The following is a 56,227-nucleotide window of genomic DNA, read 5'->3' as shown; positions in this document are numbered from 1 at the left end:
TTGTCGACGGGTCGAGCCGTAGACCGGATGCCGCGGGCCCATCGGGTCCGCGGCATCCGTCGTTTCCGGACATGACGAGGGGCGGGCGCCGCTTCTCCCCCTGAGAGCGACGCCCGCCCGGTCCGTCGGCCGCGGAGCACGGTCCAGGCACGGTCCCGTACTCCGCGGACGAGGTGTGGAGGGAGGGCCGCTGGGGTCGGCCCGCCCTCACGACTCAGGCGCTGCGACGACGCGCGGCGAGGAGCATGCCTCCCGCGGCGAAGAGCGCGAACGCTGCGCCCGCGAAGGGCAGCAGCGACCCGCCGCCCGTCTCGGCGAGCATGTGGCCGTCGGCCGCAGCCGCCGCGCCCATGACGGGCGTGCTGGCCGTGCCGGGTGTTCCCGGGTTACCGGACGTTCCGGGCGTTCCGGGCGTTCCGGGCGTTCCCGGCGTTCCGGGCGTTCCCGGCGTTCCGGGTGTTCCCGGCGTACCGGGTGTTCCCGGGGTGCCGGGGGTTCCGGGCGTTCCGGGTGTGCCGGGGGTGCCAGGCGTTCCCGGGTCGGTCGGCGTCGACGGAGTGTCCGACGTGCTGTCACCGACGACCGAGATCGCGTTGCCGCCGAGCGTGATCGGCAGCGCGATCGGCGCGACGAGCTGTGTCCCGCTGAGCACCGAGTCGAGCCCTGACGTCATCGGCATCGGGGCCGTTCCCGTGGAGGTGCCCACGTCGGAGGCCGCCGAACCGGTCGACCAGCTGTCGCCGAGGACGGAGATGGCGTTGCCGGTGACGTCGATCGGCGCGGTGACCGGTGCGACGATCTGGGTGCCGGATGCGATGCCGTCGTTTCCGTCGGTGGTTGCGGCGGGTGCGGTGTCGGTCATGCCCGGTGTGGCGGGTGCCGTGGTGGTGTCGGACCAGCTGTCGCCGAGGACGGAGATGGCGTTGCCGGTGACGTCGATCGGCGCGGTGACCGGTGCGACGATCTGGGTGCCGGAGGCGATGCCGTCGTTTCCGTCGGTGGTTGCGGCGGGTGCGGTGTCGGTCGTGGCCGGTGCGGCGGGTGCCGTGGTGGTGTCGGACCAGCTGTCGCCGAGGACGGAGATGGCGTTGCCGGTGACGTCGATCGGCGCGGTGACCGGTGCGATGACCTGGGTGCCGGAGGCGATGCCGTCGCTTCCGTCGGTGGTTGCCGCGGGTGTGGTGTCGGTCATGCCCGGTGCGGCGGGTGCCGTGGTGGTGTCGGACCAGCTGTCGCCGAGGACGGAGATGGCGTTGCCGGTGACGTCGATCGGCAGATCGAGCGAGACGATGCCCTGCGTTCCGGACAGTATCCCGTCGTCACCGCTCGTCGTCTCCGATGCAGCGGGTGCTGCCGGAGCTGATTCCGCCACCTCGGGTTCGACTGTGGGCTCCGACCCCGTCGACCCGCTGTCGCCGATCACCGAGATCGCGTTGCCCGAGATCGTGATCGGAACGTCGAGTGACACGAGCGCCTGCGTGCCTGATGCCGCGGCATCCGAACCGCTCGTCGAGGCCGCGACGGGCTCGGCAGCGGCCGGAACGGGGGCCGTCGCACCCGAACTCGTCGAGTCGCCGAGAAGCGAGAGCGACGTGCCGTCGATCATGATGGGGAGTGAGATGTCGACGAGGGCTTGCGTGCCCGAGAGCAGTCCGTCCTCTCCCGTCGTCTCGGCCGCGTGAGCGGCCGTTGCGCCGAGCAGCGTGATGCCGCCGGCGAGGAGCGTGCCCCACAGGGCGCGCTTGATGAGGGTGTTCATGATGTCTTCTTTCGATTGAGTCGAATGGTGCGCGCAAGAGGCGCGCGAGGATGCACGCCGCCGAGGGCGGCAGAGCTCGACTCAATCGGGGGAAGCGTCGGTGGGGTCTGCGGGCGCCGGCGGCGCGTCGTCGTCCCCCGGCCCGGCTCGGCGCACCCAGGCACGGTGTGCGGCGAGAGGCAGGAGGGCGGCAAGCGCCCAGGCGCCGGAACCCGCACCGGCGGGTCCCGAAGTAGTGGCGAGAGAAGGGCAGGGGTCACCCGCGAACACGGGCACGGCGAGGCCGCCGTCCGTCGCCGACGACACGGCCGACGATGTCGACGGTGGTGGCGAGAAGGGCTGCGCGGATGCCGCGTGCCGAACGAGCGCGTCGACCGTGCCGGCTGCGGGCACGATCGAGGTGAAGTGGTGGGCCGGAGCGGACAGTGCCCCGGAAGCGTCCACGGCATCCGAGACGGATGCGGGGGGCTCGACCTCGTCGAGCGAGGGCGAGGTCGGGGCGGGCACGAGAATCGCGCCGACGTCCGAGACGGCATCGACCGTGGTCGTGAGGGTGTCGTCGACGCCGGCGCCGATGCTCGTGACGACGTCGTCGACGCCGAGGCCCGACACGACGGCGCCGACGACGGGAACTTCGGTCAGCACTTCGACGACCGGTGCCGTCACGGCGCTCACGACGCCGCCGGAGACGACCTGCTGCACGGGCGTCGTGACCGTGCTGACCGTCGTATCGATCGCCTCGCCCACCGCCTGAACAGGCTTCTGCACGGGTTCGGGTGCAACGTCCACGATTGCCTCGACAGCGTTGGATGCCGTCGAGGTCACGCTCGATACAGTCGCTCCGAGCAGATCGGTCGTGCCGCCGATGAGTCCGGTCACGGCACCCGTCAGACCGCGTTCGTCATCGGTGGCCGCGTGCGCATCGGATGCGCCGAGCCCGAGGAACACAGAGACCACGGTGCCCGCGAACGCCACGCTGATGCCCATCAGCGCTGCGCGAGCGAGCCTGCGCGGCTCACTCCAGGTAACGGTCTCCACGTTCATCTCCCGAGATAAGAACGTTGCGCGTCCGGTTGAACGCGTCTGAGGGTGCCTGGATGTCCGACGGTACTCCAGAGTGCGGCAGCTGTCCATGGCGTGCACGATTCGTGCGCGTGGTGTCTGCGAGTGGCGCGTGCTGTGCGCGCCGAAAAATCCCGTCTGACCCGGCGCGTCTTCGAGTTGCGATCCGGGGTGATCTGTGTACAACCTCGCAACCTTCAACGCCTACTTAAACCACATCCTTATCCACAGGGTGTGGATTTGGTAAGCCCAGGTCAATAGGCATTTATTGGACGCCAATGCGAGAGGGTGATGATCTTATCCACAGGACTTGTGCACAGGTGCGTCGGCGTTTCACGCTGACTCTCCACACAGTTATCCACAGGCTGGTTTGCGAGTGTCGGAGGCCCTCCCTAGCGTGGTGAGCGGCCATCTGGGGACGACGCGCGATCTCGCGCAGAAGGGGGAGCGCATGTCGATCGCGGACATCTCCGAGGAACGTCTCGGGGGCCCCCGTGAGCATGAGCGCACCCCGCCGCACGACCTGCTCGCAGAGCAGAGCGCGCTGGGCGGCATGCTGCTGTCGAAGGATGCCGTCGCCGATGTCATCGAGACGTTGCGCGGCGCCGATTTCTACATCCCCAAGCATGAGCTGATCTTCGAAGCGATCCTCACGCTCTACTCGCACGGCGAGCCGACCGACGTCGTCGCGGTGACCGACGAGTTGATCAAGACCGGTGAGCTCCAGCGCGCCGGTGGCGCCGACTACCTGCACACCCTCACGTCGATCGTGCCGACGGCCGCGAACGCCGGGTACTACGCCTCGATCGTGTCCGAGCGGGCGCTCCTGCGCCGCCTCGTGCAGGCCGGCACCCGCATCGTGCAGATGGGCTACTCGGGTCAGGGCGAAGCCGTCGACGTCGTCAACAGCGCGCAGGCCGAGATCTACTCGGTGACCGGTGCCGAGGTGGCCGAAGACTACGTCCCGCTCACGATCGCCGTCGATGCGGCCGTCGATGAGATCGAGGCCGCCCGCGGGCGCGACGGTCAGATGACCGGCATCCCGACGGGGTTCGCAGGTCTCGACCAGTTGACGAACGGGCTGCACCCCGGACAGATGATCATCATCGCGGCGCGCCCTGCTATGGGAAAATCGACGCTCGCTCTGGATTTTGCGCGTTCTGCGGCGATCAAGCACGACATGCCGACCATCCTGTTCTCGCTCGAGATGGGTCGCAGTGAAATCGCCATGCGTCTCATGAGCGCCGAGGGCGCGATCCCTTTGCAGGCCATGCGCAAGGGCACGCTCGATTCGCGCGACTGGACGACGATCGCCGCAACACGGGGTCGCATCAACGATGCGCCGCTCTACATCGATGACTCCCCGAACATGACTCTCGTCGAGATTCGCGCGAAGTGCCGCCGTCTCAAGCAGCGCGTCGGGCTCAAGATGGTCGTCATCGACTACCTGCAGCTCATGACGTCGGGCAAGCGCGTTGAGTCGCGCCAGCAAGAGGTCTCGGAGTTCTCACGCGCGCTCAAGCTCCTCGCGAAAGAGCTCGGTGTGCCGGTCGTGGCCCTCTCGCAGCTGAACCGTGGTGCCGAGCAGCGCTCCGATAAGAAGCCCGCCTTGTCCGACCTGCGTGAGTCAGGCTCGATCGAGCAGGACGCCGATATGGTCGTCCTCCTGCACCGCGAGGCCGCCTACGAGAAGGACAGCCCACGTGCCGGCGAGGCCGACCTCATCGTCGCCAAGCACCGTAACGGCCCCACCGACACGATCACGGTCGCCTTCCAAGGCCACTTCTCGCGCTTTGCCGACATGGCACCGGGCGACTTCGGGTAGCAGCAGCGAGCAGCTGATTTAGGCATCGGTTGAAGATGTCCAATCGCGGATGCGCTTCGCTGTTGCATTTGACGGGCCTTCACCGGGCATCTTTGCGGGCGGGTCCAACGAGAACCGCCTTCGCACGGCACCGGTAGCTACGGCCGGATCAGCCTCGGAATCGACAAGCGTCGCGGTGGTCAGACCGGCCTGTGGGCGGCTGACCACCGAGAGGCGCGTGGAGTGTCCCGGCGCGCTGTTGTTCACGCTCGCGTCATACAGCACAACCTGTCGCCTGACCTCACATTCGAACCTCGGGGCGACGCTCTGGGGCCGTACTACCTCGCTGAGACAACGCGTGGGGGTCGCGGGCGGCGGTCATCCCGGGGAAGGATCCCCGGCGCTCGCCTGTTGTGCCTGGTATCGGCCGGTTCCGCTCTCCGAGATCCGGTCTGCGACGTTGCCGGCCTCTTGGAGGACCCGCAAGCGACCTGTCCTCATTGCGCGGCTCGCTAGTGTCAAGGTGTGGCGGGCAGACGTAGTCGAGCGGTGCTCCTCTGGGGAGGTGCGGCGCTGATCGCGCTCGTAGGCGCAACCATGATCGTGATCGGAATGTTCACACCAACGGGGGTCGCCTCATTCGGTTGGTTCGCCTACCAGCCTTTGACCGACGCGACCTTCTCCCCGGGCGGATCAGCAGTGATCCTCTCGCGCATCGCTGTCGCAGGATGGGTCATCTTCGCTCTGGCGCTGGTTGCGCTCGCCTTCCTCGCAGGTCGGGTGGTCGGCCGGAGACCTCGCGAGTAGCTCAGGGACGACCTCGATCCAGACGAGCGCTGGTTGGCGTCCGCTGAGGGACCGGCGTACGGTCGGTGCGAGGCAGCGCCGTCGAGCGGGCCGGAGCGACGCGGCAGTCGCGCGCTCGGCAGAGCTATGCAGTAACGATGCGAACCCGTGCTTGTTGATTCCGCCTCGACGCGCGGTCACTGATCTCGCGCGGAAGCCATGTCGCGTTCAACCTGCGAACTACTGACCGCCGAGCACGCGCAGATGCCTGGACACCCGTGTCGCAAAAGTGGGGCAGCCAGCATCCCTCAGTGCGTCCGCCAGGGGCTTCGTTGAACGCCCCCTTTCTCGTTGCCTCTTCCAGTAATTGACCTGCTCCATCGTCACGCGGCGGACGCACGCGTCGGCGCCGTCGTCCACCAGGCAGAAGAACTGATCCGGCCTATAGATCTCGTATTGAAGGAGATCGGGATCGCCAAAGTCTCGTCCATTCATGGTCAGCAGCTTGTGGGCGCCGCTGGCGACCGCCGCCGCGTTGACGTGAATGTCGCCTGGGTCCTCACCGTCGAAGTCAATGTCGGCGTCGAAATCGTCGACGACTTCATCAAGGTTCGCGAGTAGGTGGTCAAACCGTCGCTTCGATGATGCCCCGCGCGCGGTCGGATTTCGTCTGCGCCACACCCGAACCGCTTCCACCAAGACGTCGAACGACGAATGCAGCTGAAACATACTGTCGGTCTCGTTACGCAACATGAAGAGCCAGTCATACTGCGTGCGGGACGCGAGCACGTTGGAGTCGACGAACACGCGTTGGAGCACGCATTCAGACTACTGAGGAGCGACCTTAGTCCTCGCCAAACTCGTCGTCCAACGCGCGGAGTGCTGCAAAAGCGGCTCGACGCGAACGCGCGCGTGTCTTGCGGAACGCCAAGACATCAGTCGTGCTGAGCCGCGTGTGGCTGCCAACCTTCTTGGCCGTCAACTCTCCGTCGCGAACCAGCTTCATTAGCGTCGGGCGCGAGACTCCGATAAGTTCCGCCGCAACAGTCGTCGTCAACTCATCGGGAAGAGTGGTCACAGACACCGGGCCGCGGGCAAGGCCCTCAAGCACGTGCCCAACAAAGGCTCCGAGGTCTTCGGACAGCTCAACCTCCGAGCCATCGTCGGTCACCAGCTTGACGCCTCTAAAGCTTCGGTCGTGCGCCTGCCGCACAAGCTCGGATGCTTGCGCGCGCAGCGTCTCGTCGACGAGGACTGTTCCATTCGTCAAGAGCACGGTCATGATGGACTCCCATGCGTACGACGCCTAGTGGTGGGATACGTCGTTGGATCCACCATAGAAGTTTGCACTTGCAAATGCAATTTCTACAGCTATATCTAGAACCCAACCTGCACGGGACTAGGCTTCCGGCTGGAGGCGCTACGCGTGACGAAGTCACCGGAAGCCTAGTCCCGGCAGGCCGCGTAACCCCGCGCCTCGCCGCACGTGGTGCGCACTCACGGCCGTGCCCTGCCAGTGCGCCCTTGTTAGCCGTGCACTGGCGGACCGGCGCGCGTGCAGTGGTAGACCCGATTCGTAATTTCGTATTACGATTCCGCTATGGGTGGCGAAGAGATGATCAACGGGGCTCCAGTGACGGAGGAGCAGATCGCGGCGTGGGCGGCCGAGGCTGAGGCCGGCTACGACGTCGAGGTTCTCAAACGGCGAGGACGCGGACGACCCGGCCGAGGAGCGGCGCCCGCCCAGGTCGTCGCGCTCCGACTCACCGCCGACGAGCTCGCCGCTCTTGATGCCCGCGCTGAACGCGAGCACAAGTCCCGCTCGGAGCTCATCCGCGAAGCAATCGCCGCGTACGCCGCGTGAAGGTCCACGACTCCGCTCTCAAGCACGGCATCGCAACGGAGGACATCATCCAGGCGGCGTCGTGGCCGCTGTGGATCGACGATCTCGACGAAGGCTCACCTGTCCGTCAACTACGGCTCGGCTTCGACGCGCAAGGACGGTTTCTTGAGCTCGTCGTGCTCGTCTTCGACAGCGGCAACGAACTCGTGATTCACGCGATGAAGGCCCGGCCCCAGATGCTGGATCTGCTCCCGTAGAGACGATCGGCATTCCCACGGATTCGCGTGCGGTGGAGGACCGCATCCGAACTCATCTCGACATCGGTGCCGCGGTCAGATGCAACATTTAGGTCAACTGGCCGTCGCTGCGGATCGAAGTCATCATCGAAACACTTGCTGTCTGATCAGGGCCAAGCCGCCGTGACGCGCGACGCCGACCTGTTGCAGATTCCCGGCCCGCCCTGAATTCACCACGCACACAACGGGCATACTGGTCGCCGTGCCTCGCCTCCTCATCGTGCATCACTCGCCGACCGCGCGGGTGCGGGCGATCGCCGATGCCGTGCTCGCGGGAGCTCAGCACGAGGACCTCATGAGTGTGGCGGTGGTCGAGCGTCCTGCACTCGAGGCGACGGTCGACGACGTGCTGGCCGCCGACGGCTACGTGTTCGGCACGACCGCGAACTTCGGCTACCTGTCGGGTGCGCTGAAGCACTTCTTCGACACGACGTACTACGAGACGCGCGAGGTGATCGCGAGCCGACCCTTCGGCTACTGGATCCACGGCGGCCACGATACGACCGGCGCCGAGCAAGCGATGCGCACGATCACGACGGGTTACGGTCTGCGGCTCGCCGCCGCCCCACTCGTGTTCACGGGGGACGCAGACACCTCGTATCTCGAGGCCGCCGCCGACCTTGGCGCCACCCTCGCCGCCGGGCTCCTGGAGGCCTGACGAGGCATCGGTGCGCACCGGCTTCGGTCTTCACCGGTCCCGAGCCGATTCTCGGCTCTACGTCGCACGCTTGGCGACCCGCTCGCGAGCTCGGGCTCCTGAGCGACGAAGCTCTCCTTGAAGCAAGACACGATCCGGTTGCCGCGCCGTGATGACTCGCCCCCGCGAGCAACGTCGATCAAGATGGCCCGCGTTTGTGGGACTGTGGGCTAGCCCCGGCGCTTCTTCTGATCCCTGCTCCGTCCCGCTGAACTCTTGTTACGACGCTCGCGCCGCCCGTTGATAAAGAGGATCGCCATGGCAACAGCTGTGCCCAGACATCCCACGAATCCCCACCAGCCAGCTGCTCCGCCGCTCACGATGGCGTAGAGCCAGACGCCCGCGCCAACGATCGAGATGCCACCCAAGATTACGAAGATGACTTCTCCGGCGGAGAGACCTTGGCGCGAACTCATAGATCGATGTTGACACAACGCCCATGTTGGCGCCCCGGAACGACAAGTGAATTGCGCTCGGCAGACGACCGGGCGGCGGGCAGTCGGGAGTCAGTCGCGTAGCGGCGAGCCAACCACTTCGAAGTGGAATCCCCCGAAGACCCCGGACAGGAGTGGGCGTGCTTCCGCAATGGCTTCTGCGACCTCGGGAAGTGCAAGGGACGCCTGATGGGCAGCGGCATCCTTCCAGAGCTCAACGACAAACACCGTGTCGGGCTCGGCATCGTTGGTACCCACCTCGTACGCGATACAGCCGACTTCCGAAAGGACGCTGCTCCTCCGTATCAAGTGAGCGACGAGTTCGTCGCGCTTGCCAGGGGCCGCGTCGAGTGTTCCGACGTTCGCAAAGACCATGCGACGAACCTACAGTCGGCGCCCGACAAACCACCTGAATGCGTGCACCGCTGGAGTTGATCACAGCGGACGGCGTGGTGATCGGGGAGCTACGCCTATCGCGCATTTCGGCCGCGCTAAAGGCCGGTACGCCGCGCGGGCCGGCACGCGGAGCGCATCGATGACCTTGCCGCCGCGCTCAGACTGCGGCGGCGAGGAAGGTCGTCAGCAGCCGCTTTGCTGCGTCGAGGTCGAAGGCGGGATCTTGCAGCCAGGCCGCGACCGCCGCATCGATCATGCCGCCGAGCGCGGTCGCGACGACGCGGGGGCCCTCCTGTGGCGCGGGGGAGGTGTCGGCGGCGCGCGCCGCCTCGATCAGGGCGATTACGGGAAGCGCGCGGTCTGGCGAGGTGGGGCGGTCGTCAAGCTCGTTCGGATGCGCGTCGTCGAGGGCCTCCGCGATGACCCGAGCGTGGTCGCGGTGGTCGCGCATGTAGTCGAGGTGCGCGTGGGCGAACCGCACGAGCGCGTCGCTTGGATCGGTCGCCGCTTCCACCCGCGCCTGCACAGCCTCGGTGAAGGCGGTGATCACGAACGAGTACGCCTGCTCGACGAGCCCGGCCTTGGTGCCCACGTGGTAGATGACCGCGGCCTTGGTCACGCCGATCTCGTCGGCGACGCTCTGCAGCGTGCAGGCGGCCCAGCCGCCGCGTGCGATCACGGCGATCGTGGCGTCGAGGATTTCGCGGCGGCGCGCCAGCTCGGCCGCGGTGGGCGGCCGGCCGGCGGCTTCGCGCACGCTGCGGGATCGTGTGGGCATTCCTCAATCCTGGTCCAGGAACGCCTCCACGTCGCGCGCGATGCGGTCGGGCTCTTCGCCCGTGATCGCGTGCGACGCCCCGTCGTAGGTGAGGACGGTGCCGTCGGCGAGCACGCGCTCGGCCGTCTCGCCCGCCGCGGCGGCGTCGTGCATCCGCGACTCCCCGGCCATGATCACGAGCACGCGCGCGTCCACGGCGGCGAGCTGCTTGTCGGAGAAACGGGCCGGAGCCGGCGCACCGAGTGCGTAGTGCTGCATCCCCGCTTCGATCATGTCGGCGACCGGCTCGTCCTCGACGGGGGCGTCGTTCGCGGTCCAGCTCGCGAAGTCGTCGCGCCAGCTGCGAGGCGTCCAGGGCACGGATGCCGGAAGCGATCGCACGACGGCGGCAAGCGAGAGGTCGCCGAACGTCTGCACGGGGTCGATCACGATGACGCGGTCGGCGGCGTCGGGCTCGTGGACGGCGAGGTTCATGGCGATCCACCCGCCGAGCGAGTGACCCATGACGACAGGCTCCCCGGGGAGCGAATCGACGACCTCGGCCAGCCAGCGCGCGTCGTCTTCGTGCGTCTCGATCGGGCGTGAGGGGATGCTGCGTCCCGGCTGGCCGAGCAGGTCGATCACGTAGACGGGGCGCTCGGCGCTCAGCGCCGGAACGTTGTCGACCCACATGGGCGCCCCGGACTGAGTACCGGGGAGGAGAAGGAGCGGATCGGCGTCCTGCGCGGACGGGTCGGTCGCGTCGTAGCGCAACACGTGCACGTCGCCGGCGGAAGTGGGAACCGAGACCGCCTCCGACACGGCGGGGCCCTCGGCCAGGGCGGCGTCGTAGGCCGCGAGGTAGGCGTCGTGTCCGTCGGCGCTGCGGAAGTGGCCGACCGGTGCGCCACCGTCGAACAGGACGCCGCCCATGATCATCCCCGCGACGACGAGAGCGAGAGCGAGCAGCACGCGGGGCCACCGCCGGCGGCGTGGGCGGGCCGGGCGCGACAGGTGGTCGGGCGTGGTGTCGGGCGCGCCCGTGATGACTTGGTCGCCGGTCGCCGGTCGGGGTTCGGTAGTGACGCTTGCTGACCTCATGGTTAGTAGCCTAACCCTGTGGTTAGTCATGTCAACTGGTCATGCATCTCGAACGCGCGAGCGGAAGACTTGCTGTCGCTTGTCCTACCCGGCATCAATGTGATTGGCCTCGAAGGACTCGCGCGCGGCCTACGACGACATCATCTCGAGGGAGGCACTTCTCGGCGCGCTGGGGGACCCTGCCTGGGCGGTTCAGCAGGGTGGGCCGTGGCAGACAGTCCAATAGGCTTCGAGCATGAACCTCCGCCTTGCCTCAGCAGGGGCCGCACTGGCCGCGCTTCTGCTCCTCGCCGGATGCTCCTCAAGCGCCGGCACCACGACCTCGACCGAGCGGGAAGCGCCGCAGTCGGCCGTCGAAGAGCCCGCGCAGCCGTTGGATCTCACCGGCGAATGGACGCAGACGAACTCAAGCTCGGAGGACTCGTACCAGGAAGCCACCATCTCTGGCGACGAGATCGTCATCAATTGGGTCAACGAAGCCGAGTCGACCACCGCCCTGTACTGGGCGGGAACGTACAACGCGCCGATGGAGGCCACCGACATGTACACGTGGGACTCGGTGAACGACACCAGCCAGACCGACACGGCAATTCTCGCCTCCGGTGACTCGACGAAGACGTTCACGTACGAGGGTGGGAAGCTCAAGTACGAACTAGCCGCGATGGGTGTGACGATGACTGTGGAGATGGAACAGCAGTAGTTGTCCGTTGTGAGGGCGCCGCGCCGCGTCCAGCGTCGTCTGAGCGGTGCGCTCTCGCGTTCGTGCGGGGACCGGCGCGCGTGCAGCGGTGGACGCGATCGTAATTTCGTAATACGATTCCGCTATGGGTGGCGAAGAGACGATCAACGGGGCTCCAGTGACGGAGGAGCAGATCGCGGCGTGGGCGGCCGAGGCTGAGGCCGGCTACGACGTCGAGGTTCTCAAACGGCGAGGACGCGGACGACCCGGCCGAGGAGCGGCGCCCGCCCAGGTCGTCGCGCTCCGACTCACCGCCGACGAGCTCGCCGCTCTTGATGCCCGCGCTGAACGCGAGCACAAGTCCCGCTCGGAGCTCATCCGCGAAGCAATCGCCGCGTACGCCGCGTGAAGGTCCACGACTCCGCTCTCAAGCACGGCATCGCAACGGAGGACATCATCCAGGCGGCGTCGTGGCCGCTGTGGATCGACGATCTCGACGAAGGCTCACCTGTCCGTCAACTACGGCTCGGCTTCGACGCGCAAGGACGGTTTCTTGAGCTCGTCGTGCTCGTCTTCGACAGCGGCAACGAACTCGTGATCCACGCGATGAAGGCCCGACCCCAGATGCTGGATCTGCTCCCGTAGAGACGATCGTCATTAGCCCGGTCCGTGTGCGGTGAGGGACCGTTCTCCGGGCGCCGGCAGACCGACTTGCGCCCGGATCTAGCGAACGTAGTTGACGTAGAACGAGCCGGGTGCGCACGAGTATGTGGCGCTACCGATCATGTGAATTCCGTCGCCGAGACGGGCGCATGATAAGTCCCCCAAGTAGTAGTCCCACGGCGAATCGCCGATCTAGACGATTGTGCCGCACACCTCCGACATCTGAGATGCGGCAGGTCGCGGGAGCTTCACTCCCGCGTACGTCGCGTTATGTTGAGCAGCATCGGGTCTGTTCTGGGGAGGAACTGGATGTCCAACGACGCTCCGGCGGCAACGCCAGGCTGGTACTCCGTGGCCAGCGGCGGGAAACGTTACTGGAACGGATACGAGTGGACGACCGATGTCATCGGCGCCCCGACCCCGGAGGCGGAGTGGGCGGCTCTGTCTCCCACGCTTCCTGCACCTACAGTCGTGATCCCTCCACAACAACTGCCTCCCGCCTATGTACAACCGCAGGCCGGTTCGTTTGCTCAGCCCGCAGGCTGGTATCCGGGTCCGACAGGTCTCCTCCAATGGTGGGACGGCAGGTCGTGGGGTCCCTTTGCGCCGCAAACAGCCCAGCCGCAGAAGGAAGTGGGTATCGCGTACCTCTTCTTCTTTCTGCTCGGTGGGTTCGCCGCGCATCGGTTCTACCTCGGTCGAATCGGTTCCGCGATCGCGCTGCTATGCATCTGGTGGGCAGGATGGTTCCTGGTCGGCGTCGCTGTCGGTGTCCCGCTTCTCATCGCAGGCGGAATCTGGCTACTCGTCGATCTCTTTGTGCTGCCATCCATGGTGCGCGATGAGAACGCACGACGCCTCGAGCCGCGCTAGCCCTCCAGCTGCATCCGGCATCCGGCATTCGCGCGATATCAGCTATCCGAATCAAGTGAATCGGCGGCGCCCTCTGCGTGCACCGTCCGTACGGGGATCGCGAGCGGCACGCTCGTTGACCCAACTGGATACGGTGGTCTTGTGGCGCTTGACATCTCGTTCCTCACCGTTCCTTTGGGGGTAACGACGCCGCCAGCCCGACCTGTGAATGTCTACGACATCCTTCGGGAGGGCTGGCGAGAGACGCGGGTAGACATGACCCTGCTCTTCTTCCTTGACCCGAACGAGCGGCACGGCCTCGGGTCGCTGGTCATCGACGCGCTGCTTGCTCTTTTGGATGGTGCCGATCTCGTCGGCGCCCGCGGCAGAACCGGAGTCCCATTCGACGCCGGAAGCCACCTTGGATCCGACGAGTGGGAGCTGGGCAGCCAGGTCGACTACATCGACGTCCTCGCCGTAAACCGGACGAGCGGCTTGGCAGTCGTTGTCGAGAACAAGATCGGTCACAAACTCAATAATCCCCTCGATGCCTACGCCCGGCGCGCCCTCTCCGAGGAGGGCGTCGACGCAGCGCTGGTGGCGACGCTCGCGCCTGAACACCGCGTTGCTCCGGAGTCGCAAGCTTCCTGGCACTCTCGCTCAATCACCTACGCGGAACTACGCGCCCAGATCCGCTCCTCAACGGACCTCGTCGATCACCTGCTCAGCCCTGTCGACACCGATCAACGGCGGAGCCTCGATCTGTTGCAGCAATTCATGGAAGCTCGAACTGAAGGGTGGAGCATGACGGACAACACAGTCGAGGCAGCACGCATCGATGAATGGCGAGCGCTGCTTGAGGAACACGGGGAGGCTGTCAGTCAGTTCCTGACGGCACGGAGCAACGTCGAGCGAACGCTTCGCGCTCGCATCAGAAGGCTAGAGCCGCTGATCGATACACAACTCAAGAACGCTGGGCTCGTCGTCGGTTGGGAGTCGCACAGCGGATCAAAGGGCGTCGCCTGGAACGCCTACCACCTCCCAGACGTCGACTGGAGCTATGAGCTCAAGTTGTCCGTGAAACCCGAGTACCCGAGCATCTTCATCTATGAGTACCGCGGGCGAACCTATCAAGACGAGACCGTCCACCCGTTTTCCCTGGGATGGTCGGCCAGCGACGCCGAGATCGCCGCAGAGTTCGTGACGCAGGTCACTCACCTGGTCTCCGAACGTCGAGCGGCCACGGCCTCTGAGTATTAGCGCGACGATCGGCTCGGTGCACGCAAACGCCCCTCAGTGGGCACTGCCCGTATATGGATCCAACCCGGGTGCGCCTCTGCCGTGACGGTGGCACCGTCGGCGGCATGAACCGAATACAGATTGGCTATGCCAGGGTCTCCACCGATCAGGACTCACCTCGCAGCGCGACGCGCTGCTACGGCTGGGAGTCCCCGATTCGAACATCTACCCGATCACGGACTGACAGGCACCAACCGGCCAGGCCCGGACTGCGCGAAGCGCCCGCCGCCGTCCGGACAGGTGACACGCTCGTCGTCACCAAGCTCGACCGGCTCGCCCGTTCTGTGAAGGACGCACGCGACATCGCCGACGAGTTGACGACGAAAGGCGTCGCGCTCAACCTCGGCGGCAGCAGGTACGACCCCACAGACCCAGTGGGTCGGCTGCTGTTCAACGTACTCGCCATGGTCGCCGAGTTCGAACGCGACCTGATCAGCATGCGCACCAAGGAAGGAATGGCAGTCGCCCGAGCGAAAGGTCACCTCAAAGGCCGCTACTCGCGGCCTCGACCAGACGCGACCCCGCATCACGCGTTGTCGGCTCAGGGATGGACGCGGGCGGCGCCTGAACGTACAAGACCGTCATCGGCATGGGCGGTGATCGAGTGCCCGGAATTGCATGCGAAGGAATACAAATCGATTCGCTGTGTTGAAGTAAGAGGCGGGCAGCCACTTCTGCTGGCCCTGCACTGTACGACGCGCCAGGCCCGCGAACATCCAATCTGCTGGGCGTCCGTTCGCATCTGAAAAGGAGTACGAGAATGGCTATTCAGGACAAGGTTGCACTGGTCACCGGAGCCGGACAGGGGATCGGGCGCGGCATCGCGCTTCGTCTCGCCGCCGACGGCTTCGACATCGCCGTCGCCGACATCGAGCCGCAGCGCGAGAAGGGTGATTCGGTCGTCGCCGAAATCGAGCAGCTGGGCCGAAAGGCGATCTTCGTCGCTGCAGACGTGTCGAAGCGCGACCAGGTCTTTGCCGCTGTCGACGCCGCCGCCGACCAGCTCGGCGGGTTCGATGTGATCGTCAACAACGCCGGCATCGCTCAGATCAAGCCCCTCCTCGAGATCACCGCCGAAGAGCTCGATCAGATCTTCCGGATCAACGTCGACAGTGTGGTCTGGGGCATCCAGGCAGCCGCAGCGAAGTTCGAACAGCTCGGTCACGGTGGAAAGATCATCTCCGCGGCATCCATCGCGGCGATCCAGGGGTTCCCCATTCTCAGCGCGTACTCGGCCTCGAAGTTCGCCGTTCGCGGGTTCACCCAGGCGGCCGCGCAGGAGCTCGCTCCGAAGGGCATCACGGTGAACGCCTACGCGCCCGGCATCGTCGGCACCGGCATGTGGGAGCTCATCGACGCCGAGCTCAGCAAGATCAACGGCAAGCCGCTCGGCCAGAACCTCAAGGAGAACGTGGAGGGCATCGCGCTCGGCCGCATCGAGACCCCCGAGGACGTCGCGAAGGTCGTGTCGTTCTTCGCCGGCCCCGACTCGGACTACGTCACCGGTCAGGTGCTTCTCGTCGACGGCGGAATGCTCTACAACTGAGCGGCTCGCGGTCCTAGCCGAGGTCGAGGCTGCGCGCGGTTCGCGAGCAGGCCAGTTGGGCGACGGGGCAGCACGATGATCGCCGACGCTTCGGCGTCATCGTGCTGTCGCCGACCCTGGGTCACGGGGCGCAGCGGCGGACGCTTCGCGAGGATGCCGGACACGCCGCTCGCCTGCCGCGGCGCGGGTAGGGGTGGCTGCGGCGCTATCGTGCGGAGCACCCCCGAGCTCGAGAGGACGAGTGCCATGAGACGTCGCTCCACCCGCCGGCGCGCCGATCGTACCCGCGTGATTCCGCGGCGATGAGCAGTTCCTCCCCGCGCGCCGGTGCCATCCTCGTCGTCAACAAAGACGACGAGACCCTGGGGTTCGTCGACCTGTCCTCGGAGCGGATGGTCGCCGCTGTTCCACTCAGCGGGACGACGGGGCACGAAGTCGCCGTCGCTCCCGACGGCCGCCGGGCGGTGGTCCCGATCTACGGCAACGCGGGTGTCGGCGTAGCGGGCACCGATGGTCGAACCGTCGACGTCATCGACCTCGCCGCGCGCACGCGCGTGGCCGCGGTCGACCTCGGTGCGCCCGTGCGCCCGCACTGTCCGCAGTTCGCCGGCTCGACACTGTACGTCACGGCCGAGACCGGCAACGAGGTGCTCGCCCTCGACGCAGACACCCTCGCGGTCAGGGACCGCATCCCGACGGGCGCACCGCAAGCTCACATGCTCGCGCTCTCGGCCGATTCCACGATCGGGTGCACGGCCAACGTCGAACCCGGAAGCATCAGCATCCTCGATCTCGAGAATCGCAGGCTGCGCGCCGTCGTTCCGGTCGCCGAACGCATCAACCGCATCGTGCTCTCGCCCGACGGGTGCACCGCATACAGTGCCGACCAGCACCGTCCGCGTCTCGCGGTCGTCGACACCGCGTCGGCCGAAGTGCGCGACTGGATCGACCTGCCGGGAATCGGGTTCGGCGCCGCGATGACGAAGAGCGGAGCGATCGTCATCGCGCTGCGGCGGGACAACGCGATCGCGGTGCTCGACCCCGTCTCCGGCCAGATCGAGCGCGTTGTCGCCGTGCCGCGAGGTCCCCAGATGGTCGTGCTCGACCCGCACACTCGCCGTGCCTACTCGGCCTGTCAGCACGACGACGTCGTCGTCGAAGTCGACCTGGACCGGGGTGAGGTGACGCGCGAGATCGCCGTCGGTCGCAACCCTGACGGAATCTGCTGGATAGAGGAGCTGCCATGAGCACAACGACCCCACCATCTCCCCTGCGCATCGGCATTGCGGGGGTCGGATTCATGGGCCGCCAGCACATCGACTTCGTGCGCCGCTCGCAGCGGGCAGAGCTCGTCGCGGTCGCCGATCCGGTCGCCGACCTCGATGACGTCGGATGCGCGGCCTACCGCGATCTCGAGGGACTGCTCGGCAACGCCGATGTCGAGGCCGTCATCCTCGTCACTCCGAACCGGTTCCACGTCGACTCCGCCATCGCGTGCATCGAGCGGGGAGCGGCCGTTCTGCTCGAGAAGCCTGTCGCGACGAGCTATGTCGAGTCGCTCCGCCTGATCGAGGCGGTCGAACGTACCCAGGCACGGCTCCTCGTCGGCCACCACCGTCGGCATCATCCGGCCATCACCCGTGCCCGCGATGCTCTGAGGGGCGGGGCCGTCGGCGACCTCGTCGGGGTGAGCGGGATGTGGGCGGCCCGGAAGGAAGACGAGTACTTCACCGACATCGAATGGCACCGCCGCCCCGGCGCGGGCGTCACGTTCATCAACCTCGTGCATGATCTCGACCTGCTGCGTCACGTGTGCGGCGAGATCGTCGAGGTGCACGCGATGCTGAGCTCGGCGACACGCGGACTCGACGTGGAGGACTCCGCCTCGGTGACCGTGCGATTCGAGAACGGCGCGCTCGGCAGTTTCCTCGCGACGGATGCCGGCGTCTCTCCGTGGGGTTGGGATCAGTCCACCGAGGAGTCGAAGCAGTTCCCCTTCCTGCCCGGCGGTGTGGCATATCGCGTCACAGGAACGACCGGAGCCTTGTCGGTGCCCGATCTCGCGCAGTACTCGTACGGAGCGGACGTCTCACCGAACTGGCACTCTCCGCTGTCGCGCACGTTCCTCCCCGTCGAGCCGAAGAACACCTTCGACGCGCAGCTCGACCACTTCATCGACGTCGCGCACGGAGTCGCGGAGCCCCTCGTCTCGGCCAAGGATGCCGCGCGCACCCTCGCGCTGATCGAAGCCGTGCACCATTCGGCCACGACGCGCCAAGTCGTCGATCTCGAGCGATTCCGTGCGGATCGCCGGCGGGCACACGCGGGAGCCTGAACGCCGGGGACGACGCATCCCGTCGGCTTACTGGGTGGAACGACCTTTGCCAGCCTCGCGCGGCGCGTCATACTCTCGCGTCGAGCCTGGGCCCAGCGCAGGACGCGCCCGAGGCGTCAGCCCGATCGATCAAAGGAGATCACATGAAATCCCTCAAACTCTCGGGGGTCGCGCTTCTCGCTGCGGCGACCCTCGGGGCCGGTCTATTGACCGGCGGAGCGGCGGCGGCGAGCGGTCCCTCGTCTGAGCCTGCCGTCGACCCCTATTACGGGGTGTGTCGTGGCATCGATCCCGAGTGCTTCAACACCGACGGCGGCAATGGGTGGGTCGAGGGTGAGCAGAAGCGGGTCCTGATCTGGAGCCGCACTGCCGGTCCCCGTCACGCACACCTGGGTACGGCGCTGCCCCCGGGGCTGAACCCGCCGCTGGGCGCGAACAACGTCGCGCAGGCTGCCCTGAAGTCATGGGTCGAGGAGCGTGGGATCGCGGTGGACTACACCGAGGATCTGGCGGAGTTCAAGGACCTCGAGCGGTACCACACGGTCATCAACCTCAGCGGCAACCGCGACACGTTCAACCCCGCCGCTCAGGACGAACTGACCGCGTACCTCAACGGGGGCGGCGGCTTCGTCGGCATCCACAACGCCTTCGGCGCGGAGTACGACTGGCCCTACTACGAGGGACTCCTCGGCAACGCGAACTTCTCCAACCACGGTCCGAACCGCAACGGCACGGTCGAGGTCGTCAACGACAAGGACGTGTCGACCTCGTTCATGCCGGAGACCTGGGAGTTCAAAGACGAGTGGTATAACCTCACTCCGTTCCCGACGAACGTGAACTTCCTGCTCAAGGTCGACAAGGCCACGAGCCAGGTGCGCGACGCCGGTCACAGTGACTTCCACCCCGTCAGCTGGTGCCAGTACTACGACGGGTCGAAGTCGTGGCTCACGACGCTGGGTCACGATGTCGCCGCCTGGACGGATGCGGAACTCGTCGGTGACGAGTTCTTCAAGCAGCACGTCGTCGCGGGCATCGAGAGCACGATGGGCGTGTCGGACTTCTGCGCCCCGGCCTCGGACGAGCCCGAAGTGACGACGACCGAACGCGTGCTCGGCAAGAACGTGTACGTGTCGGCGTCGGTTCGCAACCCCTCCGACGTTCCCGTGACGATCAACCTCTCCGCCGCGAACTCCACCAACACCTCGACGAACGAGTTCGGCAAGAAGACGTTCACGAACGTCAAGCCCGGCCAGACGGTGTCGGTGTCGTTCAACTCGCGGTCGCTGCCGCTGCTCGCGGGCACGGTGACGGCCACCTCGACGGGGGAGCGCGACGGTGAAGCGTTCACCGCGACGACGACGACGCCCTACGAGGGTTACTACGGCGTGTGCCGCGGCACCGATGTCGAGTGCTTCAACAGTGAGGGCGGAAATGGCTGGACCGAGGGCGAGCAGAAGCGCGTCCTGATCTGGAGCCGCACCGCCGGTCCCCGTCACGCGCACCTCGGCACGGCACTGCCGGCAGGCCTGAACCCGCCGCTGGCTGCCAACAACGTGGCGCAGGCCGCGTTGAAGTCGTGGGTCGAAGAGCGGGGGATCGCGGTGGACTACACCGAGGATCTGGCGGAGTTCAAGGACCTCGAGCGGTATCACACGGTGATCAACCTCAGCGGAAACCGCGACACGTTCAACGACGCCGCTCAGGCCCAGCTCACGGCCTACCTCAACGGCGGCGGCGGCTTCGTCGGCATCCACAACGCCTTCGGTGCGGAGTACGACTGGCCCTACTACGAGGGACTCCTCGGCAACGCGAACTTCCGCAACCACGGGCCGAACCGTGACGGAACGGTCGAGGTGCTCAACAACCGCGACGTGTCGACGTCGTTCATGCCGGCCACCTGGGCGTTCAAGGACGAGTGGTACAACCTCGACCCGTTCCCGACGAACGTGAACTTCCTCCTGAAGGTCGACCGGGACACCAGTGAGGTGCGGGGCAACGGTCACGGCGACTTCCACCCCGTCAGCTGGTGCCAGTACTACGACGGTGCGAAGTCGTGGCTGACGACGCTGGGACACGATGTCGCCGCGTGGACGGATGCGGAACTGGCCGGTGACGAGTTCTTCAAGCAGCACGTCGTCGCGGGCATCGAAAGCACGATGGGCGTCAAGCCCTTCTGCACCGCGTGACGGTGATGCGGCTCGTCCGCTGACGCACACGGAGGTCCGGGCAGGTCTGGTGACTGCCCGGACCTTCGTGCGTCCCACTCAGCGGGAACATTCCGATGCTCGAGCGGACGCGCCTTGCCTGGTCTCCAGCCCCGGCGGATACTTCAGACATGCGTTCCGCTCCCGGAGGCGAGCGCGTGTCGGTGCTTGATCGCATCCTCGCAATTCTCAACGCCGTGCGCGAGGCAGAGGGCTCCAGCACCATCACCCGGCTCGCAATGACGACAGGCATCCCGAAATCGACGGTGTCGCGTCTCGTCGGTGATCTCGTGCGCCAGCGGTACCTCACTCGCGATGGCGGGAAGGTCGAGATCGGCCTGCGGCTGTTCGAGCTCGGCGCCCAGGCGCTCACACCGCGTCGACTCAGCAGGGCGGCGATGCCGGTTCTGGCCGAGCTCTACAACGCGACGGGCGAGCACCTGAATGTCGCCGTGCACGAGGGCTGCGACATGCTCTCGGTGATCTCGGTGAGGGGACGCCTCGTTCCGGCACCGTCCCGGGCGGGCGTGCGCGTGCCTTCGGCGACGACGGCGCTCGGAAAGGCCGTGCTGGCGTTCTCTGAAGATGACCTGTCCCTGACCCAGGTCATGGTCGATCTGGACGTGCGACGACGCCACAGTCTCGAGCGGGAGTTTCCGAGCATCCGATCCGATGCGATCGCCGTCGACCACTGCGAAACGTTCCCCGGCGTCGTCGGGATCGCCAGCCCCGTCCTCTCACCCGACCGTCTGCCCGTCGCGGCCATTTCGGCGGCCGGACCCGTGAACGACATGAACCTCGAGCGCATCGCCCCCCTCGTGCGGCACGCAGCGCTCGTGCTCACCCGCCGGCTGGCATCGCTGGCGGGAGGATGACGGGCCCATCCGCCGACGACACCGTGAGTGTCCTCGATCGGATGACCCAGATCCTGCAGGCGTTCGACCATGATGACCGTGGCATCGCGCTGTCCGACCTCGCCCGCCGGTCAGGACTCCCGAAATCGACCGTGTCACGCCTCGTCGCGACGCTCGTGCAGCAGCGCTACCTCGAACGTGATGGGCGGCGCATTCATCTGGGTCTGCGCGTGTTCGAGCTGGGACAGCTCGCCCGCGAACCGCGGGAACTGCGAATGGTCGCGTTGCCGATCCTGGTGCAGCTGCGCGACAAGACGCGCGAGAACGTCCACCTCGCGATTCCCGACGGACGGGAACTCGTGTGCGTCGCAGCGGTGCGCGGACGCACCGACGCACTCTCGCGCGTCGGAATGGGAGTGCGACTGCCCCTGCATGCCACGGCCCTCGGCAAGGCCGTTCTGGCGTATGCGCCCCCGCAGGTCGTCGAGGATGCGTTCGCCGCCGGGCTGGCGTCACTGACGCCGTACACGATCACCGACGACGCGAGGCTGCGTCGGCAGCTGACCGACATTCGCGCCGGTGCGCTCGCGATCGAGCAGCGCGAGTTCGCTTCGGATGCCGCCGGCATCGCGGTTCCCGTGTTCACTGCTCCGGGGAGGCTTGCGGCGGCGCTTTCGGTGTCGGGACTCGCCGACGAGTTCGACATCGAGGGCATCGCACCTGTCCTGAGAGGGGCGGCAGCGGCCCTCTGCCGCCGCCTCTCAGCGCCGCCGCGCTGATCGCGCGAGCGTCAGGGCATCTCGCGGCGTGATGTCATGGTTGCGACGATCATGTCGCCGATGAGGCGTCGATGCGACTCCTGCAGTGCGGGATCCAGCATGTCGCGCTGGAAGACGGCGTTGAACGTGTGCCGGTTGGCGACGTGGAAGCACGCGTAGGCGCTGATCATCATGTGCACGTCGATCGCATCGACATCGTCGCGGAAGATCCCCTCGCGCACCCCGCGACCGATCACCTGCTCGAGCAGGGTGATCGCCGTCTTGTTCTCGCGCAGGATCGTGCTCGACCGGGCGAGGTGCTCTGCGCGGTGGATGTTCTCGATGCTCACGAGCTGGATGAACTCGCGATGCGTCGTGTGGTGGTCGTAGGTGACCTCTGCGATGGCGCGCAGAGCCTCGTCGGGAGCGAGGCGGTCGATGTCGACACCCTTCTCGACGCGGCGGATCTGCGCGTAGACCTGCTCGAGCACCTCGACATACAGGCCCTCCTTCGACCCGAAGTAGTAGTAGATCATCCGCTTCGTCGTGCGCGTGCGCTCCGCGATCTCGTCGACACGTGCGCCGGTGTACCCCTTGGAGGCGAATTCCGACGTCGCGGCCCGCAGGATGTCTGCGCGCGCACGCACGGCCCGAGTCGTTGTGACCGCAGACTTCGCCTCACCTGTCTGATCGATCATCGAAGCCGGCTCCTCCTGACTGTTCTTCGGCCCTCACGAGGGCGCGGAAGTGGCGTTGCATCCGGTCGATGTCAGGCTCGGCGCCGGTGATGATCTGAAGGCTGACGTATGCCTGCCCGACGGCCATTCGACCGCCATCGATCGTCGGGTGACCCCGACGCCGCGCCTGTCGAAGCAATTCAGTCTCCAAGGGACGATAGACGATGTCGGATACCCACGCGCCTGACCCGAGCGCGTCGAGATCGACGGCTACACCGGGATGATGCACCATGCCCATGGGAGTCGCATGCACGACGCCGCTGGCGGAGGAGAGCGCCGCCGCCAGGTCGTCCGAGGCAAGAGCGGAGACCTGCTGCTCGCTGTAATGCGCACCCAGACGTCGGGCGAGATCCTCGGCCCGTCGAGGGTCGGCGTCGTGCAGGTCCACTCGCGCGGCGCCGCGGGCGAGCAGGGAGTATGCGGTTGCGGCCCCCGCGCCGCCGCAGCCGACCTGTACGACACGGTTCAGAGATGCGCCGGGAAGCCCGGTCTCGAGACCGAAGCCGAAGCCTCTCCAGTCGGTGTTGTAACCCACGAGGCGGCCCTCATCGAAGACGACGAGATTGACGGCCTGGAGCGCCGCCGCATGCTCGTCGAGGTGATCGACCAGGGCGAGCACCCGCTGCTTGAACGGGTGCGTGATGTTGACGGCCGAGAATCCCTGGGCGCGCGCGGCGGAGAGCAGTCCGCCGAGGTTCTCATCGATGTACGCAGGGTTCAGCACATCGAAGACGCGATATTCGTAGTCGAAGCCGAGAAGGCTGCCCTCGGCTTCGTGCATTCTCGGGGTCAGGGAGGCCGAGATGCCCTCGCCGATGAGGCCGATCAGGTAACGCATTCCGCGCCTCCGTTGTGTGTACCGGGACGAGCCCTTGTGCCCAAACGTACTGATTAGTACATTCGAGAGGCGAGGAGAATCACCGATGATTCAACTGCGTAGAAGGGGACGCTCGATGTCGAGTCTCGCCGAATGGAACACCACTCCCAGCGCCGTCACGGCGCCCGTCGCCGTGCTCGACCGGATCTTCGCGATCCTCGACGCCGTCAAAGACGGCGATGGCTCGATCTCGATCACCGATATCGCGGGTCGCACGGGACTTCCGAAATCGACGGTGTCGCGACTGGTCGCCGATCTCGCCGATCACAGATATCTCGAGCGCACCGATGCCGGCGTCACACTGGGACTGCGCCTGTTCGAGCTGGGATCGCGAGCGAACCTGCCGCGGCGACTGATCAACGCCGCCGCGCCCGTTCTGCGCCGTTTGAGCACCACGACCGGTGAACGTGTCGGGTTGTGGGTTCAGCAGGGCACCGACATGGTGTCGATCGCGGTGGCGGGACAGCTGTCCATGCTCCCCACACGCGCCGGAATGCGCTCGCCCGCTCTCACGACCGCCAGTGGAAAGGCGTATCTCGCCTTCTGCGGAGACGTCGCGGTCCTCGACCGGATCAGCGCGACGCTGGGCGACGTCGACGCCGAGGTCTTCCGCGATGAGCTCGCGCACGTGCGCACCGCGGTGGTGGCGGTGGACGCTCAGATGTCCTACCCCGGAATCACGGCCGTCGCCAGTCCGGTGCTGTCGACAGGCCACGCGGTCATCGGCGCCGTGTCGATCGCCGGTCCGAGTGGATCGATGGACCCGGAACAGGCGGCGCCGCTCATCCGCGCCGCCGGCACCTCCATCGCCCGGCGTCTGGCGGCGGCGTAGACCGTGCGCACAGCCGACTGGACCGCCTCTGTCAGCGTGCTCGACCGGCTGTCGGCGGTGCTCGACGCGTTCGGCGAGCACGATGAGGGATTGGGAGTCTCAGAGCTCGCACGTCGGGCGGGGCTGCCGAAGTCCACGGTGTCGCGGATCGCCGCCGACCTCGTCGAGCAGCGGTTCTTGGACCGTGACGGCGACAAGCTCTACCTCGGGGTCCGGCTGTTCGAGCTCGGGCAGACGGTGCAGCAGCCGCGCGTGCTGCGCCGGCAGGCGCTTCCGGTCCTGCGAGAGCTGCGGGACGTCACGGGCCAGACGGTGAACCTCGGTGTCCTCGATGGCGCGGACGTCGTCGTCATCGCCGTTCTGCCGGGAGCATCGATGACGTTGCCGCCCCCGCTGCGGGTGGGCGCACGCCTTCCCGCGTACGCCACCGCGATGGGTAAAGCCGTCCTCGCCGTCTCGCGGCGAGACGTCGTCTCACGCGTCGTCGCGGCGGGGTTCGAGCCGCGGACGCCGCAGACGATCACCGACGAGCCGACGCTCCTGCGTGACTTGGCAGGTGTTCGCCACCGCGGTGCAGCGACCGATCATGAAGAGTACGTGCCCGGGGTGACCGGCACGGCCAGTCCCGTGCTCGGTGCGGCCGGGATCCCGGTGGCGGCGATCTCGGTCGCCGGCCCGACGGGCGAGTTCCTCATCGATTCGGTGGTTCCGGCCGTTCGTGCCGCGGCGCTCACGCTGAGTCGCCGACTCGCGACGGTCGCCGCGCACTGAGGACGAAAAGTGATGGGGCGGGTGCGCAATGCACCCGCCCCATCACCGTGCGATGTGTCGTGTCAGCCCGCCATGTCGCGGATGGCCTGGTAGGCGGTGAGGTTGTCGCCTTGGTAACGGTTCTCGAAGTACTCCTCGGCCTTCGTGATGAAGGCGTCGATGTCGATCTCCTCCCGCTCGATGACGGTGTAGGTGTCATCGCCGCGGTAGGTGTCGAGGATCTCTTCGGTCTCCGTCTCGACGCAGTCACGGTTCTCGGGGCGGATCTCGTGGATGGTCTGCTCGAGCAGCGCGGCCTGCTCGTCGTTCATCTTGTCGTAGGTCTTGTCGCTGACGATGAGCCAGTGGATGCCCGCGTTGTGGTCGTTCAGCACGATGGTGTCGAGGACCTCGTCGTAGCTCGACGAGTGGGTCGCGACGATCGGGTTCTCCTGTCCGACCGCGATGCCCTGCTGCAGCGCCGAGTAGACCTCTTCGACAGCGACCGAGACGGGGTTGGTGACACCCAGCGCTTCCGCGTTCGCGAGGAACTGCGGCGAGTTGGGGAAGCGGATGGGGACCCCGGCGAGGTCGTCGGGGCTGCGGACCTCGACGTCCTTCGTCGTCAGCGTGCGGTTGCCGAAGAACCAGCCGTCCACGACCCGGACGCCCGTTGCGTCGTGGAAGTTCGTGAAGAGCTCGTCGGACCCTTCGTCGATCCACTGGAAAGCGTGGTCGATGTCGTTGAACGCGTAGGCCGCGTCGATGACGCCGATCGGCTCGTACGTCGCGCTCAGGGCCGACGCACCCTGCAGATCGATGTCGATGTCGCCCGCTTGAACGAGCGGGAAGCGGTCGGCGTCGGGGCCGAGCTGGCTCGCGGGGTAGAGGTCGACGGTGAAGCCGATGTCAGCGTCCTCGAGGCGCTCCTTGAGCAGCTCGACTCCGCAGAAGTAGTTCGGCGTCTGCTCGTTCTGGCTCGTCGCGACGGTCAGCGTGACCGGGTTGTCCTGGTCTGCCGCGGGTTCGCTGGCCGAGCCGCTCGGCGTTCCGCCGCCGGAACAACCGGCGACGATCAGCGCCGTCGCTGCCAGCGCCGTCGCTGCGAACATGCTGCGACGCATTGAATGGGCTGTGCTCATGGGATTCTCCTCTGGCTTCGCACGTCGTCGTACGGGTTGTAGACACTCGTCACCGGGTCATGACAATCGGTCGACGAAAGGACTTTCGGGCACTGCTCGACTCGACCGGAATGCCAAGGTTCGGTTGGTGGCAGTGCCGACTCTGACGGACTTCACCGCGGTGACAAACATATGTCCCGGCGAGTGGAACATCGCGCGTCGTCATCGCGCCAGACCCTCGTCCGCCGACAGGCGGTGGGCGGCGCGGACCGCGAGCTCGTAGCCGTAGATGCCGGCTCCTGCGAGGACCGCGTGAGCCACCTTCGAGACCAGAGACGGCTCGTACTCCCGTGCCAGGATGTTGGTGATGTGCAGCTCCACGATCGGCGTCGAGAGCATCCGCAGCGCATCCAAGAGCGGGATCGACGTGAAGCTGAAACCGGCGGGGTTGATGACGACGACCGCGTCCTGACGAAACGCCTCGTGCACCCATTCGACGAGCTCGTGCTCGGCATTGGACTGGGCGAAGAACAGGTCGAATCCCAGCTCGTCCGTGACCCGTTCGCAGAGAGCCCGAACATCATCGAGCGTCGCCGTGCCGTACAGCTCCGGTTGACGCAGTCCCATCATGTTGAGGTTCGGGCCGTTCAGGACGAACAGCTTTCTCGCCATCGACGAGTCCTTTCCGAGGCGCGACGCGGGGTCACAGTCCCATCAGCGACGGCAGGAACGTGATGATGCCCGGGAAGAGCGTCAGAAGGAGCAGAACGGTACCCAGGGGGATGAGGAACGGCAGGACGCCGCGGAACAGCTCGCCCATCGGTCTGCGCGTGATCGACCCGACGACGAACAGCACGGCACCGACCGGTGGTGTCAGAGAGCCGATCATGAGGTTCAGGATCATGACGACGCCCAGCTGCAGGGGGTCGATGCCGAACTGGGCGACGATGGGCATCAGGATAGGCACGAGCACCAGGATGACCGGCGGGGCTTCGAGCGGGATGCCCAGCAGGATCAGCAGCACGTTGAGGATCAGCAGGAACACCAGCGGGTTGTCGGTGAAGCTGACGAGCCACTCGCCGAGGTTGCGCGACACCTGCTCGCGGGCGAGCACCTGACCCATGAGGTTCGAAGCTCCCAGGATCAGAAGGATGCCGCCGGAGATGATGATCGTCTCCTTCGACGACTTCCAGAACACCTGCCACGTGAGTGTGCGATAGATGAGACCGAGCAGCAGCATGTAGACGCACGCGATGCCTGCGCTCTCGGTCGGTGTGAACATTCCGCTGAAGATTCCGCCGAGGATGATGACCGGCAGCATCGCGGGCCCGATGACACGAACGGCCGCCTTGCCGAGCAGCTTGCCGTCGAACGTGCTCTTCACGGCGATCTTGGGGTGCAGGCGCACCCAGATGAAGATGTAGATGGCGAACCCGAGGGCCATGAGCACGGCCGGGATGATCGAGCCGGCGAACAGCGCCCCCGTCGAGATCGATGCCGTCGCGGCGAAGAGCACGGCCGGGATGCTGGGCGGCATGATCGTGCTCATGAGCGACGCCGATGCGGTCAGACCTGACGAGAACCCGTAGGGATACCCGGCCTTGAGCATCTGCGGGATCTGCACCTTACTCGTCGATGCGGCATCGGCGAGGGCCGAGCCGCTGATCCACGAGAAGCCGATCGCCGTGCCGAGGTTCACGTAGGCGAGGTTGCCGGGAAGCCGCGCCAGGAGCGCGCGCGCCAGGTCGTAGAGCCGGGTGGCGATGCCGAGATTGTTGGCGATCGACCCCACGAAGATGAACAGCGGGACCGCGAGCAGGGGGAAGCTGTTGATGCCGTTGACGGTCGACGAGAGGGCATACCCGGCGGAGAGACCGTTCGTGTAGAAGTACAGCATGCTCGACCCGATCATCGCGAACGCGACCGGGACGCGCAGCAGCAAGAGCGCGACGAAGAGCAGAATGTAGAGCCAGAGTTCCATCGATCAGCCTTCCATCTCACCGATGTCGAGCTGGCGCTCGGGGCGGTTTGCGTAACGAATCTTGTATGCGGACTGCACGGCGGCCGAGGCGAAGCCGACCAGCGCGAAGATGTAGAGGATGCCGAGGGGCAGGTTCATGGCGGCGCTGAGGCGGACCCACTCGGTTTCGAGCTTGACGTACGCCTCATAGGTCAGCGCGAGGCAGACGGCCACCATGATGACGGCCGAGATCATTCGCAACGCGGTGAAGAGCCATTTTCCCGCCAGCAACTGGTCGAAGATCTCGAGCACGATGTGTCCGTTCCGACCCACGAGGTAGCCGGCCATCGTGAAGGTGAGCGCGATCATGGACAGCAGTGCGAGTTCGCCCGAGCCGACCCAGCCGATCTGGGGGAAGTAGCGCCCGACGACCTGGTACATGGTGCCGAAGATGACGAACGCGAACAGGGTGACGCCGACGGCGATCTCGACACCGGAGAGCGCCCTGATGAACCACGGGTCGGGCGGTACGCCCTTGTTGAGGTCGGGCTCCATGAAGAACGTTCGCGTGGGCGGGAAGATCGACTCGCCGAGTTCCTCCGCGCTCGCGGCTGCGGCCGGGTCGTCGGGAGTGACCTCCTCGGGACCGTTCGTCGTCATGGCGTCGTCGCCACTCGTTCGGGCTGCATGGTCAACCTCTCTGTTGCTGCGGGTCGGGCACCGCGCTCACTGCCCCTGCGACTCTGGTCTGCGCAGGTGGCCGCGCAAAGTCGAGTTTCGCCGAATGGGACATCCTCTGCACGTCCGGGTGCCGCAGATGACGAGCGAAAGGCGGGGGACGCCGGTCGTGCCGGCATCCCCCGCCTCGTCGGGGTTCGACAGTCCTACTCGAAGAGCGAGAGGGTGAGCACCGAGGTGTAGGAACCGGATGCCGCGTTCTCGGCGGCGACCTTGAGGTTGAGGGCTGCGTTGGCCGACCACGAACCCTGGTCGTATGTCGCTACCTGGTCGGTGTTCAGGTAGAGCAGCTCGCCGTCAGCGTAGGCGAGGCCTTCGCTGTCCTCGTCGTCCAGGACACCTTCGATGTCGCCGCCGACCTCGATCGCTGTGCCGTAGTCCGCGGCCAGAGCGGGCGACCACCCGAGATGGTCGGCCGAGATCGAGTCGTCGCCCGAGACGAAAGCGCTCGCCGTGCCGAGGACGAACCACGGGCTGTCGGGGACAGTGCTGCGCGTGTCGGTGACGGTCACGGTCGGGAGGACGCCGGTGAACTCGCGGACCAGCGGGTCGCCCGAGTCGACCTCTTCGAGCGCGGTGTCGTTCGCCGCGACCGAGAGAGCCAGCACGCCCGACGGGTAGCGGTCGGTGATCTCGACGTTGATGTCGACGGTGCCATCGTCGATCTCGTCAGCAGTCGCGACAGCCGTGCCAGCTGACGCCAGCAGCAGCGCGCCGAACGCGATGCCGCCCGCGCGGGTGAGGGTTGATCTCTTCATCATTGAATCTCTTTCTGTGTGATCGCTTCTGCCTCGATCGTGTGACCGAGGCTCGGGTGACGTGTGGGGTGCGAGCCGGGTGCTCGCACCCCACACGCCCGGTGTCAGCCGCCCGCGGGAATAGCCCGGTACGGCGCCGTTCTCGTCTCGGTCACGGACTCACCGTCGACGATCGTCGTCGAAGTGATCGTGGCCTCGCCGGCCGGAACAGACGTCGCTCGCGTGTTGAACGACACGGCGACCGACTTTCCGGGAGCGACGTTCGGGAAGACCTTCTTGCCGAACTCTGTCGTCACCGTGATGTCCGCGGCTGCGCCCGTGTAGTTCGTCGCGGTCACCGACACGTACGCCTTGCCCGCGAGCGTGCGAGGTGTCGTATGCGCTGCGACACCCTTCGAGACGGTCACCGTGGCCGTCGAGGTGAGCTGTTCCTGCTCACCGTCGGCGTTCAGGACGTTCAATCGCACCGTGAGGTCGACTGCGCCGGCCGGGACGTTGTTGTCGACGTCGGCCGCATCGAACTGCAGCGTGACGCGGCTCGGTTCGGCCGTGACGTCGGACGGCTCGACGGGCGTCGCCGACAGCGGAGTGATGAGCTCGGCCGCGCTGTCGTACGTGTACCCGGCGGGCAGGTCGAACTGTGCGTCGATCGTCCCGTCGACCTGCGAGAACACGCCCGAGGGTGTGCCGAATCGCAGGTGACCCGGAGTGAATCGCAGAGCGCCCGGCTGATCCTGCGGTGCGAGGACGACCTCGATCTTGCCGGTCGGGCGCGGGTCGGTGCAGTCGTTGAAGAAGTACTCACCGGCACGTGTGAAGGTGTGCTGGTACGTCTCGCCCGGCTGCAGCCTGGCGTTGAACTCACCCTCGAAGTACTGCGTCGCGCAGTGCTCCTTCAGGTTGGGGAAGTTCGGGAACGTCTCGGCCCCCGGGTTGCGGAAGGTGACCGTCGTGCCGACCGGCACCCGCAGGTGCGTGGGCTGCATGGCGTTCGTCGCGACGCTGTCCTGCGCCGCTGCCGTGTCCGCCGTGCGGCTGCTGCGCGCGAGCAGAACGGTGTTGTCGACCGTCTCGCCCGCGACGGCGGAACCGCTCACGGGGCGACGCATGGTCAAGGGAGAGGTGTTCGGCCCCTCCTGGCTTCCCGTCGCGTTCGTATAGGCACCGTTGAGCTTGAAGGCCCACAGCGAGTCGCCCTGCGTGACCGATCCGCCGTACGGGTTCGTCGACCCGGCAGCGAACACGGCGATGTACTGCTCGCCGTCGACCTCGTAGGTGACCGGAGCGGCAGCGATGCCCGACCCCGTCTGGAAGTCCCAGAGGACGTCACCGTTGACAGCATCCATGATCAGGGCGCGGCCGTCGATCTGCCCGACCACGAGCAGGTCCGATGCCGTCGTCAGCGGCCCTTGGCCGTGCGACATGTCGGTCCCGAGGTGGTTCGTCCACACGACCTTGCCCGTCGAGGCGTCATAGGCGAGGATGCCGCCGGTCTGGTACTGACCCATCGCGCGGAGTCCGTTCGAGCCGGCTCCGTTGTAGTGAGCGACGGGGTTCGTGCCGTACGGGAAGTACACCATGTTCGTGCTGTGGCTGTACGACTGGTTCGACCAGTCGCCGCCGCCGTTCTGGCTCGTCGTCGAGAGGATCGGCATATCCCACTGCGGGTCGTACATGCAGCCCTCGCGGTGCCCTAAGTGACCCTCGGGGTACGTGAGGAACGGCTCATCGGCGGCGACGTAGCTGTCCGGGTTGAAGACGAGGTTGCCCTCGGCGTCGGCCTGGTAGCCGTTGTAGTTCGGCACCGCGCGCCACGGGTTGCCGGGCACGTTGTCGGCATCGAGCTTCTCCCACACGACGCACTCCGGCAGCTGACGCTCTACCGGGAACGGCTGCGTGTCAGGCTGGTTCTGGCGCGAGTCGACGATCATGGGCTTGTCGATCGTGGGGGTGACCGGCTGGCCGTTCGTGCGGTCGATCACGAACTGGTGACCCGACTTGCTGCCGTAGAACGCCACCTTGCGCTCGACGCCGTCGACCTCCATGTCCGCGAGCGTCGGCGGGTGGACGTTGTCCATGTCCCACACGTCGTGGCGGATCGACTGGTAGTGCCACTTGTACGCGCCGGTCGTGGCATCCACGGCAACCATCGTGCTCGAGAACAGGTTGTCTCCAGGACGCTGCGAGCCGTTCTGCGACGAGGTGCAGCTGCGGGCGTTGCCGAAGGTCATGTAGTACATGTTCAGCTCGGGATCCACCGAGCCGTGCATCCAGGGAGCGGCACCGGCCACAGCGGCGCAGTCCGTGCCGTTGTCCAGGACGGGACCCCACGTCTCGGACGCGTCGAAGGTGATCCCGTCGAGGCCGGTGAACTCTTCACCGCGCTGCGGCCCGCCGAAGAAGTGCCAGAGATACGATCCGTCATCGGCATCGAATGCGGCGACCGCTCCGCGGTTGCCGTCCGCCGCGTGGGCGTAGACGATGCCGTTGTTGTAGACGGTCGCGACCTTGCCGAACCCGCCGAGGCTTTGGCCTTCCGGGCCCCGCGCCGGGACAGCCCACACCTGCTCGCCCGTCTCCTGGTCGAGCGCGATGATGTTGCTGCCGCTTGCCAACGTGAAGATCTTGCCGTCGCCGGCCGAGACGCCGCGACGCGTTCCGGACAGCCCGAAGCCGCCACCGTTCCATTTCCAGATCGGGTCGCCGGATGCGCCGTCCACGGCGATCACGCCGCCCTGGGGCGTGTCCAGGTAGATCACGCCTCCCACGACGATGGGGGTCGTCTGCTGTCCGGTGTGGTTGGTCGCCGGTGCAACAGCCGACACGTGCGTGCGCCACGCCGGCGCGAGCTGGTCGAGGTTGTCTTTATTGATCTGCGTCAGTCCGGAGTAGTGCTGGTTTCCGAGGTTTCCGCCGACCGTGGGCATGTCGACACCCGTGGGTTCGAGGCCGGTCAGACCGGCGGGGGGAACGGGGTCTGAACCCGTTCCCACCGCTGTGGCGGGTGAGGCGGCGACAGCGAGGGTCAGCGCGAGCGCGCCCACCCCCACTACTGCCAGCCTCTTTCTCAATGTCTTGCGCATGTGCGTGCTCCTTGATCGTCATCGATCAGACGGAGGGCGGTGCGTGCCCGCCTCACGTCCCTGGGGGTATGCCGACCGAAGTGCCGAACTGGAGGCATCGGCGCCGGTCAGCGCTCCGGACGCTAGACCGCCCGCTCCGAGGGGGCAACCGATCGGCCCATCGAGTGGTACACCGCGTTGCCTTTCTGCTCAGTGGGACAACGGTTGGTCGGGATCAGTGCGCCTGCTTAGCATGCGACGACCGGCACCTAGCCCTGGACGGAGTTGTCATGGCTGCATCAGCATCCAAAACCCTCACGAGCGAACAGACTCGAGAACTCGATGAGGTGTTCGCGCGGGCACAGGCGGCGCTCGCCGTCATCGAGACGTACGATCAAGCGCGCGTCGATCGCCTCATTCAGGCCATCGCCTGGGCCGTCGCGAATCGCTCGTCGTTTCACCGACTCGTCGACATGGGGATCGAAGAGTCCGGCCTCGGCGATTTCGACAGCCGCATGAACAAGCGCATGAAGATCCGCGGTGTCCTTCGCGACGCGTTGCGCAGCCCCTCCGTCGGCATCATCGAAACCGACGAAGAGCGCGGTCTCGTCAAGTACGGCAAGCCCGTCGGAGTGATCGGGTGCGTCGTGCCGACGACGAACCCCGATCTCACTCCCGCGGGGAACGCGATCTACGCCGTCAAGGCGCGCAATGTCGTCGTCTTCTCGCCGCATCCGCGCTCGAAGGACACCACCTTCGAGACCGTGCGTCTCATGCGCGAAGCGCTCGAGGCAGAAGGCGCTCCCGCCGACATCCTGCAGTGCATCACGCTGCCGAGCCTCACCGCATCGCAGGAGATCATGCGCCGCTCCGATCTGGTCATCGCGACCGGCGGACAGGGTCTCGTGCGCGCCGCGTACAGCTCGGGTACTCCCGCCTACGGCGTCGGCGCCGGCAATGCCACCGAGTTCGTCGATGAGACGGCCGATCTGAAAGAGACGGCGCGCAACTGCATGCTCTCCAAGACATCGGACTTCGGCTCGGGCTGTTCGGCAGACGGAAACGTCCTCGTGCCCGCGTCGCGGTACCAGGACATGCTCGCCGCACTGCAGGACGAAGGCGGTCACCTCGCGACCGCCGACCAGCGGGCTGCGTTGCAGGCGGTGATGTGGGATGACGAAGGCCACCGCCTCGCCGACACCGTCGCGGTGTCCCCGCAGGCGCTCGCCCGAGCCGCCGGGTTCGAGGTGCCGGCGAGCACGAAGTTCATCCTCGTCGAGGGCGACGGCATCGCCGATGACCGGCCGTTCTGCAAAGAGAAGCTGACGACGCTCATGGCGGTCCACGCATACGAGGGGAGCTTCGAAGACGGAGTCGAGGTCGCCAAGCGTCTCTACGACATCGGCGGCAAGGGTCACTCGTGCGGCATCGCGTCGAAGGACGACGCCCACGTCGACTATTTCGCCCGGCACATGCCGGTCTCGCGCATCATGGTGCGGCAGCCCAACTCGAAGGCGAACGCCGGTGCGTTCACGAATGGGATGCCGATGACCTCGTCGATGGGGTGCGGCACGTGGGGCGGCAACATCACGTCCGAGAACGTGTCGTTGAAGCACTACATGAACACGACCTGGGTCTCTCGGGTCATCGCCGAAGACCGGCCCTCAGACGAGGAGCTCTTCGGTGACTTCTACGACGCTGCTCTCGAAGCGGCCGAACCGTCAGCGGTCGCTCGGTGAGCACGATCGATGAGTCGACCACGGGCGAATCCGCCGAGGCCCTCGTCGCCGAAGCGCGCGGGTGGTGGCATACCGACATCATCGACATCCATCCCGGCGAGATCGCGCTGCGCGGGTATCCCATTCAGGACCTGATCGGCAACGCCGGCTTCGTCGACACCATCTGGCTCATGGTTCAGGGCGAACTGCCCACTCGGGCTCGCGCTGCGCTGTTCGAGGCCGCACTCGTGGCATCCGTCGATCACGGTCCGCAGGCGCCGTCGATCGCGATCGCGCGGATGGCGACGACGTGCGGAGCGCCCGTGAACGGCGCGATGGCGTCGGCGATCAACGTTCTCGACGACATCCACGGCGGACCCGGACAGCAGTGCATGGAGATCTACCTCGAGATCGACGCCGAGCTCGACAGCGCGGGCGACGTCCGCGAAGCGACGCGCCGCGTTCTGCAGCGACACCGCGATGCGGGACTCACGTACGTGCCGGGGTTCGGGCACCGTTTCCACCCCCTCGACCCGCGCACTCCGCGCCTTCTCTCGCTCGTCGACGACGCCGTCGCGCAGGGCGAGATCGATGGGCGGTTCGCCGAGATCGGCCGGGCCGTCGAAGACGAGATCAGCCACGGCCGGACACGACGCATCCCCATGAACGTCGACGGAGTGACCGCCGTCATCTACTGCGAGCTCGGTCTTCCGCCGGAGCTGGGTCGAGGTGTCTTCATCTTGGCGCGGTCGGTCGGCATCCTCGCGCATGCCTACGAGCAGATGACGCAGGGCGTGCGGATCAAGGGACCCTTGCCGAAATCACTCGGATACACCTACACCGGACCGGCCCGACGTGCCGTCCCGAAAGAGACCGACCAATGAAGGAGAACGACATGAAAGACCTGGTGTCGAACCAGATCATCAGGTACCTGGAGGCGCGTGCCGTCGAGCACGTGTTCGGGTTGTGCGGGCACACCAACATCGCACTTCTGGCTGCCCTCGAAAAGAGCGAGCAGATCTCCTTCATCAATGTGCGTCACGAGCAGATCGCCTCGCACGCCGCCGACGGCTACGCGCGAGCGGGCAAGCGGACAGGTGTCGTGCTGTCGCACCTCGGGCCGGGCCTGACGAACGCCGCGACGGGGGTGGCGAACGCCGCACTCGATTCGATTCCGATGGTCGTCATCGCCGGCGACATCCCGACGCACTATTACGGGAAGCATCCGCATCAGGAGGTCAATCTCCACGCGGACGCGGCCCAATACGAGATCTACCGCCCGTTCGTGAAGCGGGCGTGGCGGGTCGACCAGCCGCACCTCATGGCCGAAGTGCTCGACAAGGCGTTCACGCTTGCGGAGAGCGGGCGACCCGGCCCCGTCCTGGTCGATGTGCCGATGGATGTCTTCTCGGCCGAGGTCGACGTCGCGACGTTCGACAAGGCAATCAGCAATACGCGCACGCTCGCGAAGCCCGGTCTCGACGAAGAGGTCGCCGAACAGATCGTGCGCAATCTGCTGGAGGCGGAGAACCCCGTGCTCTACGTCGGCGGCGGCGTGATCAGCGCCGACGCGACCGACGAGCTGCTGGAGTTCGCCGAGCTGCTCTCGCTGCCCGTGTCGCACAGCCTGATGGGCAAGGGCGCTGTCCCCGACGACAATCCGCTCGTGCTGGGCATGACCGGATTCTGGGGTACGGCGTTCACGAACGAGATGACCCGAACGGCCGACTGGATCCTCGCTCTCGGCACGCGCTTCGCCGAAGCGGACTCGAGCTCGTGGTATCCCGAGTACACATTCGACATCCCGAAGACCAAGCTGATGCAGATCGACATCGATCCCGCCGAGCTGGGGCGCAATTATCCGCTCGAGATCGGCGCGCTCGCCGACATGAAGTCCGCGCTCAAGACGCTCGTGCGCATCGCGCGCCGGCTCGCTCCCGAAACGATCGATCGCGCCGAGCTGATCGGCAGGATCGCCGCGAATCGCGACGATCTCAAGAGCCGCAATGCGGCGGCGCAGGTGTCGGAGGCGTGGCCCATGCGGCCCGAGCGCATCCTGGCCGAGGCGCGCGCCGTGCTGCCCGCCGACGCGATCATCACGACCGACGTCGGCTGGAACAAGAACGGCGTCGGTCAGCAGTTCGACATCCTGACGCCCGGTTCGATCCTGACACCCGGCGGGTTCGCGACGATGGGGTTCGGCGGTCCGGCCGCCGTCGGAGCCAAGATGGCCTGCCCCGACCGCGTCGTCGTCTCTCTCGTCGGCGACGGCGGCTTCGGGCAGAATCCCTCCGTCCTGGCGACGGCCCGCGAGCACAACACGCCCGTCGTGTGGGTCGTGATGAACAACAACGCGTATGGGACGATCGCCGGGCTCGAGAAGGCGGCGTTCGGCACGACGTACGGAACGGTCTTCGGCACGGCGGACGACCCCATGTATACCGACTTCGCGGCGATCGCGCGGGCATACGGCGTCACGGGCATCAAGGTCGAGTCAGCCGCGGAGTTCAGACCGGCGCTCGAGCGTGCGATCGCGCATGAGGGTCCCGTCGTGATCGACGTGTCGATGGTCAACGTCCCCACACCGACGACCGGCCACTGGAACATCCTCGACATCTACTCGCCCGACGAGAAGATCGAACACGTCGCGACCTCGTGACATGCCCAGCTCACGTCGGATGACCGGTGACGCCCATGAGTGACGAGTCTTCTGTCTCGATCTCCACGGTGTCGCTGGCGGGCACGCTCCAGGACAAGATGCGGGCTGCCGTCGCGGCCGGATTCGGTGGGGTGGAACTGCTCGAATACGACCTCCTCGTGTCACCGTGGTCGCCCCGGCGCGTCGCCGAAGAGGCCGCGGACCTCGGTCTCTCGATCGATGTATACCAGCCGCTGCATGTTGAAGCCGTCCGGCCCGGCCTGTTCGATGCCCGCCTGCGCCATGCCGAACGCAAGCTCGATCTGGTGAGCGAGCTCGGCGCGCGCGTGCTCGTCTGCTGCTCGACGACCTCGGACGACGGAATCGACGACGACGAGCTCGCCGCGGAGCAGCTGTCGCGCATCGCCGACCTGGCCGCGCAGCGGGGTGTTCGACTCGCGCTCGAGGCGGTGCCGTGGGGCCGCGTCCGCACGCACGAGCACGCGTGGCGCATCGTCCGGCGGGCCGATCATGCCGCTCTTGGAATGTGCCTGGACAGCTTCCACGTGCTCTCGCACGCCAACGATCCGCAGGTGGAGCTTGCCGCCTTCGATCCCGCGAAGATCTTCCATGTGCAGCTCGCCGACGCGCCGCGCGTCGGCATGGACGTGCGCGAATGGAGTCTGCACTCACGGGTGTTCCCGGGGCAGGGCGTGCTCGACGTCCACGGATTCCTCGAGCAGCTCGCGGTGAAGAGGTATCGAGGCTCGATCGCGCTCGAGGTGTTCAACGACGTCTATCAGCAGGAAGATCCACGCCACGCCGCGATCGATGCCATGCGGTCGGTGCGTGCGCTGGCCGAAGCTGTGGGGGAGCGCGGCCCGGCCGCCCTCCGGTCCGCATCGAGCACCCTTCCACCTGCTCCGCGCCTCGACGGGTACGCGTTCGTCGAGTTCGCGGTCGATGCGCTGTCGCGCCCCCTCCTCGCGCGCCTGCTGGGCAGGCTGGGCTTCACCCACACCGGGCAGCACCGCTCGAAGCCTGTCGAGCTGTGGGAGCAGGGAGACGCGCGCGTCCTTCTCGACCTCGCGCCCGACCGATCGATCGACCCCGCGACGGCGTCGATCATCGCGCTGGGGGTCGACACGTCAGACGCGCGCGCGTCCTTCCGGCGAGCGCAGAGCCTGCTCGCGCCCAAGCTCGCCCGCAAGCTCGGCGAGGGCGAAGCCGACCTGAACTCCGTCGCCACTCCCGACGGCACGGCGCTGTTCTTCTGCGAGGGGGATTGGCTCGCAGATTTCGAGCCGACGGGCGCTTCCGCATCGACGTCACCGCTCCTGCACGACATCGATCATGTGTCGATGACGGACTCCGTCGACGACTTCGAGCCGTCGACTCTCTTCCTCCGTACCGTGCTGGGCCTGTCGGCGGGTGAGCCGACCGAGGTCAATGCGCCGTTCGGCGTCGTGCACCGGTGGACTGCGACCGACCCGGCTCACCGCGTTCGAATCGCGCTGAGCACATCTCCGCTGCGCCGCGGGGACTGGGCTCCGAGCATCTCGAGCCCGCAGTCGATCGCGTTCCGCACCGACGACGTCGTCGCGTGTGCGCGGGCGCTGCACGACAGTGGAGCATCGATCCTGCGCATCCCCGGCAACTACTACGACGATCTCGAGGCGCGGGTCGGCCTTCCGGCTGACATGATCGCCGTGCTTCGCGAGAACGACATCGTCTACGACCGCGATCGACACGGCGAGTACCTGCACTTCTTCACCGAGATGGTGGGATCGCGGGTCTTCTTCGAGATCGTGCAGCGCATCGACGGTTACGACGGCTTCGGTGATCCGCACAGCGTCCCCCTCCGCATGTCGGCCCATCGCCGCCAGCGGATGCGGATGCTCGAGGTCACGTCATCGGAGGTTCCGACCGACCACCGCTACGACTACTCGCTCGCGCACCTGACCGCGCTGAGCCTGACGCCACCCGAACTCGTCGACGCAGCGGCCGCCGCCGGTTACCGCTACGTCGGCCTGCGCATGACGAAGGTGACGGCGCAAGAGCCCAACTACCCCCTCTCGTACGACCCGAAGCTGATGCGGGCCACGAAGACGCACCTGGCGGCCATGGGGGTCGAAGTGCTCGACATCGAGCTCGCCCGCATGACCTCGAGTGACAGCCCACGCGACTACCTGCGCTTTCTCGAAGCGGGCGCCGAGCTCGGCGCCCGCCACGTCATCACGCAGCTCCCCGACGCCGATTTCGCGCGCAAGTCCGACCGATTCGCCGAGTTGTGCGAGCTCGCGCGACCCCTCGGGCTCACGCTCGATCTGGAGTTCCCCTCGTGGACCGAGACGCCGAACCTCTCTGAGGCCGTTCGCGTGCTGCGCGCCGCTGATCAGCCGAACGCGGGGCTCCTCATCGATGCGCTGCACTTCTGGCGATCCGGATCGACGCTCGACGAGTTGCGCGCGCTGCCGCGCGAGTGGTTCCACTACGTGCACGTGTGCGACGCACCCGGAGAGATCCCCACAACGACCGAAGGGCTCATCCACACGGCCCGGTTCGAACGGCTGTTTCCGGGCGAAGGCGACCTCGACATCGCCGGCATCCTCGACGCGCTTCCACCGAACCTGCCCCTGGCGCTCGAGATCCCCCGTGCGACCCTCGTCGCCCAGGTCGGAGCGAAGGAGCACGCGCGGCTCGCGATCGCCGCGTCACGCCGTCATCTGGATGCCGCGGCGCCATCTCTCGCGGGCGGTTGAGAGCCTGCGGCCTCGACGCGCGGAGCGGGGGGATGAGATCCTTGCGCCTCCGACACCCCGGTCGCCGCGAGCGAGAGTTCGAGCAGCTCGCGGAGCACGTCGCGGTCGACACCCGACAGTCGCGTCACGTACAGGCACGCCTTGCTGGCGCGGTGCTTGCCCAGTCGGTCGAGAAGATCGGGCCACCGCGTCGTGAAATCGGTGAGGAAGTAGATCGTGTGGTGCGCCGCGCCCGAGGCGAAGGCGAGGAGAGGCGCTTGTCCACTGTGCCCGCTCTCGTAGCGGTACTCGTATGTCCCGAAGCCGACGATGCGACCGGCCCAGACCACCGGCGGCTCGCCCGTGATCTCGCCGAACAGCTCGAGCAGCTCGTCGGCTTCGTCGCGGCGGGCACCCGTCGCTTTCTCGAGAGCCACCTCGACGGGAACGTCCGACGGTGACATCGCCGGCGACTTCTTCGCGGATCCTGTGTTCTCGCTCATGTCGAGTCCGTCCGTTCGCTGGTGATGACCATCCTGACGCGGCTGCCCCGCGACGATAACCCTCAGCAGGGTCGCGGGTCCTCGGTCATCTCTTCACGATAGGGCGCGACCGGTTTCAGCTCCACGGCATCGACGCGCAGACCCTACGCGCCGTTCGCCGCCCTCCAGTCGCCGATCAGCCGGCGAAGCTCGTCTTTGCGCGCGTCCGTCGCGAACGAGGCGATGATGGAGTTCTCGGCGAGGGTGGCGAGCTCGTGGGCGTCGAACCCGATGGCGGCGACGGCGTCGTAGTTGGCGCCGACGTAGCCGCCGAAGTAGGCCGGATCGTCGGAGTTGATGGTGACGAGCACCCCCGCGTCGAACAGTGCGCGAAGCGGGTGCGACCGGATGTCGGCGACGGCGCGCAGCCGCACGTTCGAGAGCGGGCAGACCGTGAGCGGGATCCGGTGCTCGACGAGGTAGTTGACCAGGTCGGCGTCTTCGATGGCGCGGATGCCGTGGTCGACGCGGTCGACCTGCAGGTCGGTGAGGGCTTCCCAGATGTACGCGGGCGGACCCTCCTCGCCCGCGTGAGCGACCCGGCGAAGCCCCAGGCTCTCGGCGCGCGCGAAGAGGCTCGCGAAGAGGGCCGGCGGATAGCCGACCTCGGCGGAGTCCAGCCCGACCCCCAGCAGCTCGTGCGCACGCGGCGCGATCTCGTCGAAGAGCGCCTCTGCCGATTCGACCGGAAGGTCGCGGACGAAACAGAGGATGAGCCCCCCGGTGATGTCCCATCGGCGCTCAGCCTCGCGGAACGCTGCGAGAAGACCGTCCATGACGACGCCCGGTGACACACCGTTGCGCTGGTGCACCTGCGCGTCGAAGAACATCTCCACGTGGCGCACGCCATCGGCGTGCGCGCGCGCGAAGTAGGCCAGCGCGAGGTCGGTGAAGTCCGCTTCTGTGCGAAGCACGGTCATGCAGACGTAGTACAGGTCGAGAAATGATCCGAGGTCGGTGAAGTCGTACCGGTCGCGCAGTTCCTCGACGTCTGCGAACGGCAGCTGCACGCCGTTTCGCGCCGCGAGCTCGAAGGCCAGCTCGGGTTCGAGCGTGCCTTCGATGTGCAGGTGCAGCTCCGCCTTCGCGAGGCTGCCGGTCTCGTCTTCGAGCGTTGCCGCCGACATCAGTCTCCTCAGGATCCAACCCAGGCCATCGGTACCAATCGACGCAAGTGCTCATAGAACCGGCGCCGCTTGACAAACCAATCATGCCATTGGTTCTATCGAGGAGCGACTCTCGTCGTGACCCGCACCCTTAGCTTCTTCTCGGTGCTTCTCCTCATCCCTAGGACACACCCGACATGACCACGCGTTCCCGCACCCGCACGTCCCTCATCGCCTCGGCGACCGCCCTCCTCGCCGCGCCCCTGCTGCTGGCGGGATGCTCCACTCCGCCGCCTGTCGACGAGGGCGGTGCATCCGGAGACAGCGACTTCATCGCGTGCGCCGTCTCGGGATCGGGCGGATGGAACGACAAGTCCTTCAACGAGCAGGTCTACGAGGGCCTGCAGACCGCGAAGAGCGATCTCGGCGTCACCGTCATCCCCTTCGAGTCGAAGACCGCCGATGACTTCCGCCCCGGCCTGGAATCGCTCGTCGACCAGGGCTGCAACCTCATCTTCAGCATCGGCTTCGACGCGAACGACGCCGTCAACGACGCGGCCGCAGCCAACCCCGACATCGACTTCGTCACGGTCGACGGCTTCGTGAAGGACGAGGCGACCACGAACCTGAAGGCCGTCACCTACGCGATGAGCGAGTCGGCGTTCCTGGGCGGCTACCTCGCGGCAGCGCACAGCGAGACGCACACGATCGGCACGTTCGGCGCGATCCAGAACGGTGCGATCACCGACTTCATGACCGGGTACTACAACGGCGCGCAGCAGTGGGCGGCAGACAACGACACGCCCACCCAGGTGCTCGGCTGGGATCCGGCCACCGAGACGGGCGTCTTCGTCGGCGACTTCGTCAACCAGGTGACCGCCAAGTCGATCTCGGCCGCGCAGCTCGATCAGGGAGCCGACGTGCTCTTCCCCGTCGCCGGCCCTCTCTTCGCCGCGACCGGTGAGGCGATCAAGGACTCCGGCAAGGACGTCGTCTTCATCGGCGTCGACTCCGACGTCGCGGTGACCGCCCCCGACTATGCCGCCATGATCCTCACCTCGGTCGAGAAGCGCACGACCGCGGCCGTGCTCGAGATCATCGCGCAGGCCAGCGCGGGCGAGTTCACCCCCGAGGCATACGTCGGAACGCTCGCCAACGCGGGCACGGGACTCTCGGCCTTCCACGACTTCGCCTCGGCGGTGAGCCCCGAACTGCAGAACGCCCTCGACGAACTCGCGACGCAGATCATCGACGGCTCCCTCGACACCCTCGGCTGAGCCCGGCTCCTCACGCAGAAGGCGCGCGCATGAAACTGGAGCTGCGAGGCATCACGAAGCGGTTCGGACCGCTCGTGGCCAACGACCGCATCGACCTCGAGGTTCTTCCCGGGCAGATCCACTGCCTGCTCGGTGAGAACGGCGCCGGCAAGTCGACGCTGATGAACATCCTCTACGGGCTGTACCGCGCCGAAGAGGGCGAGATCCTCCTCGACGGTGTGCCGCAGCACTTCGGCGGACCCGGCGACGCGATGCAGGCCGGGATCGGGATGGTCCACCAGCACTTCATGCTCATCCCGGTCTTCACCGTGACCGAGAACGTCATGCTGGGCCACGAGAACTCCCGGCGCGGTGGGCGGCTGAACACGGATGCCGGGCGGCAGACCGTGCGACGCATCTCGCAGCAGCTGGGGTTCGAGATCGACCCGGATGCCCTCGTCGAAGACCTGCCGGTCGGTGTGCAGCAGCGCGTCGAGATCGTCAAAGCCCTCTCGCGTCAGGCGAAAGTGCTCGTCTTCGATGAGCCGACGGCCGTGCTCACGCCGCAGGAGACGGACGAGCTCATGCAGATCATGCGCCAGTTGCGGGATGCCGGTACCGCGATCGTGTTCATCACGCACAAGCTGCGCGAAGTGCGCGAAGTCGCCGACACCATCACCGTCATGCGCCACGGGAAGATCGTCGGCCAGGCCGCTCCGACGGCGAGCAGCGCGGAGCTCGCGACGATGATGGTCGGCCGTCCCGTGCAGCTGACGGTCGACAAGAAGCCGGCGCAGCCGCAGCAGGACGGCGGTCTCGTCGTCGACAACCTCACGGTGCTCGATGCCAACGGGCACCGTGCCGTCGACCGGGTCTCGTTCCACGCTCGCGCCGGCGAGATCCTCGCCGTGGCCGGGGTGCAGGGCAATGGGCAGACCGAACTGGTCGAGGCGATCATGGGTCTGCGCGAGGCGACGAGCGGCAGCATCCGTCTGGATGACACGTCGCTCACGGGAATGGACGTCCGCGACATCATCGCTGCCGGTGTCGGATACGTGCCCGAAGACCGGCACCACGACGCCATCGTGTCCGAGTTCACGCTGGCCGAGAACCTGATGCTCAACCGGTCGCACGACCGACCCTTCGTCGCGCACGCGACGATCCAGAATCAGGCGCTCGATCAGTTCAGTCGAGATCGGATGGACGAGTTCGATGTGCGTGCGGGCGGTATCGACAGCCCGATCGGCACGCTCTCGGGCGGCAATCAGCAGAAGGTCGTTCTGGCGCGCGAGCTCAGCCGCGACCTGCGCGTGTTCATCGCCTCGCAGCCGACCCGCGGGATCGATGTCGGATCGATCGAGTTCGTGCACAACCGCATCGTCGACGCGCGCGACGCCGGCGTCGCCGTGCTCGTCGTATCCACCGAGCTCGACGAGGTCGCCGCCCTCGCGGACCGGATCATGGTGATGTACCACGGTCAGATCGTCGGCATCGTGCCCGCGGACACCCCGCGCGACGACCTCGGCCTCATGATGGCCGGCATCCTTCCCGACGCCCAGGAGGCGACCGCATGACCATGCCTGCCTCCGAGCAGACCCGATCGGGCAGTCGAGACCGGCGGCGCCGTGTCGACTGGCACGGCGCGCTGCGCGCCGCGACGACGGGCAGCGCCATGATCGCGGTGCTGTCCATCGTGGTCGCCCTCTTCATCGGCGCGGTCCTGATCGCCGCGACGAACGACGACGTCATCGCGGCATCCGCCTACTTCTTCGGGCGCCCCATGGACATGCTCGTCGCGATCTGGGAGGCGGTGACCGGTGCCTACGGCGCGCTGTTCCGCGGGTCGGTCATCAACTTCTCGGCACCCGACTTCCCCTCGGCGATCAAGCCGCTGACCGACACCCTCACCTTCGCGACCCCGCTCATCATCGCGGGGCTGGGCGTGGCGATGGCGTTCCGCGCGGGCCTGTTCAACATCGGCGGCCGCGGACAGATGCTCATCGCCGCGGGAGCCGCCGGCTGGGTCGGCTTCACCCTCGACCTGCCGTGGGGCCTGCACATGCTCGCCGCCGTCGTCGCCGGCATCATCGGCGGAGCACTGTGGGGCGGTCTCGTCGGCCTGCTCAAGGCACGCACCGGCGCGCACGAAGTGATCACGACGATCATGCTGAACTACGTCGCGTTCTACCTGATCTCGTACCTGCTGCGCACGCCGCTGCTGCAGGCGCCGGGTCAGAACAACGCCAAGTCGCCGCCCATCGACGACACCGCCGTCTTCCCGCTGCTCCTCGGCGACCGCTACAACCTGCACTTCGGCTTCGTCCTCGCCGTCGTCGTCACGATCGGCGGCGCCTGGCTGATCAACCGGTCCTCGATCGGCTTCCGCTTCCGCGCCGTCGGGTTCAACCCGCACGCCGCCCGGGTCGCCGGCATCGACGTCGGCCGCACCTACGTGCTCGCCATGCTCGTCTCGGGCGGCCTCCTCGGCCTCGCCGGCGCGAGCCAGGTGCTCGGCACCAACACCTCGGGCTTCACCGGCGGGGTGGACGCCGGAATCGGGTTCGACGCGATCATCGTCGCCCTGCTCGGACGCTCCCGCCCCTGGGGCGTCTTCGCCGCCGGCATCCTCTTCGGCGCCTTCAAAGCCGGCGGGTTCGTCATGCAGGCTTCCGAGGGCGTGTCCGCCGACATCGTCGTGGTCGTGCAGGCGATCATCGTGCTGCTCATCGCCGCACCGCCGCTGGTCCGGGCCATCTTCCACCTGCCCCAGCCCAGCACGACCTTCGCGAAGGGTGCGGTGTCATGACGGTCCCCACGATCACCCCGCTCGTCCCGACCGAAGACGACGACATCCCCACGCCCCGCAGCTGGCGCACCCCGACGATCCTCGCGACCCTCGCCCTCGCCGCGACGGCGCTGTTCCTGGGCATCCCGCGCACGCAGGCGACGACGTTCCGGCTCTCCACCGACACCGACGTCATCGCTCTCCCCGACCTCGTCGTGCCCGGTTCCGCCGCCGTCGTCGCTGCGGTGCTGCTCCTCATCGGGGCGGGCACGTCAGCCGTGCGGGCGTATCGGCACCGACCGACGCCCCTGTGGGTCAGCGTCGTGTTCGGCGTCGTCCTGGTCAACGGCTTCCTGATCTGGGCGGGGTCCGGAGCGACCCTCCCGCTCACGGGTCTGCTCGTCGGAACCCTCAGCGTCTCGGTGCCGCTGATCTACGGCTCGCTCAGCGGCGTGATCTCCGAGCGCGTCGGGGTCGTCAACGTCGCGATCGAGGCGCAGTTCCTCGCCGGTGCGTTCTCGGGTGCCGTCGCGGCATCCCTCACCGGCAACCTCTTCGCGGGCCTCGTCGCCGCCATGATCGCGGGGATGCTGGTGGGCGCGGTGCTCGCGGTGTTCTCGATCCGCTACGTCGTCGATCAGGTCATCGTCGGCATCGTCCTGAACGTGCTCGTCACGGGGTTCACGGCCTTCCTGTTCACGCAGGTGCTGAGCCCCAACGCCGCGGCCTTGAACTCGCCGCCCCGGTTCGCGGCGCTTCCCATCCCGTTCCTCGCCGACATCCCGATCATCGGGCCCGTGCTGTTCCAGCAGACACTCATCGTCTACGTCATGTACGTCGCCGTCGCGGTGGTCTGGTACGCCCTGTTCCACACGACGTGGGGTCTGCGCGTCCGCGCTGTGGGCGAGCACCCGCAGGCCGCCGACACGGTCGGCATCCCGGTCAATCGCACGAGGTTCCGCACCGTCGTGCTCGGGGGTCTGGTCGCCGGTCTCGGCGGCTCGTACTTCACCCTCGGGTCGGTCGGCTCGTTCAACATCGATATGACTGCCGGCGCGGGGTTCATCGCGCTCGCCGCCGTGATCTTCGGGCGGTGGGACCCCATCCGCTCGACCCTGGCGGCGCTTCTGTTCGGCTTCGCCAGCAGCCTGCAATACGTTCTCAGCATCATCGGCTCTCCCGTGCCGAGCGAGCTCATGCTGATGCTGCCCTATGTCGTCACGATCTTCGCCGTCGCCGGTCTCGTCGGACACGTCCGCGGACCCGCCGCGGCCGGCAAACCCTACGTGACCGCATGAACCAGACCCCCACACCCGCGAGGACCACGATGACCGACGACGAGTTGATCGCCCTTCTGCGCCCCGACTCCGCGCGCGCGGGGACCCCCGCGACGCAGCTGCGCGATGCCCTGGAGGCGCTCATCGACAACGGCACTCTCGAGAGCGGCCGCCGCCTGCCGACGGAACGGCACCTCGCCGAGACGCTCGACATCTCGCGGCTCGCGGTGCGGCAGGCACTCGAGGCGCTCCAGGCGCGCGGCGCCGTCGAGCGACGGCAGGGCTCGGGAACCTACGTGTCGTCGGCGCGCATCGAGGGCAACCTGCACCTGCTGAGCGGACTCTCCGACGAATTGAGCAGCGCGCAGCGGACGGTCACGACCCGCGTGCTGCAGTTCGGCTACTGCGCCGCCGACACCGCCGTGCGCGACGCGCTCGGGGTGGGGCCCGACGCGCTCGCCGTCATCCGGCTCGTGCGGGTGCGCTCGGTCGATGGCATCGCCTCGACCTTCGAGACATCCTGGCTGCCGTCGCCGATCGCCGCGCATCTGCTGGGGCAGGACCTCACGGATGCTTCGCTGTTCCGCCTGCTCGCCGAGACCCGCGGAATCGTTCCCGATCACGCCACGGAACGGCTGCGCAGCACCGTCTTGGACGCACAGGAGGCGCAGCAGCTCGAGACGCACGCCGGTGCGCCCGCGTTCCGCGTCAACCGCACGACGTACGACGCCGACGGTGCGCCCATCGAGTACGTCGAGACCCTGCTGCGCGGCGACCGGTACTTCTACGCCACGACGCTCGAGGCACCGCACCGGCTGCCCGACGCATCCGAACGTCTCAGCCAGTTCGAGACCCTCGCGGTGGACACCCGATGAGCATGTGGCCCGTCCGCCGGTTTCGCGACCTCACCCTGATCGATTCGCCCGACGGCAGCACGATCGTCATCGCCTGCGACTCGGTGGGCGGCATCGGATCGAAATCGTGCGACACGTTCACGACGGATGCACGTGCCGTGACCCATTTCGCCGCTCGCGTGCCGCTGCTCGAGGTGCTCGCCGCCGGCGCCGCCCCGACGGTGATCGTGGACACCTTGAGCGTCGAGAAGGACCCCTCGGCGATCGACATGATCGACGAGATCAGGGCGATGGCTCTCGAGCTGGGACTCGACCCCGACGTGAGCGTCACCGGCAGCACGGAAGACAACGTCGCCACGATCGCGACGGGCATCGGCGTCACCGTGATCGGCATCGCCCCGGCGGGCGCTTTCCGCGCGACGCGTGCCCGAGCCGGCGACCACGTCTACGCGGTCGGGGTGCCGCTGTCGGCCCCGCAGGACCGGTTGATCCCCGGCGACCCGCGGATGCCGGGTATCGCCGAGGTCGCTCTGCTGGCCGGCATGGACGGCGTGCACGAACTGCTGCCCGTCGGCTCGCAGGGCATCGCACACGAGATCGCACAGCTCGCGCAGGGCCTCGTGGTCACGGCCGCCGGGCCCCACCGCATCGACCGGGCCGTCACCTCCGGCCCCTCCACCTGCGTCCTCGTCGCCGTCGCGCCAGAGGCCGCCGGCACGCTCGCTCTTCGCGACGATCTCCCGATCGAGCTCGTCGCGACCCTCAGCACCGACAGTCCCAGTGAAAGGCACCACTCATGACCGCATCCACACTCACCACGGCGGCCATCGTGACGGACCGAGCCCGTGGCGCGCTCTACGGGGTCGCGCTCGGCGACGCGATGGGAATGCCCGGAGAGCTCTGGTCCCGCGCGAAGGTCGTCGACACGTTCGGCTGGATCGATCGGTTCCTGGATGCACCCGAGGGGCACCCCATCGTCGACGGGTGGGTCGCCGGCCAGGTGACCGACGACACCCAGCAGATGGTCATGCTCGCGGAATCCATCATCAACGCCGGTGGCACGGTCGACGTGCGCACGCTCGCCCGCGATCTCGTCGCCTGGGCGGACCGCGTCGGCGCGACCGAGGGCCGTTTTCTCGGGCCGACGAGCGCGCGCGTGATCCACGCGCTGCGCGAAGGTGCCGATCCGCTCGACACGGGAGTGGCCGGCCTCACCAACGGCGCCGCGATGCGCATCGCGCCGGTCGGAGTGCTGTGCCCCAGCGACGACCTCGAGAAGCTGGTCGATCAGGTCGAGGCGACCTGCGTCATCGCCCACCTCACCAACATCGCGATCGCCGGTGCCGCGATGATCGCGGCGGTCGTCTCGACCGGCATCGACGCACCCGAGGGCCAGAGCCGCGACGAGACCGTTGCCGCCGCGATCGACGCCGCGTACCGTGCCTGCGCGATCGGCATGACGCGCGGCAAGGATGAAGCGGCGGCGTCGCTTCTTCGCCGCACCGAGCTCGCCGTCGAGGCCGCGCGAAGCGACCGCAGCGACGACGACTTCCTGCAGTACGTCTACGACGTCGTCGGCGCCAACACCGACACCACCGAGTCGGTGCCCGCCGCCCTCGGTCTCGTCGTGCGCGCGGACGGCGACCCGGTCCGGGTCGCCGTCCTCTCGGCCAACCTCGGCGGTGACACCGACACCGTCGGCGCGATGGCCGGCGGGATGTGCGGTGCGATCGCCGGATACAGCGCCATCCCCGAAGAGATGAGCGAGCAGCTCGTGCGCGTCAACGAGCTCGACATCGAGCCGGTCATCGCGAAGCTCGTGGGCTACCGGCGGGCTGCGGTCTAGTCCTGCCGTGCCCGTGCCCGAACCCTGGCGCGGGCACGGGCCTCGACGACAGGAGCTGCGGCTGGACGCGCGTCAAACGCTCGCGGCTTCCGAAACCAGCGCGTCGATTGCGCTCGGAGCAAGTCTGTCCTCGATGACCATAAGCGCGGCGCCGCGGACACCCGCGTCGACGCCGCCCTGCGCGGGAACGATGCTCAGGTGCTGCGTCGCGAGAGGTATGGACCGCCGGTAGACGACCTCGCGGACACCCGCGATGATCTCTTGCACATGGACGCCGAGCCGCCCACCCACGACGACCGTCGAAGGATTGAGCATGCTCACACAGATGGCAGCGACCTCACCGATCGCTCGGCCCGCCTCGCGTGCTGCGGCGATCGCGCTCGGATCGCCGACCCGGATGCGATCAACGACGTTGGCGGGATCGACCGACTCTCCGGTCGCTTCGCTCAACTCTTGCGCGATGGCGGGTCCGCTCGCCGTCGCCTCGAGGTCATTCTCTCCGCGTCCATGCGGTACCTGGACGTGACCGATGTCACCGGCCGATCCGCGAGCGCCGCGCTGCAGAATACCTCCCGAGATGATTCCCGCACCGATTCCCGTCGATACCTTGATGAAGAGAAGATCGTCGACGTCGGGCCATGCGGTCGCGCGCTCGCCGAGCGCGAGCAGGTTGACGTCGTTGTCGACGAGCACGGGGACATCGAATCGGCGACGGACGAAGGCCGGGATGTCGAATCCATCCCACCCGGGCATGATCGGTGGTCTGATCGGACGCCCCGAAGAGTGCTCGACGGGACCGGGGACCCCGACGCCGACGCCGAGCAGTGAGACCGGATCCGTCCCGCACTCCGCCATCAGCTGTGACGCGGAATCGAGCGCGAGCCCGAGGATCTCATCGGGGCCGGACGCGATGTCGAGCACGTGCTGCTGCTGCGCGACGACGTTGCCCCGCAGGTCGGTGAGTCCGACCGTGCCGTGAGTCGCGCCGAGGTCGATGCCCACGATCGATCGCGATCGGGCGTCGAAGGCGAACCGGCTCGGCGGGCGTCCTCCGGATGACGCAGCGGTGCCAGCTGGAGCTATGAGCTCTAGCTGTGCGAGCGCTGCCATCCGAACGACCACCGTCGTTCGCGCAAGCCCGGTCTCGAGGACGAGCTCGGCGCGGGTTCGCGCGCGTCCGTCTCGGAGGATCTGGAACAGGTCACCCACTCCAGTCATCGGGGGCAGCGACATTGCTCGTACCTTCCGGATCGTTCCGACGCATTCTGGTGCGTGAAACGTTACCGGACTGAGGACTTGCGATTCTCGAGAAGGCAACATTTGACTTACAAAAGTCAAAAGGAGTATGGTCGGATCCATTCACTACGAGGAGGTAGGTAAACCATGAAGCTCGCATACGAGGCGAATGCCTGGGGCGGCGTCGTCGGAACGCCCAGCTCGGTGACCGACCTGCCGACCGGCTTCTATCTGACTCCCGGCGAGATCGGCCCTACGCTCGAGGCGATCGCCCGAAACGGTTTCAGCGGTGTCGAACTCTTCGACGGGAACCTCCTTGCTGTCGAGAGCCATCTGGGGGGCTTTCGCAAGGCGCTTTCCGACAACGGCCTGGAACTCGCGGGCGTCTACTCGGGCGGCCACTTCATCTACCGGGACGCACACGAAGACGAGTACGCCCGCTTCGAACGCTCGATAGCGCTGGCTGCAAACGCAGGCGCGCGCCACTATGTCATTGGTGGCGGAGCGATTCGCAGCACTGGTCGTCGTGACGACGACTTCCTCGTGATGGGGGAACTGCTCGACCGTGTCGCCGATAAGGCGCGTTCGGAAGGCCTCGTGCCGAGCTACCACCCGCATCTCGGTAGCCTCGCCGAGACGGGAGCGCAGGTTGACGCACTCTTCGCAGCGTCGGACATCGGCCTCTGCGCCGACGTAGCGCACCTGGCGGCAGGTGGCTCGGATCCGGCCGAGATCATCCGTCGGTATGCAGATCGCCTCGACTACGTCCACCTCAAGGACGCCGACCTCACAGCCGGCGGCTTCCTCCCGCTCGGCGCCGGCGACGTCGACCTCGCATCCGTCGTCGAAGCCGTCCGGGCAGCCGGCTATGACGACTGGATCACCGTGGAACTCGACGGTTACGACGGCGACCTGAATGCCGCCGCTGCCACCAGCCGTGCCTTCCTCACGGAGCACGGGCTCGCCGACTGACGCACCGGACACACCGAGCGGCGTACTCACGCCAGCTCACACAGCAAAGGAGATGTGAATGAGAAAGTTCACCAAGCCGCTCATCGCGATCGCGGCCTTCGCGACGGTGCTGGGCCTTGCAGCCTGCACCCCTGCCAGCGAAGGCGGACAGGCCGAGGTCGATGCGGATGTCGCGGCACAGATCGATGCCGCCCTCGAAGAGGTCACCGGACAAGTTCTCAGCGACGGTCCCAATGGGGAGGAGCCCTCGCCGTTCTCCGTCACGGAGATGACGGACGAACAGGTCGCTGAAGTCGCCGGCATGGGCCTCACCGCGGCAATCGTCATGCACTACGGCGGCAACGACTGGGCCAACGCGCAGATCGCCGGCCTCAACGCCGAATTCGACCGACTCGGCATCAGGGTCATCGCGACCACTGACGCCGACTTCGATCCCGCGAAGCAGGTGTCCGACATCGAGACGGTGCTCGCGCAGAACCCCGACATCATCATCTCGATCCCCACCGATCCAATCGCGACCGCGGGCGCATACCGTCGCGCTGCCGAGCAGGGCGTGAAGCTCGTCTTCATGGACAACGTGCCAGATGGGTTCGTCGCCGGTGAGGACTACGTCTCGATGGTCTCCGCAGACAACTACGGCAACGGCGTCACATCCGCCTACTTGCTCGCCCGCGCACTCGGCGGGCAGGGAACGATCGGGGTCATCTATCACGAAGCGGACTTCTTCGTCACGCAGCAGCGGTACGACGGCTTCATGGCCACGATCACCGAAGAGTTCCCCGACATCGAGATCGTGCAGGAACAGGGCATCGCCGGTCCGGACTTCGCCGGTGACGCGCAGGGTGTCGCCAACGCGATGCTCACCCGCAACGCGGACCTCGACGGCATCTGGGCCGTCTGGGATGTTCCCGCCGAGGGTGTGATGGCGGCCGCGCGAGAGACGGGACGCACCGACATCAAGATCGCCACCGAAGACCTCGGCACCAATGTCGCCATCGCACTCGCTCGCAACCAGATGATCGTCGGTCTGGGCGCGCAGCTCCCGTACGACCAGGGCGTCGCCGAAGCCCGGTTGGCAGCGCTGAGCATGCTGGGTGTCGAGGTGCCGCCGTACGTGGCGCTGAGCTCCCTCCCTGTCGACCACGACAACGTGCTCGAGGCATGGGAGACCGTGTACCACGCCGAGCCCCCGGCAGCCGTCAAGGACGCCTTCACCGACTGATCACCCCCCTGGGGGCGGGCCGTGGACGCCGCGGGCCGCCCCTCGACCTCGCACAGGAGAAAGACATGCAGGACGTCAACATCGCTCTCATCGGCGGCGGTTTCATGGGTAAAGCCCACTCGCTCGCGTACGCGGCCATGCCGATGTTCTTCTGGCCTGCTCCCGCGCGGCCGGTTCGCAAGACCATCGTCGATGTCACTGAGGAGCTCGCCTCCACAGCAGCGGAGCGCTACGGCTGGGAAGGCTATGCCACGTCGTGGCAGGACGTCGTCGCCGACCCGACAATCGACGTCATCGACATCGCGACGCCGAACCATCTTCATGCCGAGATCGCCATCGCGGCGGCCGAGGCCGGCAAGCACATCATCTGCGAGAAGCCGCTGGCTCCCACCGCCACGGACGCCAAGCGGATGCTGGATGCTGTCGAGAAGGCCGGCGTCGTGAGCGCCGTAGCCTTCAACTACCGTCGAACGCCCGCCGTGGCCCTCGCGAAGAAGTACATCGACGAGGGCGCGATCGGCAGCATCCTGAACTTCCGCGGCACGTACCTGCAGGACTGGAGTGCGGACCCCGACTCTCCGCTGAGCTGGCGCTTCGAGAAGAAGATCGCCGGATCGGGTGCCGTCGGTGACATCGGTTCGCATGTCGTCGACCTCGCCCGCTACCTCGTCGGCGAAATCAGCGAAGTGAACTCCGTCGTCTCAACCTTCATCAAGGACCGCCCGCTGCAGTCGGGCGGGTTCGACGCACTGGGCGGAGCTTCGAAGTCGGGCGGACCGCGCGGTGAAGTCGACGTCGATGACGAGGCGATCACTCTCGTGAAGTTCCGCGACGGCGCCGTCGGCTCGATCGAGGCGACCCGCAACGCCTGGGGTCGCAACAATTTCCTGACGTTCGAGATCCACGGGACGGAAGGATCGATCGTCTTCAACTACGAGAACCGTGACGAACTACAGGTCGTGTTCAAGAGCGATCCTGCGGACCGTCGCGGATTCCGCACCGTGTACACGGGGCCGAACACGCCGTACGGGGACGCCCTGTGGCCGATCCCTGCGATCGGTATCGGCTACGGCGAGACGAAGATCATCGAGGCTTACGAGTTCATGAAGGCGATCGCCGAGGGTGGCGCGGTCCGGCCTGATTTCGCCGACGGCTACCAGACCGCCCTCGTCGACGAGGCAATCCTCGACTCCGGCCGCACCGGTGCGTGGACTGCCGTCACGGAACACATCCGGGGACGATGATGACGGTGTCCGACGTCGAGGAGTCCGTGCCGACGGTCCGCATGAGGAACGTCGTCAAGAACTTCGGTCCCGTCAGCGTCCTCAAGAAGGTCGACATCGACATCCGCGCCGGCGAAGTTCACGCCCTCGCCGGCGAGAACGGCGCCGGCAAGTCGACGCTCATGAAGATCCTGCAGGGCGTCTACACCATCACGTCGGGCACCATTGAGGTCGACGGTCGAGAGGTCGTGATCCGCAACACCGCAGACGCTGAGCGTGCCGGCATCGGTATGGTCTTCCAGGAGTTCAGCCTCATTCCGTCGATGACGGTTGCGCAGAACATCTCGCTGAACAGGGAGAAGCGCGGACGCTTCGGACTGGTCGACGACCGCGCCGGTGAAGCGGAGGCCCGCCGCATCTTCGACGACCTCGGCGTGGCCCTCGACCCGCGGGTGACGGTCGGCGATCTCGGCACCGCGTATTGGCAGCTCGTCGAGATCGCGAAAGCGATCGCGAAGGACGCGAAGGTGCTTGTCATGGACGAGCCCACCGCGAGTCTGGCCAAGCACGAAGTGGCGAATCTCTTCGGACTCATCGAGCGGCTGAAGAGCAGAGGGATCGCGATCGTCTACATTTCCCATCGCATGGACGAGATCCGGCAGGTCGCCGACCGCATCACAGTGCTGCGCGATGGCAGCGTCGTGCTCAGCGAGCGGTTGTCCGAACTCACCTCGCCGCAGATCATCGAAGCCATCATCGGTCGTCGACTGGCCAGCGACCTGGTGTATCGCGAGCGGGATCGGGATCCGGACGCACCGGTGGTGCTGTCTGCAGAGGGAGTTGCCAGCGACCGCGTCCTCCGCTCCGTCGGCCTGTCCGTCCGCGCAGGCGAGATCGTCGGTCTCGCGGGACTGATGGGCAGTGGCCGGACCGAGTTCGCCCGCGTTCTGAGCGGGATGGACAAGCCCACGCGTGGGGAGCTGCGGATCGACGGAGAAAAAACCGTGTTCTCGGGCCCGCGTGCTGCGCAGCGCGCGGGTATCGCCTTGATCCCCGAGGATCGGCGAGAACAGGGTCTCGTGCTGGATCACTCGGTTTCCGACAACCTTGTGCTTCCTGTCCTCGACACCATCATGACGGGACCTTTCGTCAGCCCGTCGAAGACGGCACGTCTCACCGAGCGTCTGGTGAGAACCTACGAGGTGAAGGTGGCTGATCCGTATGCGCCCGTGAGCCTGCTGTCGGGCGGCAACCAGCAAAAGGTCGTCGTCGCGAAGTGGATCAACACCGCCCCCCGACTGCTCGTGATGGATGAGCCCACGGCCGGCGTCGACATCGGCACGAAGACCGAGATCCTCGACATGGTCCGCGAATTCGCCTCTCAGGGCAACGCCGTCGTCTTCATCTCCTCGGAGCTCCCCGAGCTGCTCGCCGTGGCCGACCGGATCGTCGTCCTCCGTGAGGGCCGCACGTACCGCGTGCTGGATCGCACCGAGGTCGAGAGCGAAGAGCAACTTCAACTCATCATCCAAGGAGAAGCCGCATGAGCAGCACCGTGACGACGGACAAGCCGTCGTTCATCACCCGGATCACCGCGCGCATGGACTGGCGTAGCAACATCATCTACGTCGCATTCATCCTCGTGTTCATCCTCTTCGCGGTGACACTCGGCGACAGCGGCTTCCTGTCCGGCACGAACCTGCTCAACATCGTTCGCCAGACGGCGACGATCTCGGTCATGGCGGTGGCGCGGTAAATAGGGAACCCCCAACCCCCGATAGAACACAACGGCCGGTGTGTTGGGGGGGTGTTATAGGTGGTCACCCCCCAGGGCCGCACCCACAAACGGCT

At 66.8% G+C, this 56,227-nt stretch carries 53 protein-coding genes; 35 read left to right on the top strand and 18 right to left on the bottom strand.

Annotated elements, in window-relative coordinates; genetic code table 11:
• Window positions 1–214: 214 nt before the first annotated feature.
• Window positions 215–1,759, bottom strand: a complete 1,545-nt coding sequence (locus tag ACFC3F_RS10195; RefSeq protein WP_376129061.1) for a chaplin family protein — start codon at window positions 1,757–1,759, stop codon at window positions 215–217.
• Window positions 1,760–1,840: 81 nt separating this feature from the next.
• On the bottom strand, window positions 1,841–2,797 hold the full coding sequence (locus tag ACFC3F_RS10190; RefSeq protein WP_376129060.1) for a hypothetical protein: 957 nt from the start codon (window positions 2,795–2,797) through the stop codon (window positions 1,841–1,843).
• Between the two features lie 475 nt (window positions 2,798–3,272).
• Between ACFC3F_RS10190 and dnaB the strand changes: the two genes are divergently transcribed.
• Window positions 3,273–4,646 carry a replicative DNA helicase gene (gene dnaB, locus ACFC3F_RS10185; protein ID WP_376129058.1) on the top strand — a complete coding sequence of 458 codons (1,374 nt, stop codon included), beginning with the start codon at window positions 3,273–3,275 and terminating at the stop codon, window positions 4,644–4,646.
• Window positions 4,647–5,222: 576 nt separating this feature from the next.
• The gene (locus ACFC3F_RS10180; RefSeq protein WP_376129056.1) at window positions 5,223–5,432 is read left to right on the top strand and encodes a hypothetical protein; all 210 of its coding nucleotides are present in this window, start codon (window positions 5,223–5,225) and stop codon (window positions 5,430–5,432) included.
• A gap of 219 nt (window positions 5,433–5,651) precedes the next feature.
• Here the strand turns inward: ACFC3F_RS10180 and ACFC3F_RS10175 are convergent, their stop codons facing one another.
• Together ACFC3F_RS10175 and ACFC3F_RS10170 are read right to left on the bottom strand one after the other, a co-directional pair.
• Window positions 5,652–6,230, bottom strand: coding sequence for a PIN domain-containing protein (locus ACFC3F_RS10175; RefSeq protein ID WP_376129055.1), 579 nt, complete (start codon window positions 6,228–6,230; stop codon window positions 5,652–5,654).
• 25 nt (window positions 6,231–6,255) lie between these two features.
• Window positions 6,256–6,693 (bottom strand): helix-turn-helix domain-containing protein, encoded by a 438-nt coding sequence (locus ACFC3F_RS10170; RefSeq protein ID WP_376129053.1) that lies wholly within the window; start codon window positions 6,691–6,693, stop codon window positions 6,256–6,258.
• A 318-nt stretch (window positions 6,694–7,011) separates the two neighbouring features.
• Between ACFC3F_RS10170 and ACFC3F_RS10165 the strand changes: the two genes are divergently transcribed.
• From ACFC3F_RS10165 to ACFC3F_RS10155, 3 genes are all read left to right on the top strand, one after another.
• Window positions 7,012–7,275, top strand: a complete 264-nt coding sequence (locus ACFC3F_RS10165) for a ribbon-helix-helix domain-containing protein (protein ID WP_376129051.1) — start codon at window positions 7,012–7,014, stop codon at window positions 7,273–7,275.
• Window positions 7,272–7,511: a toxin gene (locus tag ACFC3F_RS10160; protein ID WP_376129039.1), complete on the top strand. Its 240-nt coding sequence runs from the start codon at window positions 7,272–7,274 to the stop codon at window positions 7,509–7,511. The genes ACFC3F_RS10165 and ACFC3F_RS10160 overlap by 4 nt, the downstream gene beginning before the upstream one ends.
• Before the next feature lie 241 nt (window positions 7,512–7,752).
• Complete coding sequence (locus ACFC3F_RS10155; RefSeq protein ID WP_376129050.1) at window positions 7,753–8,208, top strand: flavodoxin family protein; 456 nt, start codon at window positions 7,753–7,755, stop codon at window positions 8,206–8,208.
• Between the two features lie 545 nt (window positions 8,209–8,753).
• Here ACFC3F_RS10155 and ACFC3F_RS10150 read toward each other — a convergent pair.
• The 3 genes from ACFC3F_RS10150 to ACFC3F_RS10140 all read right to left on the bottom strand — a co-directional run bounded on the left by ACFC3F_RS10150 (window position 8,754) and on the right by ACFC3F_RS10140 (window position 10,935).
• Window positions 8,754–9,056: a putative quinol monooxygenase gene (locus ACFC3F_RS10150; RefSeq protein ID WP_376129048.1), complete on the bottom strand. Its 303-nt coding sequence runs from the start codon at window positions 9,054–9,056 to the stop codon at window positions 8,754–8,756.
• 178 nt (window positions 9,057–9,234) lie between these two features.
• Complete coding sequence (locus ACFC3F_RS10145; RefSeq protein WP_376129046.1) at window positions 9,235–9,834, bottom strand: TetR/AcrR family transcriptional regulator; 600 nt, start codon at window positions 9,832–9,834, stop codon at window positions 9,235–9,237.
• A 24-nt stretch (window positions 9,835–9,858) separates the two neighbouring features.
• Window positions 9,859–10,935 carry an alpha/beta fold hydrolase gene (locus tag ACFC3F_RS10140; protein ID WP_376129044.1) on the bottom strand — a complete coding sequence of 359 codons (1,077 nt, stop codon included), beginning with the start codon at window positions 10,933–10,935 and terminating at the stop codon, window positions 9,859–9,861.
• A 235-nt stretch (window positions 10,936–11,170) separates the two neighbouring features.
• On the opposite strand from ACFC3F_RS10140, the gene ACFC3F_RS10135 reads away from it, so the two are divergent.
• The 12 genes from ACFC3F_RS10135 to ACFC3F_RS10080 all read left to right on the top strand — a co-directional run bounded on the left by ACFC3F_RS10135 (window position 11,171) and on the right by ACFC3F_RS10080 (window position 22,146).
• Window positions 11,171–11,635: a hypothetical protein gene (locus tag ACFC3F_RS10135; RefSeq protein ID WP_376129042.1), complete on the top strand. Its 465-nt coding sequence runs from the start codon at window positions 11,171–11,173 to the stop codon at window positions 11,633–11,635.
• Window positions 11,636–11,759: 124 nt separating this feature from the next.
• On the top strand, window positions 11,760–12,023 hold the full coding sequence (locus ACFC3F_RS10130; protein ID WP_376129041.1) for a ribbon-helix-helix domain-containing protein: 264 nt from the start codon (window positions 11,760–11,762) through the stop codon (window positions 12,021–12,023).
• Window positions 12,020–12,259: a toxin gene (locus ACFC3F_RS10125; RefSeq protein ID WP_376129039.1), complete on the top strand. Its 240-nt coding sequence runs from the start codon at window positions 12,020–12,022 to the stop codon at window positions 12,257–12,259. The genes ACFC3F_RS10130 and ACFC3F_RS10125 overlap by 4 nt, the downstream gene beginning before the upstream one ends.
• 327 nt (window positions 12,260–12,586) lie before the next feature.
• Window positions 12,587–13,150 (top strand): TM2 domain-containing protein, encoded by a 564-nt coding sequence (locus ACFC3F_RS10120; RefSeq protein ID WP_376129038.1) that lies wholly within the window; start codon window positions 12,587–12,589, stop codon window positions 13,148–13,150.
• A 141-nt stretch (window positions 13,151–13,291) separates the two neighbouring features.
• A complete protein-coding gene (locus tag ACFC3F_RS10115; protein ID WP_376129036.1) occupies window positions 13,292–14,389 on the top strand; it encodes a PD-(D/E)XK nuclease family protein in 1,098 nt (365 codons plus the stop codon).
• 104 nt (window positions 14,390–14,493) lie between these two features.
• Complete coding sequence (locus ACFC3F_RS10110) at window positions 14,494–15,174, top strand: recombinase family protein (protein ID WP_376129035.1); 681 nt, start codon at window positions 14,494–14,496, stop codon at window positions 15,172–15,174.
• A gap of 14 nt (window positions 15,175–15,188) precedes the next feature.
• Window positions 15,189–15,974 carry an acetoin reductase gene (locus tag ACFC3F_RS10105; protein ID WP_376129034.1) on the top strand — a complete coding sequence of 262 codons (786 nt, stop codon included), beginning with the start codon at window positions 15,189–15,191 and terminating at the stop codon, window positions 15,972–15,974.
• Window positions 15,975–16,276: 302 nt separating this feature from the next.
• The gene (locus ACFC3F_RS10100) at window positions 16,277–17,221 is read left to right on the top strand and encodes a YncE family protein (RefSeq protein WP_376129032.1); all 945 of its coding nucleotides are present in this window, start codon (window positions 16,277–16,279) and stop codon (window positions 17,219–17,221) included.
• Window positions 17,218–18,309 (top strand): Gfo/Idh/MocA family protein, encoded by a 1,092-nt coding sequence (locus ACFC3F_RS10095; RefSeq protein WP_376129031.1) that lies wholly within the window; start codon window positions 17,218–17,220, stop codon window positions 18,307–18,309. The genes ACFC3F_RS10100 and ACFC3F_RS10095 overlap by 4 nt, the downstream gene beginning before the upstream one ends.
• Before the next feature lie 143 nt (window positions 18,310–18,452).
• Window positions 18,453–20,495: a ThuA domain-containing protein gene (locus ACFC3F_RS10090; protein WP_376129029.1), complete on the top strand. Its 2,043-nt coding sequence runs from the start codon at window positions 18,453–18,455 to the stop codon at window positions 20,493–20,495.
• 149 nt (window positions 20,496–20,644) lie between these two features.
• Entirely contained in the window at window positions 20,645–21,388 is a 744-nt protein-coding gene (locus tag ACFC3F_RS10085) for an IclR family transcriptional regulator (protein WP_376129027.1), read from the top strand.
• On the top strand, window positions 21,385–22,146 hold the full coding sequence (locus tag ACFC3F_RS10080) for an IclR family transcriptional regulator (RefSeq protein WP_376129025.1): 762 nt from the start codon (window positions 21,385–21,387) through the stop codon (window positions 22,144–22,146). Before ACFC3F_RS10085 ends, ACFC3F_RS10080 begins: the two co-directional genes overlap by 4 nt.
• Before the next feature lie 11 nt (window positions 22,147–22,157).
• On the opposite strand, the gene ACFC3F_RS10075 is transcribed toward ACFC3F_RS10080, so the two are convergent.
• Window positions 22,158–22,772 (bottom strand): TetR/AcrR family transcriptional regulator, encoded by a 615-nt coding sequence (locus ACFC3F_RS10075; protein WP_376129023.1) that lies wholly within the window; start codon window positions 22,770–22,772, stop codon window positions 22,158–22,160.
• Between the two features lie 31 nt (window positions 22,773–22,803).
• Window positions 22,804–23,700 carry a shikimate dehydrogenase gene (locus ACFC3F_RS10070; RefSeq protein ID WP_376129021.1) on the bottom strand — a complete coding sequence of 299 codons (897 nt, stop codon included), beginning with the start codon at window positions 23,698–23,700 and terminating at the stop codon, window positions 22,804–22,806.
• A 115-nt stretch (window positions 23,701–23,815) separates the two neighbouring features.
• On the opposite strand from ACFC3F_RS10070, the gene ACFC3F_RS10065 reads away from it, so the two are divergent.
• Window positions 23,816–24,571, top strand: coding sequence for an IclR family transcriptional regulator (locus ACFC3F_RS10065; protein ID WP_376129020.1), 756 nt, complete (start codon window positions 23,816–23,818; stop codon window positions 24,569–24,571).
• Between the two features lie 3 nt (window positions 24,572–24,574).
• The gene (locus tag ACFC3F_RS10060) at window positions 24,575–25,342 is read left to right on the top strand and encodes an IclR family transcriptional regulator (RefSeq protein WP_376129018.1); all 768 of its coding nucleotides are present in this window, start codon (window positions 24,575–24,577) and stop codon (window positions 25,340–25,342) included.
• A 62-nt stretch (window positions 25,343–25,404) separates the two neighbouring features.
• Here the strand turns inward: ACFC3F_RS10060 and dctP are convergent, their stop codons facing one another.
• The 6 genes from dctP to ACFC3F_RS10030 all read right to left on the bottom strand — a co-directional run bounded on the left by dctP (window position 25,405) and on the right by ACFC3F_RS10030 (window position 32,981).
• Window positions 25,405–26,463: a TRAP transporter substrate-binding protein DctP gene (gene dctP, locus ACFC3F_RS10055; protein ID WP_376129016.1), complete on the bottom strand. Its 1,059-nt coding sequence runs from the start codon at window positions 26,461–26,463 to the stop codon at window positions 25,405–25,407.
• Window positions 26,464–26,664: 201 nt separating this feature from the next.
• Complete coding sequence (locus tag ACFC3F_RS10050) at window positions 26,665–27,114, bottom strand: type II 3-dehydroquinate dehydratase (protein ID WP_376129015.1); 450 nt, start codon at window positions 27,112–27,114, stop codon at window positions 26,665–26,667.
• Between the two features lie 31 nt (window positions 27,115–27,145).
• The gene (locus tag ACFC3F_RS10045) at window positions 27,146–28,423 is read right to left on the bottom strand and encodes a TRAP transporter large permease (protein ID WP_376129013.1); all 1,278 of its coding nucleotides are present in this window, start codon (window positions 28,421–28,423) and stop codon (window positions 27,146–27,148) included.
• Between the two features lie 3 nt (window positions 28,424–28,426).
• A complete protein-coding gene (locus ACFC3F_RS10040; protein ID WP_376129011.1) occupies window positions 28,427–29,062 on the bottom strand; it encodes a TRAP transporter small permease in 636 nt (211 codons plus the stop codon).
• Between the two features lie 224 nt (window positions 29,063–29,286).
• Window positions 29,287–29,901: a hypothetical protein gene (locus ACFC3F_RS10035; RefSeq protein WP_376129009.1), complete on the bottom strand. Its 615-nt coding sequence runs from the start codon at window positions 29,899–29,901 to the stop codon at window positions 29,287–29,289.
• 101 nt (window positions 29,902–30,002) lie between these two features.
• A complete protein-coding gene (locus ACFC3F_RS10030; RefSeq protein ID WP_376129008.1) occupies window positions 30,003–32,981 on the bottom strand; it encodes a PQQ-binding-like beta-propeller repeat protein in 2,979 nt (992 codons plus the stop codon).
• A 269-nt stretch (window positions 32,982–33,250) separates the two neighbouring features.
• Between ACFC3F_RS10030 and ACFC3F_RS10025 the strand changes: the two genes are divergently transcribed.
• The 4 genes from ACFC3F_RS10025 to ACFC3F_RS10010 are packed head-to-tail and all read left to right on the top strand — an operon-like array spanning window position 33,251 to window position 40,078.
• Window positions 33,251–34,699, top strand: a complete 1,449-nt coding sequence (locus ACFC3F_RS10025) for an aldehyde dehydrogenase family protein (protein ID WP_376129006.1) — start codon at window positions 33,251–33,253, stop codon at window positions 34,697–34,699.
• Complete coding sequence (locus ACFC3F_RS10020) at window positions 34,696–35,562, top strand: citryl-CoA lyase (protein WP_376129004.1); 867 nt, start codon at window positions 34,696–34,698, stop codon at window positions 35,560–35,562. Before ACFC3F_RS10025 ends, ACFC3F_RS10020 begins: the two co-directional genes overlap by 4 nt.
• 11 nt (window positions 35,563–35,573) lie before the next feature.
• Window positions 35,574–37,337, top strand: a complete 1,764-nt coding sequence (locus tag ACFC3F_RS10015) for a thiamine pyrophosphate-binding protein (protein WP_376129003.1) — start codon at window positions 35,574–35,576, stop codon at window positions 37,335–37,337.
• Between the two features lie 35 nt (window positions 37,338–37,372).
• Complete coding sequence (locus tag ACFC3F_RS10010) at window positions 37,373–40,078, top strand: TIM barrel protein (protein ID WP_376129065.1); 2,706 nt, start codon at window positions 37,373–37,375, stop codon at window positions 40,076–40,078.
• On the opposite strand, the gene ACFC3F_RS10005 is transcribed toward ACFC3F_RS10010, so the two are convergent.
• Window positions 40,039–40,560, bottom strand: a complete 522-nt coding sequence (locus ACFC3F_RS10005; RefSeq protein ID WP_376129001.1) for a DUF1801 domain-containing protein — start codon at window positions 40,558–40,560, stop codon at window positions 40,039–40,041. The two genes, ACFC3F_RS10010 and ACFC3F_RS10005, sit on opposite strands and share 40 nt — an antisense overlap.
• Window positions 40,561–40,703: 143 nt before the next feature.
• Window positions 40,704–41,726: an adenosine deaminase gene (locus ACFC3F_RS10000; protein ID WP_376128999.1), complete on the bottom strand. Its 1,023-nt coding sequence runs from the start codon at window positions 41,724–41,726 to the stop codon at window positions 40,704–40,706.
• Between the two features lie 176 nt (window positions 41,727–41,902).
• Here ACFC3F_RS10000 and ACFC3F_RS09995 point away from each other — a divergent pair, with 176 nt between their 5' ends.
• The 7 genes from ACFC3F_RS09995 to ACFC3F_RS09965 are packed head-to-tail and all read left to right on the top strand — an operon-like array spanning window position 41,903 to window position 49,723.
• Window positions 41,903–42,982 (top strand): BMP family protein, encoded by a 1,080-nt coding sequence (locus tag ACFC3F_RS09995; RefSeq protein WP_376128997.1) that lies wholly within the window; start codon window positions 41,903–41,905, stop codon window positions 42,980–42,982.
• A 29-nt stretch (window positions 42,983–43,011) separates the two neighbouring features.
• Entirely contained in the window at window positions 43,012–44,535 is a 1,524-nt protein-coding gene (locus tag ACFC3F_RS09990; protein WP_376128995.1) for an ABC transporter ATP-binding protein, read from the top strand.
• Between the two features lie 2 nt (window positions 44,536–44,537).
• Window positions 44,538–45,767 (top strand): ABC transporter permease, encoded by a 1,230-nt coding sequence (locus ACFC3F_RS09985; RefSeq protein ID WP_376129063.1) that lies wholly within the window; start codon window positions 44,538–44,540, stop codon window positions 45,765–45,767.
• Complete coding sequence (locus ACFC3F_RS09980; protein WP_376128993.1) at window positions 45,764–47,044, top strand: ABC transporter permease; 1,281 nt, start codon at window positions 45,764–45,766, stop codon at window positions 47,042–47,044. The genes ACFC3F_RS09985 and ACFC3F_RS09980 overlap by 4 nt, the downstream gene beginning before the upstream one ends.
• A gap of 29 nt (window positions 47,045–47,073) precedes the next feature.
• Window positions 47,074–47,898 (top strand): GntR family transcriptional regulator, encoded by an 825-nt coding sequence (locus ACFC3F_RS09975; protein WP_376128991.1) that lies wholly within the window; start codon window positions 47,074–47,076, stop codon window positions 47,896–47,898.
• Window positions 47,895–48,677, top strand: coding sequence for a hypothetical protein (locus ACFC3F_RS09970; protein ID WP_376128989.1), 783 nt, complete (start codon window positions 47,895–47,897; stop codon window positions 48,675–48,677). Before ACFC3F_RS09975 ends, ACFC3F_RS09970 begins: the two co-directional genes overlap by 4 nt.
• Complete coding sequence (locus tag ACFC3F_RS09965) at window positions 48,674–49,723, top strand: ADP-ribosylglycohydrolase family protein (RefSeq protein ID WP_376128988.1); 1,050 nt, start codon at window positions 48,674–48,676, stop codon at window positions 49,721–49,723. The genes ACFC3F_RS09970 and ACFC3F_RS09965 overlap by 4 nt, the downstream gene beginning before the upstream one ends.
• A 72-nt stretch (window positions 49,724–49,795) precedes the next feature.
• Here ACFC3F_RS09965 and ACFC3F_RS09960 read toward each other — a convergent pair whose 3' ends face one another.
• Window positions 49,796–50,725 (bottom strand): ROK family protein, encoded by a 930-nt coding sequence (locus ACFC3F_RS09960; protein ID WP_376128986.1) that lies wholly within the window; start codon window positions 50,723–50,725, stop codon window positions 49,796–49,798.
• 381 nt (window positions 50,726–51,106) lie between these two features.
• Here ACFC3F_RS09960 and ACFC3F_RS09955 point away from each other — a divergent pair, with 381 nt between their 5' ends.
• The 5 genes from ACFC3F_RS09955 (at window position 51,107) to ACFC3F_RS09935 (ending at window position 56,132) form a co-directional block, all read left to right on the top strand.
• Window positions 51,107–51,931 carry a sugar phosphate isomerase/epimerase family protein gene (locus tag ACFC3F_RS09955; protein WP_376128984.1) on the top strand — a complete coding sequence of 275 codons (825 nt, stop codon included), beginning with the start codon at window positions 51,107–51,109 and terminating at the stop codon, window positions 51,929–51,931.
• 58 nt (window positions 51,932–51,989) lie between these two features.
• A complete protein-coding gene (locus ACFC3F_RS09950; RefSeq protein WP_376128982.1) occupies window positions 51,990–53,153 on the top strand; it encodes a substrate-binding domain-containing protein in 1,164 nt (387 codons plus the stop codon).
• Between the two features lie 65 nt (window positions 53,154–53,218).
• Window positions 53,219–54,397, top strand: a complete 1,179-nt coding sequence (locus tag ACFC3F_RS09945) for a Gfo/Idh/MocA family protein (RefSeq protein WP_376128980.1) — start codon at window positions 53,219–53,221, stop codon at window positions 54,395–54,397.
• 5 nt (window positions 54,398–54,402) lie between these two features.
• Entirely contained in the window at window positions 54,403–55,923 is a 1,521-nt protein-coding gene (locus ACFC3F_RS09940) for a sugar ABC transporter ATP-binding protein (protein ID WP_376128978.1), read from the top strand.
• Window positions 55,920–56,132 (top strand): hypothetical protein, encoded by a 213-nt coding sequence (locus ACFC3F_RS09935; protein WP_376128976.1) that lies wholly within the window; start codon window positions 55,920–55,922, stop codon window positions 56,130–56,132. The genes ACFC3F_RS09940 and ACFC3F_RS09935 overlap by 4 nt, the downstream gene beginning before the upstream one ends.
• Window positions 56,133–56,227: the final 95 nt, after the last annotated feature.

Origin of the sequence: Microbacterium sp. NPDC055910, from assembly GCF_042271185.1 — a bacterium.
Lineage (GTDB): Bacteria > Actinomycetota > Actinomycetes > Actinomycetales > Microbacteriaceae > Microbacterium.
Note: the sequence above shows the minus strand (reverse complement) of the source record. Positions and strands in the feature narration are given on the sequence as shown.

Coding starts and splice junctions, on each gene's coding strand:
- ACFC3F_RS10040 (WP_376129011.1), bottom strand. CDS start 29,062: ATGACGACGAACGGTCCCGAGGAGGTCACTCCCGACGACCCGGCCGCA.
- ACFC3F_RS09990 (WP_376128995.1), top strand. CDS start 43,012: ATGAAACTGGAGCTGCGAGGCATCACGAAGCGGTTCGGACCGCTCGTG.
- ACFC3F_RS10000 (WP_376128999.1), bottom strand. CDS start 41,726: ATGTCGGCGGCAACGCTCGAAGACGAGACCGGCAGCCTCGCGAAGGCG.
- ACFC3F_RS10170 (WP_376129053.1), bottom strand. CDS start 6,693: ATGACCGTGCTCTTGACGAATGGAACAGTCCTCGTCGACGAGACGCTG.
- dnaB (WP_376129058.1), top strand. CDS start 3,273: ATGTCGATCGCGGACATCTCCGAGGAACGTCTCGGGGGCCCCCGTGAG.
- ACFC3F_RS10065 (WP_376129020.1), top strand. CDS start 23,816: ATGTCGAGTCTCGCCGAATGGAACACCACTCCCAGCGCCGTCACGGCG.
- ACFC3F_RS09935 (WP_376128976.1), top strand. CDS start 55,920: ATGAGCAGCACCGTGACGACGGACAAGCCGTCGTTCATCACCCGGATC.
- ACFC3F_RS09950 (WP_376128982.1), top strand. CDS start 51,990: ATGAGAAAGTTCACCAAGCCGCTCATCGCGATCGCGGCCTTCGCGACG.
- ACFC3F_RS10180 (WP_376129056.1), top strand. CDS start 5,223: ATGATCGTGATCGGAATGTTCACACCAACGGGGGTCGCCTCATTCGGT.
- ACFC3F_RS10070 (WP_376129021.1), bottom strand. CDS start 23,700: ATGCGTTACCTGATCGGCCTCATCGGCGAGGGCATCTCGGCCTCCCTG.
- ACFC3F_RS10045 (WP_376129013.1), bottom strand. CDS start 28,423: ATGGAACTCTGGCTCTACATTCTGCTCTTCGTCGCGCTCTTGCTGCTG.
- ACFC3F_RS10110 (WP_376129035.1), top strand. CDS start 14,494: ATGAACCGAATACAGATTGGCTATGCCAGGGTCTCCACCGATCAGGAC.
- ACFC3F_RS10080 (WP_376129025.1), top strand. CDS start 21,385: ATGACGGGCCCATCCGCCGACGACACCGTGAGTGTCCTCGATCGGATG.
- ACFC3F_RS10120 (WP_376129038.1), top strand. CDS start 12,587: ATGTCCAACGACGCTCCGGCGGCAACGCCAGGCTGGTACTCCGTGGCC.
- ACFC3F_RS10165 (WP_376129051.1), top strand. CDS start 7,012: ATGGGTGGCGAAGAGATGATCAACGGGGCTCCAGTGACGGAGGAGCAG.
- ACFC3F_RS10105 (WP_376129034.1), top strand. CDS start 15,189: ATGGCTATTCAGGACAAGGTTGCACTGGTCACCGGAGCCGGACAGGGG.
- ACFC3F_RS10025 (WP_376129006.1), top strand. CDS start 33,251: ATGGCTGCATCAGCATCCAAAACCCTCACGAGCGAACAGACTCGAGAA.
- ACFC3F_RS09980 (WP_376128993.1), top strand. CDS start 45,764: ATGACGGTCCCCACGATCACCCCGCTCGTCCCGACCGAAGACGACGAC.
- ACFC3F_RS10095 (WP_376129031.1), top strand. CDS start 17,218: ATGAGCACAACGACCCCACCATCTCCCCTGCGCATCGGCATTGCGGGG.
- ACFC3F_RS10030 (WP_376129008.1), bottom strand. CDS start 32,981: ATGCGCAAGACATTGAGAAAGAGGCTGGCAGTAGTGGGGGTGGGCGCG.
- ACFC3F_RS10035 (WP_376129009.1), bottom strand. CDS start 29,901: ATGATGAAGAGATCAACCCTCACCCGCGCGGGCGGCATCGCGTTCGGC.
- ACFC3F_RS10195 (WP_376129061.1), bottom strand. CDS start 1,759: ATGAACACCCTCATCAAGCGCGCCCTGTGGGGCACGCTCCTCGCCGGC.
- ACFC3F_RS09955 (WP_376128984.1), top strand. CDS start 51,107: ATGAAGCTCGCATACGAGGCGAATGCCTGGGGCGGCGTCGTCGGAACG.
- dctP (WP_376129016.1), bottom strand. CDS start 26,463: ATGAGCACAGCCCATTCAATGCGTCGCAGCATGTTCGCAGCGACGGCG.
- ACFC3F_RS10090 (WP_376129029.1), top strand. CDS start 18,453: ATGAAATCCCTCAAACTCTCGGGGGTCGCGCTTCTCGCTGCGGCGACC.
- ACFC3F_RS10085 (WP_376129027.1), top strand. CDS start 20,645: ATGCGTTCCGCTCCCGGAGGCGAGCGCGTGTCGGTGCTTGATCGCATC.
- ACFC3F_RS10135 (WP_376129042.1), top strand. CDS start 11,171: ATGAACCTCCGCCTTGCCTCAGCAGGGGCCGCACTGGCCGCGCTTCTG.
- ACFC3F_RS10130 (WP_376129041.1), top strand. CDS start 11,760: ATGGGTGGCGAAGAGACGATCAACGGGGCTCCAGTGACGGAGGAGCAG.
- ACFC3F_RS09995 (WP_376128997.1), top strand. CDS start 41,903: ATGACCACGCGTTCCCGCACCCGCACGTCCCTCATCGCCTCGGCGACC.
- ACFC3F_RS09970 (WP_376128989.1), top strand. CDS start 47,895: ATGAGCATGTGGCCCGTCCGCCGGTTTCGCGACCTCACCCTGATCGAT.
- ACFC3F_RS10015 (WP_376129003.1), top strand. CDS start 35,574: ATGAAAGACCTGGTGTCGAACCAGATCATCAGGTACCTGGAGGCGCGT.
- ACFC3F_RS09985 (WP_376129063.1), top strand. CDS start 44,538: ATGCCTGCCTCCGAGCAGACCCGATCGGGCAGTCGAGACCGGCGGCGC.
- ACFC3F_RS09965 (WP_376128988.1), top strand. CDS start 48,674: ATGACCGCATCCACACTCACCACGGCGGCCATCGTGACGGACCGAGCC.
- ACFC3F_RS10140 (WP_376129044.1), bottom strand. CDS start 10,935: ATGAGGTCAGCAAGCGTCACTACCGAACCCCGACCGGCGACCGGCGAC.
- ACFC3F_RS09945 (WP_376128980.1), top strand. CDS start 53,219: ATGCAGGACGTCAACATCGCTCTCATCGGCGGCGGTTTCATGGGTAAA.
- ACFC3F_RS10100 (WP_376129032.1), top strand. CDS start 16,277: ATGAGCAGTTCCTCCCCGCGCGCCGGTGCCATCCTCGTCGTCAACAAA.
- ACFC3F_RS09975 (WP_376128991.1), top strand. CDS start 47,074: ATGACCGACGACGAGTTGATCGCCCTTCTGCGCCCCGACTCCGCGCGC.
- ACFC3F_RS10150 (WP_376129048.1), bottom strand. CDS start 9,056: ATGGTCTTTGCGAACGTCGGAACACTCGACGCGGCCCCTGGCAAGCGC.
- ACFC3F_RS10005 (WP_376129001.1), bottom strand. CDS start 40,560: ATGAGCGAGAACACAGGATCCGCGAAGAAGTCGCCGGCGATGTCACCG.
- ACFC3F_RS10050 (WP_376129015.1), bottom strand. CDS start 27,114: ATGGCGAGAAAGCTGTTCGTCCTGAACGGCCCGAACCTCAACATGATG.
- ACFC3F_RS10010 (WP_376129065.1), top strand. CDS start 37,373: ATGAGTGACGAGTCTTCTGTCTCGATCTCCACGGTGTCGCTGGCGGGC.